54 protein-coding genes (2 of these 54 running past the window's edge) are annotated in these 56,619 nt (G+C 73.7%); 29 read left to right on the top strand and 25 right to left on the bottom strand.

Translation table 11 applies throughout. The features are described from left to right. Together JWP64_RS19875 and JWP64_RS19870 are read left to right on the top strand one after the other, a co-directional pair. Positions 1 to 192 carry the 3' end of a hypothetical protein gene (locus JWP64_RS19875; RefSeq protein WP_297499344.1) on the top strand. The gene continues 468 nt to the left of window position 1, outside the view, so 192 of the gene's 660 nt are visible here — the last part of the coding sequence; the start codon falls outside the window, past its left edge; its stop codon occupies positions 190 to 192. 29 nt (positions 193 to 221) lie between these two features. Then, a complete protein-coding gene (locus tag JWP64_RS19870; RefSeq protein WP_297499342.1) occupies positions 222 to 965 on the top strand; it encodes an SDR family NAD(P)-dependent oxidoreductase in 744 nt (247 codons plus the stop codon). 25 nt (positions 966 to 990) lie between these two features. On the opposite strand, the gene JWP64_RS19865 is transcribed toward JWP64_RS19870, so the two are convergent. Next, positions 991 to 1,926: an NAD(+)/NADH kinase gene (locus tag JWP64_RS19865; RefSeq protein ID WP_297499340.1), complete on the bottom strand. Its 936-nt coding sequence runs from the start codon at positions 1,924 to 1,926 to the stop codon at positions 991 to 993. 51 nt (positions 1,927 to 1,977) lie between these two features. Between JWP64_RS19865 and JWP64_RS19860 the strand changes: the two genes are divergently transcribed. Next, positions 1,978 to 3,084 carry a dipeptidase gene (locus JWP64_RS19860; protein WP_297499338.1) on the top strand — a complete coding sequence of 369 codons (1,107 nt, stop codon included), beginning with the start codon at positions 1,978 to 1,980 and terminating at the stop codon, positions 3,082 to 3,084. Positions 3,085 to 3,105: 21 nt separating this feature from the next. On the opposite strand, the gene JWP64_RS19855 is transcribed toward JWP64_RS19860, so the two are convergent. Then, entirely contained in the window at positions 3,106 to 3,615 is a 510-nt protein-coding gene (locus tag JWP64_RS19855; RefSeq protein WP_297499336.1) for a DUF309 domain-containing protein, read from the bottom strand. 80 nt (positions 3,616 to 3,695) lie between these two features. Here JWP64_RS19855 and JWP64_RS19850 point away from each other — a divergent pair, with 80 nt between their 5' ends. Next, positions 3,696 to 4,334, top strand: coding sequence for a maleylpyruvate isomerase family mycothiol-dependent enzyme (locus tag JWP64_RS19850; RefSeq protein WP_297499334.1), 639 nt, complete (start codon positions 3,696 to 3,698; stop codon positions 4,332 to 4,334). Positions 4,335 to 4,338: 4 nt separating this feature from the next. Here JWP64_RS19850 and JWP64_RS19845 read toward each other — a convergent pair whose 3' ends face one another. Then, positions 4,339 to 5,250 carry a TIGR03854 family LLM class F420-dependent oxidoreductase gene (locus JWP64_RS19845; protein WP_297499332.1) on the bottom strand — a complete coding sequence of 304 codons (912 nt, stop codon included), beginning with the start codon at positions 5,248 to 5,250 and terminating at the stop codon, positions 4,339 to 4,341. Between the two features lie 59 nt (positions 5,251 to 5,309). After that, positions 5,310 to 5,585 carry a Sec-independent protein translocase subunit TatA gene (tatA, locus tag JWP64_RS19840; RefSeq protein ID WP_297499330.1) on the bottom strand — a complete coding sequence of 92 codons (276 nt, stop codon included), beginning with the start codon at positions 5,583 to 5,585 and terminating at the stop codon, positions 5,310 to 5,312. A gap of 232 nt (positions 5,586 to 5,817) precedes the next feature. On the opposite strand from tatA, the gene JWP64_RS19835 reads away from it, so the two are divergent. Then, positions 5,818 to 7,971, top strand: coding sequence for a transglycosylase domain-containing protein (locus tag JWP64_RS19835; RefSeq protein ID WP_297499360.1), 2,154 nt, complete (start codon positions 5,818 to 5,820; stop codon positions 7,969 to 7,971). A 13-nt stretch (positions 7,972 to 7,984) separates the two neighbouring features. Here JWP64_RS19835 and JWP64_RS19830 read toward each other — a convergent pair whose 3' ends face one another. Together JWP64_RS19830 and JWP64_RS19825 are read right to left on the bottom strand one after the other, a co-directional pair. Then, complete coding sequence (locus tag JWP64_RS19830) at positions 7,985 to 9,178, bottom strand: aminotransferase class I/II-fold pyridoxal phosphate-dependent enzyme (RefSeq protein ID WP_297499328.1); 1,194 nt, start codon at positions 9,176 to 9,178, stop codon at positions 7,985 to 7,987. A 4-nt stretch (positions 9,179 to 9,182) separates the two neighbouring features. After that, complete coding sequence (locus tag JWP64_RS19825) at positions 9,183 to 9,782, bottom strand: TIGR03086 family metal-binding protein (RefSeq protein WP_297499326.1); 600 nt, start codon at positions 9,780 to 9,782, stop codon at positions 9,183 to 9,185. Positions 9,783 to 9,878: 96 nt separating this feature from the next. Between JWP64_RS19825 and JWP64_RS19820 the strand changes: the two genes are divergently transcribed. Then, positions 9,879 to 10,211: a DUF3817 domain-containing protein gene (locus JWP64_RS19820; protein ID WP_297499324.1), complete on the top strand. Its 333-nt coding sequence runs from the start codon at positions 9,879 to 9,881 to the stop codon at positions 10,209 to 10,211. An 18-nt stretch (positions 10,212 to 10,229) separates the two neighbouring features. On the opposite strand, the gene JWP64_RS19815 is transcribed toward JWP64_RS19820, so the two are convergent. The 5 genes from JWP64_RS19815 to JWP64_RS19795 form a co-directional block, all read right to left on the bottom strand. Then, positions 10,230 to 11,078: an SWIM zinc finger family protein gene (locus JWP64_RS19815; RefSeq protein WP_297499322.1), complete on the bottom strand. Its 849-nt coding sequence runs from the start codon at positions 11,076 to 11,078 to the stop codon at positions 10,230 to 10,232. Further along, positions 11,071 to 14,142, bottom strand: a complete 3,072-nt coding sequence (locus JWP64_RS19810; protein ID WP_297499320.1) for a DEAD/DEAH box helicase — start codon at positions 14,140 to 14,142, stop codon at positions 11,071 to 11,073. The genes JWP64_RS19815 and JWP64_RS19810 overlap by 8 nt, the downstream gene beginning before the upstream one ends. Positions 14,143 to 14,196: 54 nt before the next feature. After that, positions 14,197 to 14,520, bottom strand: a complete 324-nt coding sequence (locus JWP64_RS19805; protein ID WP_297499318.1) for a GNAT family N-acetyltransferase — start codon at positions 14,518 to 14,520, stop codon at positions 14,197 to 14,199. Next, positions 14,517 to 15,503 (bottom strand): pirin family protein, encoded by a 987-nt coding sequence (locus JWP64_RS19800; protein ID WP_297499315.1) that lies wholly within the window; start codon positions 15,501 to 15,503, stop codon positions 14,517 to 14,519. Before JWP64_RS19800 ends, JWP64_RS19805 begins: the two co-directional genes overlap by 4 nt. Positions 15,504 to 15,592: 89 nt before the next feature. Then, positions 15,593 to 16,324 (bottom strand): MBL fold metallo-hydrolase, encoded by a 732-nt coding sequence (locus tag JWP64_RS19795; protein ID WP_297499313.1) that lies wholly within the window; start codon positions 16,322 to 16,324, stop codon positions 15,593 to 15,595. Between the two features lie 119 nt (positions 16,325 to 16,443). Here JWP64_RS19795 and JWP64_RS19790 point away from each other — a divergent pair, with 119 nt between their 5' ends. Both JWP64_RS19790 and JWP64_RS19785 read left to right on the top strand, forming a co-directional pair. After that, positions 16,444 to 17,331, top strand: coding sequence for an SMP-30/gluconolactonase/LRE family protein (locus tag JWP64_RS19790; RefSeq protein ID WP_297499311.1), 888 nt, complete (start codon positions 16,444 to 16,446; stop codon positions 17,329 to 17,331). A gap of 2 nt (positions 17,332 to 17,333) precedes the next feature. Then, positions 17,334 to 17,771: a TIGR03668 family PPOX class F420-dependent oxidoreductase gene (locus tag JWP64_RS19785; protein ID WP_297499308.1), complete on the top strand. Its 438-nt coding sequence runs from the start codon at positions 17,334 to 17,336 to the stop codon at positions 17,769 to 17,771. A 36-nt stretch (positions 17,772 to 17,807) separates the two neighbouring features. On the opposite strand, the gene JWP64_RS19780 is transcribed toward JWP64_RS19785, so the two are convergent. Together JWP64_RS19780 and JWP64_RS19775 are read right to left on the bottom strand one after the other, a co-directional pair. Continuing rightward, positions 17,808 to 18,569 carry an alpha/beta hydrolase gene (locus JWP64_RS19780; protein WP_297499306.1) on the bottom strand — a complete coding sequence of 254 codons (762 nt, stop codon included), beginning with the start codon at positions 18,567 to 18,569 and terminating at the stop codon, positions 17,808 to 17,810. Between the two features lie 9 nt (positions 18,570 to 18,578). Continuing rightward, entirely contained in the window at positions 18,579 to 18,926 is a 348-nt protein-coding gene (locus JWP64_RS19775) for an MmcQ/YjbR family DNA-binding protein (RefSeq protein WP_297499305.1), read from the bottom strand. Between the two features lie 264 nt (positions 18,927 to 19,190). On the opposite strand from JWP64_RS19775, the gene JWP64_RS19770 reads away from it, so the two are divergent. Further along, positions 19,191 to 21,602 (top strand): SpoIIE family protein phosphatase, encoded by a 2,412-nt coding sequence (locus tag JWP64_RS19770; RefSeq protein ID WP_297499302.1) that lies wholly within the window; start codon positions 19,191 to 19,193, stop codon positions 21,600 to 21,602. 7 nt (positions 21,603 to 21,609) lie between these two features. On the opposite strand, the gene JWP64_RS19765 is transcribed toward JWP64_RS19770, so the two are convergent. Further along, positions 21,610 to 22,350 carry a TipAS antibiotic-recognition domain-containing protein gene (locus JWP64_RS19765; protein ID WP_297499300.1) on the bottom strand — a complete coding sequence of 247 codons (741 nt, stop codon included), beginning with the start codon at positions 22,348 to 22,350 and terminating at the stop codon, positions 21,610 to 21,612. A gap of 81 nt (positions 22,351 to 22,431) precedes the next feature. Between JWP64_RS19765 and JWP64_RS19760 the strand changes: the two genes are divergently transcribed. Continuing rightward, positions 22,432 to 23,124, top strand: coding sequence for a nucleoside/nucleotide kinase family protein (locus tag JWP64_RS19760; RefSeq protein ID WP_297499298.1), 693 nt, complete (start codon positions 22,432 to 22,434; stop codon positions 23,122 to 23,124). On the opposite strand, the gene JWP64_RS19755 is transcribed toward JWP64_RS19760, so the two are convergent. Together JWP64_RS19755 and JWP64_RS19750 are read right to left on the bottom strand one after the other, a co-directional pair. Continuing rightward, positions 23,121 to 23,333 (bottom strand): hypothetical protein, encoded by a 213-nt coding sequence (locus JWP64_RS19755; protein WP_297499296.1) that lies wholly within the window; start codon positions 23,331 to 23,333, stop codon positions 23,121 to 23,123. The two genes, JWP64_RS19760 and JWP64_RS19755, sit on opposite strands and share 4 nt — an antisense overlap. 39 nt (positions 23,334 to 23,372) lie before the next feature. Further along, positions 23,373 to 25,700 (bottom strand): transglycosylase domain-containing protein, encoded by a 2,328-nt coding sequence (locus JWP64_RS19750; RefSeq protein WP_297499294.1) that lies wholly within the window; start codon positions 25,698 to 25,700, stop codon positions 23,373 to 23,375. A gap of 443 nt (positions 25,701 to 26,143) precedes the next feature. On the opposite strand from JWP64_RS19750, the gene JWP64_RS19745 reads away from it, so the two are divergent. Then, complete coding sequence (locus JWP64_RS19745; RefSeq protein ID WP_297499292.1) at positions 26,144 to 27,397, top strand: alpha/beta hydrolase; 1,254 nt, start codon at positions 26,144 to 26,146, stop codon at positions 27,395 to 27,397. 90 nt (positions 27,398 to 27,487) lie between these two features. Here JWP64_RS19745 and JWP64_RS19740 read toward each other — a convergent pair whose 3' ends face one another. The 3 genes from JWP64_RS19740 to JWP64_RS19730 are packed head-to-tail and all read right to left on the bottom strand — an operon-like array spanning position 27,488 to position 30,217. Continuing rightward, positions 27,488 to 27,877, bottom strand: coding sequence for a nuclear transport factor 2 family protein (locus JWP64_RS19740; protein WP_297499290.1), 390 nt, complete (start codon positions 27,875 to 27,877; stop codon positions 27,488 to 27,490). Between the two features lie 23 nt (positions 27,878 to 27,900). Continuing rightward, positions 27,901 to 28,899 carry an LLM class flavin-dependent oxidoreductase gene (locus JWP64_RS19735; protein WP_297499288.1) on the bottom strand — a complete coding sequence of 333 codons (999 nt, stop codon included), beginning with the start codon at positions 28,897 to 28,899 and terminating at the stop codon, positions 27,901 to 27,903. A 43-nt stretch (positions 28,900 to 28,942) separates the two neighbouring features. Next, positions 28,943 to 30,217 (bottom strand): GGDEF domain-containing protein, encoded by a 1,275-nt coding sequence (locus JWP64_RS19730; protein ID WP_297499286.1) that lies wholly within the window; start codon positions 30,215 to 30,217, stop codon positions 28,943 to 28,945. A gap of 1,206 nt (positions 30,218 to 31,423) precedes the next feature. On the opposite strand from JWP64_RS19730, the gene JWP64_RS19725 reads away from it, so the two are divergent. From JWP64_RS19725 to JWP64_RS19685, 9 genes are all read left to right on the top strand, one after another. Next, positions 31,424 to 32,692, top strand: a complete 1,269-nt coding sequence (locus tag JWP64_RS19725; RefSeq protein ID WP_297499284.1) for an MFS transporter — start codon at positions 31,424 to 31,426, stop codon at positions 32,690 to 32,692. A 438-nt stretch (positions 32,693 to 33,130) separates the two neighbouring features. After that, on the top strand, positions 33,131 to 35,188 hold the full coding sequence (thrS, locus tag JWP64_RS19720; protein ID WP_297499282.1) for a threonine--tRNA ligase: 2,058 nt from the start codon (positions 33,131 to 33,133) through the stop codon (positions 35,186 to 35,188). A gap of 97 nt (positions 35,189 to 35,285) precedes the next feature. Further along, entirely contained in the window at positions 35,286 to 35,825 is a 540-nt protein-coding gene (locus JWP64_RS19715) for an HIT domain-containing protein (RefSeq protein WP_297499280.1), read from the top strand. Between the two features lie 92 nt (positions 35,826 to 35,917). Then, positions 35,918 to 36,538 carry a phosphatidylinositol phosphate synthase gene (gene pgsA, locus JWP64_RS19710; protein ID WP_297499278.1) on the top strand — a complete coding sequence of 207 codons (621 nt, stop codon included), beginning with the start codon at positions 35,918 to 35,920 and terminating at the stop codon, positions 36,536 to 36,538. Next, positions 36,535 to 37,446, top strand: a complete 912-nt coding sequence (locus tag JWP64_RS19705; protein ID WP_297499276.1) for a phosphatidylinositol mannoside acyltransferase — start codon at positions 36,535 to 36,537, stop codon at positions 37,444 to 37,446. The genes pgsA and JWP64_RS19705 overlap by 4 nt, the downstream gene beginning before the upstream one ends. Further along, entirely contained in the window at positions 37,443 to 38,582 is a 1,140-nt protein-coding gene (locus tag JWP64_RS19700; RefSeq protein ID WP_297499274.1) for a glycosyltransferase family 4 protein, read from the top strand. The genes JWP64_RS19705 and JWP64_RS19700 overlap by 4 nt, the downstream gene beginning before the upstream one ends. After that, positions 38,579 to 39,109, top strand: a complete 531-nt coding sequence (locus JWP64_RS19695) for an NUDIX hydrolase (protein ID WP_297499272.1) — start codon at positions 38,579 to 38,581, stop codon at positions 39,107 to 39,109. The genes JWP64_RS19700 and JWP64_RS19695 overlap by 4 nt, the downstream gene beginning before the upstream one ends. Positions 39,110 to 39,202: 93 nt before the next feature. Next, positions 39,203 to 40,120: a pyridoxal 5'-phosphate synthase lyase subunit PdxS gene (pdxS, locus tag JWP64_RS19690; protein WP_297499270.1), complete on the top strand. Its 918-nt coding sequence runs from the start codon at positions 39,203 to 39,205 to the stop codon at positions 40,118 to 40,120. Positions 40,121 to 40,472: 352 nt separating this feature from the next. Further along, positions 40,473 to 41,957 (top strand): glycoside hydrolase family 16 protein, encoded by a 1,485-nt coding sequence (locus tag JWP64_RS19685; RefSeq protein WP_297499268.1) that lies wholly within the window; start codon positions 40,473 to 40,475, stop codon positions 41,955 to 41,957. A gap of 108 nt (positions 41,958 to 42,065) precedes the next feature. On the opposite strand, the gene JWP64_RS19680 is transcribed toward JWP64_RS19685, so the two are convergent. After that, the gene (locus JWP64_RS19680; RefSeq protein ID WP_297499267.1) at positions 42,066 to 42,803 is read right to left on the bottom strand and encodes an SDR family NAD(P)-dependent oxidoreductase; all 738 of its coding nucleotides are present in this window, start codon (positions 42,801 to 42,803) and stop codon (positions 42,066 to 42,068) included. Beyond that, entirely contained in the window at positions 42,800 to 43,576 is a 777-nt protein-coding gene (locus JWP64_RS19675) for a creatininase family protein (RefSeq protein WP_297499265.1), read from the bottom strand. Before JWP64_RS19675 ends, JWP64_RS19680 begins: the two co-directional genes overlap by 4 nt. A 282-nt stretch (positions 43,577 to 43,858) precedes the next feature. Between JWP64_RS19675 and JWP64_RS19670 the strand changes: the two genes are divergently transcribed. Beyond that, entirely contained in the window at positions 43,859 to 44,095 is a 237-nt protein-coding gene (locus tag JWP64_RS19670; RefSeq protein WP_297499263.1) for a hypothetical protein, read from the top strand. Continuing rightward, the gene (locus tag JWP64_RS19665) at positions 44,016 to 44,924 is read left to right on the top strand and encodes an amidohydrolase family protein (protein WP_297499260.1); all 909 of its coding nucleotides are present in this window, start codon (positions 44,016 to 44,018) and stop codon (positions 44,922 to 44,924) included. Before JWP64_RS19670 ends, JWP64_RS19665 begins: the two co-directional genes overlap by 80 nt. Positions 44,925 to 45,415: 491 nt before the next feature. Here JWP64_RS19665 and JWP64_RS19660 read toward each other — a convergent pair whose 3' ends face one another. From JWP64_RS19660 to JWP64_RS19650, 3 genes are read right to left on the bottom strand one after another with little or no spacing between them, the layout of a single operon-like run. Continuing rightward, positions 45,416 to 45,622: a hypothetical protein gene (locus JWP64_RS19660; protein WP_297499258.1), complete on the bottom strand. Its 207-nt coding sequence runs from the start codon at positions 45,620 to 45,622 to the stop codon at positions 45,416 to 45,418. A 21-nt stretch (positions 45,623 to 45,643) separates the two neighbouring features. Continuing rightward, the gene (locus JWP64_RS19655; protein ID WP_297499256.1) at positions 45,644 to 46,657 is read right to left on the bottom strand and encodes a methylenetetrahydrofolate reductase C-terminal domain-containing protein; all 1,014 of its coding nucleotides are present in this window, start codon (positions 46,655 to 46,657) and stop codon (positions 45,644 to 45,646) included. 46 nt (positions 46,658 to 46,703) lie between these two features. Continuing rightward, the gene (locus tag JWP64_RS19650) at positions 46,704 to 47,273 is read right to left on the bottom strand and encodes an XRE family transcriptional regulator (protein ID WP_297499254.1); all 570 of its coding nucleotides are present in this window, start codon (positions 47,271 to 47,273) and stop codon (positions 46,704 to 46,706) included. A 55-nt stretch (positions 47,274 to 47,328) separates the two neighbouring features. On the opposite strand from JWP64_RS19650, the gene JWP64_RS19645 reads away from it, so the two are divergent. The 3 genes from JWP64_RS19645 (at position 47,329) to JWP64_RS19635 (ending at position 49,842) form a co-directional block, all read left to right on the top strand. Next, on the top strand, positions 47,329 to 48,045 hold the full coding sequence (locus JWP64_RS19645) for an AzlC family ABC transporter permease (protein WP_297499252.1): 717 nt from the start codon (positions 47,329 to 47,331) through the stop codon (positions 48,043 to 48,045). Then, entirely contained in the window at positions 48,042 to 48,350 is a 309-nt protein-coding gene (locus JWP64_RS19640; protein WP_297499250.1) for an AzlD domain-containing protein, read from the top strand. Before JWP64_RS19645 ends, JWP64_RS19640 begins: the two co-directional genes overlap by 4 nt. A gap of 64 nt (positions 48,351 to 48,414) precedes the next feature. Continuing rightward, on the top strand, positions 48,415 to 49,842 hold the full coding sequence (locus JWP64_RS19635) for a DUF2867 domain-containing protein (RefSeq protein WP_297499248.1): 1,428 nt from the start codon (positions 48,415 to 48,417) through the stop codon (positions 49,840 to 49,842). On the opposite strand, the gene JWP64_RS19630 is transcribed toward JWP64_RS19635, so the two are convergent. Further along, on the bottom strand, positions 49,843 to 51,960 hold the full coding sequence (locus JWP64_RS19630; RefSeq protein ID WP_297499246.1) for an elongation factor G-like protein EF-G2: 2,118 nt from the start codon (positions 51,958 to 51,960) through the stop codon (positions 49,843 to 49,845). It lies immediately after the preceding gene. 139 nt (positions 51,961 to 52,099) lie between these two features. Here JWP64_RS19630 and JWP64_RS19625 point away from each other — a divergent pair, with 139 nt between their 5' ends. The 4 genes from JWP64_RS19625 to polA all read left to right on the top strand — a co-directional run. Continuing rightward, complete coding sequence (locus tag JWP64_RS19625) at positions 52,100 to 53,509, top strand: NAD-dependent malic enzyme (RefSeq protein WP_297499244.1); 1,410 nt, start codon at positions 52,100 to 52,102, stop codon at positions 53,507 to 53,509. Between the two features lie 170 nt (positions 53,510 to 53,679). Continuing rightward, positions 53,680 to 54,327 carry a pyridoxal 5'-phosphate synthase glutaminase subunit PdxT gene (pdxT, locus tag JWP64_RS19620; protein ID WP_297499358.1) on the top strand — a complete coding sequence of 216 codons (648 nt, stop codon included), beginning with the start codon at positions 53,680 to 53,682 and terminating at the stop codon, positions 54,325 to 54,327. A gap of 174 nt (positions 54,328 to 54,501) precedes the next feature. Beyond that, positions 54,502 to 55,251, top strand: coding sequence for a YebC/PmpR family DNA-binding transcriptional regulator (locus JWP64_RS19615; protein WP_297499242.1), 750 nt, complete (start codon positions 54,502 to 54,504; stop codon positions 55,249 to 55,251). A gap of 132 nt (positions 55,252 to 55,383) precedes the next feature. Continuing rightward, positions 55,384 to 56,619: the beginning of a DNA polymerase I gene (gene polA / locus JWP64_RS19610; RefSeq protein ID WP_297499239.1), read on the top strand. 1,578 nt of this gene lie beyond the right edge of the window; only the first 1,236 of its 2,814 coding nucleotides appear in the window; the start codon lies at positions 55,384 to 55,386; the stop codon falls past the right edge of the window.

The following is a 56,619-nucleotide window of genomic DNA, read 5'->3' as shown; positions in this document are numbered from 1 at the left end:
GGGGTCGTCGCCACCGGGATCCTCGGCTCCGGCCGGGCCACCAGCTCGTCGACCTGCGAGTTCGCCGTCACCGTGCCGGACGTCCCGGCCGGGTCGGACTTCTACCAGGTCGAGGTGTCGCACCGCGGGAAGGTGACCTTCGAGGGCCGGCGGCTGCAGACCGACGGGGTCTCGCTCACCCTGGGCAGCTGATCACCCGGCCGCCTTGCCAGACTCGCCCCATGGGCGGAACGGTGCTGGTACTCGGCGGGCGCAGTGAGATCGGGATCGCGGTGGCGGAGCGGCTCGCGGGCCGGGAGGCGGAGACCGTGGTCCTCGCCGCGCGGCGCAGCGCGGACCTGGACGCGGAGGAGAAGCTCGTCCGCGCGGCTGGTGCCCGCGTCGTCGAGCGGGTGGAGTTCGACGCCGACGATCTCGCCTCGCACCGCCCCCTGATCGAGGACGTCGTCGCGCGGCACGGGCGGCTCGACGTCGTCGTGGTCGCGTTCGGCCTGCTCGGTGAGCAGGCCCGGGCCGAGGCGGACGCCGCGCACGCGGTGCGGATCGTGCACACCGACTACGTCGCGCACGTCCAGGTCCTGACCGAGCTCGCGCAGGTCCTGCGGGCGCAGGGCAGCGGTACGCTCGTCGTGTTCTCCTCCGTCGCCGGCGTCCGGGTGCGCCGGGCCAACTACGTCTACGGCAGCGCAAAGGCCGGCCTCGACGGTTTCGCCTCCGGCCTGGCGGACGCCCTGCACGGGTCCGGCGTCCGGTTGCTGCTGGTCAGGCCCGGGTTCGTGATCGGGCGGATGACCGAGGGCATGTCCCCGGCCCCGTTCTCGAGCACCCCGGACCAGGTCGCGGACGCCACCGTGAAGGCGCTGCGCACCGGCCGCGGCGAGGTCTGGGTCCCCGGCTTCCTCCGGCCCGTCTTCGCCGTCATGCGCCACCTCCCGCGCGCGATCTGGCGCCGCCTCCCCCGCTGACCCCACGACCGCCCCGCCCGGCCGCTCACGCCCCGTCGTCGACCGCCGCGTCGAAGCGCTTCTGCAGGTTCGGCGGCAGCAGCTCGCGGAGCTGCTCCGGGAGCAGCGGCAGATCCAGCAGGCTGAGCTTCACCCGGCTCCGCTGGTGGTGCACGGCCGGGTTCAGCCGGATGACCTGGCCCGCGTCCGGCTGCACGGTCACGTCCAGCACGGTCCCGGGCCCGACGTCACCGCTCCCGACGCCGTCCGCCTCCAGCGCGAGCGTCCCGCACCGCGGGTTCAGCTCCAGGCGCAGCACGTCGGACTCGCCGAGGACGAGCGCCCGGGAGATTCCGGACATCGGCGCGGACGGCGTCACCACGACCCCGCCCACGGACGGCGAGACGAGCGGGCCGCCCGCCGCGTAGCTGTAGGCCGACGAGCCCGCCGCCGTCGCGACGACCAGCGCGTCGCACCGGTAGTAGCCGTGGCGCAGGCCGTTGACCCCGAGCGTCGCGTCGACGGTCCCACGGCCCGGATGCCTCGCCAGCGCCAGGTCGTTGAACGCCACCAGGTGCTGCGTGCCGGTCTCGATCCGCAACGCACTGTGCGGTTCGACGACGAAGTCCCCGGCGAGGACCCGGTCGAGCGCGGTGTCCAGCTCGTTCGGTTGCACCTCCACGAGGAAACCCAGGTGCCCGAGCTGCACGCCGAGCACCGGGACGGGCGTGTCCGCGACGAGCCGCAGCGCGCCCAGCATGGTGCCGTCGCCACCGAGGCTCACGACCGCGGTGGCGCCGTCCGCGAGCTCGTCCGCCGGGACGGGGAGCACCCCACCGTCGACCCGCAGGGCGTCCTGCGCCCCGACGACCAGCTCGACGTCGCGCGCCTCCGCCCAGCGCACGATGTGGGCGACGACCTCCCGGAGGTCGCGGTGCGGATGCAGGACCAGGGCCAGGCGGCGGCCGGCGGGATCGTCCATGATCCCCAGTCTGCCCGATGCGGCCCGCGGCGTGGGGGCGATACTCGAACGGTGACGATCACCGGCTCCGAACTCCTCCGTGCGACCCCGCTCGTCGACGGGCACAACGACCTCCCGTGGGCCCTGCGCGAGCTCGACGGTCCGGCACCGGACCTGGCCGCGGGGGAGCCGCGGCTGCACACCGATCTGCCCCGCCTGCGGGCCGGCGGGGTCGGCGCGCAGTTCTGGTCGGTGTACGTGCCGCCGTCGTTCACCGGGGACCGCGCGGTGACGGCCGTGGTCGAGCAGGTGGAGCGGGTCTACGAGCTGGCCGAGCGCTACCCCGCGGACCTGCGGCTCGTCACCACCGCGACCGAGGCCGAGGCCGCGTTCACCGACGGCTGGATCGGCTCGCTGCTCGGCGCCGAGGGCGGGCACAGCATCAACGGGTCGCTCGGGGTGCTCCGGGCGCTGCGCCGGCTCGGGGTCCGGTACCTGACGCTGACGCACAACCTCAACACCGAGTGGGCGGACTCCGCGACGGACGAGCCGGTGCACGGTGGGCTGAGCGACTTCGGCCGCGAGGTCGTCGCCGAGATGAACCGGATCGGCATGATCGTCGACCTCTCGCACGTCGCCGCCACGACGATGCGGGACGCGCTCGAGACGACCTCCGCGCCGGTGCTCTTCACGCACTCCGCGGCCCGCGCGATCACGGACAACCCGCGCAACGTGCCGGACGACGTCCTCGCCGCCCTGCCCGGCAACGGTGGCGTCTGCATGGTGACGTTCGTGCCGCGCTTCGTCTCCCGTGGCGTCGCGGAGTGGGACGACCGGCTGGCCGAGGCGATGGCCGCGGCCGGGGAGGACCACCGCAACCTGCGGACCCGGGACGCGTTCGCCGCGCGCTGGGCCGGGCCGGCGATGCCGGGGGCGACGATCGACGACGTCGTCGCGCACCTCGAGCACGTCCGCGAGGTCGCGGGGATCGACCACATCGGGATCGGCGGGGACTACGACGGCGTGCCCGAGCTGCCCGCCGGCCTGGAGGACGTCAGCGGCTACCCCCGCCTGTTCGACGCATTGCTGGACAAGGGCTGGAGCGCCGAGGACTGCGGCAAGCTCGCGGGCCGCAACGCCCTGCGGGTCCTGCACGCGGCTGACGCCGCCCGTGCGTGAATAACGTTGTTCCGGCGACGATCACCGCGCACGAGCGCGGAGCGCCGGCGCCAGGTCCGCGGCCGTGAGAGACCCGGTGCCGGAACGCTCGATGCACTCGGCCAGCGCGAAGCCGTGCTGCTGGATGCCGGGGAGGTCGAGGCCCGCGGGGGCGTCGCCGACCCAGCGGGCGATGCCGTCCGCGCCCCGTTCCAGTAGCGACATCGCGCCCCTGCTGTTGCCGCGCTGGGCGTGCGTGAGGCCGACGGCGAGCTGCGCGAGGGCGCGCCACAGCTCCCGGGTGGCCGGGTCGGACGCCTTCCACGCGGCCTCCAGGACCTCGTGGGCCTGGAACGGGAGACCTTCGTCGAGCAGCCGCTGCGCCTCGCTGACGGTGTCGGCGGGGCTGAGCACCAGGTCCTCGGGGACACGCTCGACACCGGACTCGCCGTAGGGCAGCGGGCGCCCGCTGGCGTCCCGCGGCCGGGCGTTGCGGGCGCGGCCCTCGGGGTCCCGGTCACGCCTCCGGTCGCGTACGGGATCGACGGACATGGCGTCGACCTTAGCGCCCGGCGCCGCTACAGTTCCGCTCCTCGTGGCCGCCCGGGCCACCGCACAGTTCGGAGTCCGGCATGGACCGCGACGCGATCCTGCAGGCGGTCGAGGCCGAGCGGCTCGGCCTGGCCGACCTCCTCGACGGGCTCGACCCGGGGGAATGGGAACGGAAGTCCCTCTGCGACGGCTGGACGGTGCACGACGTCATCGCCCACCTGACGCTGGCCACGCGGCTGTCCCCGCTGGCGGCGATCGGCGGGATGCTCCGGGCCCGCGGCGACATCAACCGCATGATCGGGGACGCGGCGCGCAGCCGGTCCGCGCGGTACGGGCCGGTGGAGCTGGTCGGACAGCTGCGGGAGACCGCCGGCTCGGCCGAGCGGCCCCTCGGCACGCAGCCGCCGGACCCGCTCGTCGACGCCCTCGTGCACGGCCAGGACATCGCGCGACCGCTCGGCCGGGAACGCGCGATGCCCCCCGAGCGGGTCCTCCCGGCGATCGAGCACGTGTGGAGCAGCTCCTTCTACGGTGCGGGCAAGAGGTTCGACGGCCTGCGGTTCATCGCCACGGACGCGGACTGGTCCGGCGGCGAGGGCGCCAGCGAGGTTTCCGGCCCGATCGGTGAGCTGCTCCTGCTCTCGACCGGCCGGCCCGCGGGGCTGGAGCGGGTCGCCGGGGACGGCGCCGGCGAAGCGGCGCGGCGGGTGCAGGCCTGAGCGCTCAGTTCTCGAGGACCTGCAGTTCCTCGACGAACTGGTCCAGGAACCCGCGCCAGGACGCGACCGGCGTCGCGGGCCGGACCACGAACTTCGTCAGCCCCGCGTCGACGTACTGCCCGATCCGTTTCCGCGCCTGCTCCCAGCCGCGGACGACGAGCTGCTCCGGGTCCATGTCCGGCCGCCGGTCCAGCGACCCGGCGAGCGCCGCCGCGACCTGCTCCTCCGTCGCCTCCGGCGGGACGACGGCCAGGTTGGTGCCGTAGTGGTCCTCCTCGATCTCCCGGCCCGCCGCCGCGGCGGCCCGCTCGATCCGACTGCGGCAGTCCGCGGCCTCGTCGGGTGTCACGAAGCTGCCGAGCCAGCCGTCGGCGAGCCGGCCGATGCGGTCCAGGCCGACCGGGGCGCGGCCGCCGAGCCAGAGGTCGAGCCGGCCCGGGGGACGCGGACCGACCGAGGCGTCGTCGAGATGGAAGAAGGCCCCGTGGTGGGTGACCCGCGGCTCGTCGAGCAGCCGCCGGACGACGACCAGGGCCTCCTCGAACACCGCGGCGCGCTGCCCGTCCGGCACGGGGTAGAGCTGTCGCTCCCGGCCGCGGGCGGGCCGGACGCCGAACGCCGGGAGGATCCGCTTCGGGGCCAGCGCGGCGAGCGAGGCGAGCTGGGACGCGACGAGCATCGGGTTGCGGCCCGGCAGGACCAGGACGCCGGTGCCGATCTTGAGCGTGCGCGTGCGGCCGGCCGCGTAGGCCAGCCCGACCAGGGCGTCGACCGCGTCCGTGGAGACGAGGTCGGGGAGCCAGAGCGAGTCGACGTCCCGTTCCTCGAGGGCGTCGACGAGCTCGTCGAACCCCGGGCCGACGGCCGCCCGGCCGGATTCCGTGGGGAGCGACCCGATACCGATCCGGACCTTCACGGCCTCGACGCTAGACGCGCGTGTCCGCGGCCGCCACCACCACCCGGCGGGCTCCTCGATCACTCCGGGTGAGGAGCCACCGCCCTGGTCTCCTGCTGACCAGGGGCGGGTCGGTGCTCGGGATGGTCGCCGGCCCCGGCCTGCTCTCGGTCGGCGGGAGCGGAGGCGGGCGGGGTCGCCGGTGCGGGTTCGGGCGCGTCCGCGCGCAGCTCCGCCTTCAGGATGCGGCTGGAGCGGCCGAGGCTGCGCGCGGCGTCGGGCAGTCGTTTCGCCCCGAACAGCAGCACGAACACCCCGATCACGATCAGCCAGTGCCACACGCTCAGCTCACCCATCGCCCTCGTCCTCCCGGGTCGTGTCCGGGTCAAGTGTGCCCCCCGACACCTCGGGTGGAAATTCCGGGGCGCGATTCCCGGAAATGTGCGAATGAGGGGATCTGTCGCATTGCTGATGGTCCGTGCGACTCGTCCCGCCTCGGGTGCGACGTGCCCCACCCGCGCCTCCGGACCGTGGCGCTCGTCGCGCGGATCTCACATCCGCGCTGGTAGAGATGGGCGCGTGGGTGTGATGCGTGGGGCGCGGCGGCTCGTCGTGTTCGGACTGGTCGCGGGTGTGCTCGTGGCCGGGGCACTGTTCCCGGTCGTCGGGGGAATCGGGTTGCTCGCCGGTGCGGTGAGTGATTCCGCGACCGGGTCGAATGCGGATCTTAAGACCGGGAACCTGCCGGCGGCCTCGACGGTGACCGATTCGTCCGGCGCCCCGATCGCCTACCTGTTCGACCAGTACCGGGTCCCCGTGACCAGCGACAGGATCTCGACCGCGATGAAGGCGTCGATCGTCTCGATCGAGGACCGCCGCTTCTACGAACACGGCGGCGTCGACCCGATCGGTGCCGTCCGCGCCCTGGTCAACAACAGCAACGGCGGCGCCCGGCAGGGCGGCTCGACGCTCACCGAGCAGTACGTGAAGAACTACGACCTGTACGTGGCGGCGCAGACGGACGCCCAGCGGCGGGCCGCCGTCGCCCCGAGCTACGCCCGCAAGCTCAAGGAGGCCGAGCTCGCCGTCAGTCTGGACCACGAGCTGACCAAGGACCAGATCCTCACCGGCTACCTCGACATCGTGTACTTCGGGCACGGCGCCTACGGGGTGCAGGCCGCGGCGCAGACCTACTTCGGCGTGGACGCGTCGCAGCTGGACGTCCCGCAGTCGGCGCTGCTCGCGGGGATGGTGCAGAGCCCGAGCCAGTACGACCCGACCACGCACCCGGACGCCGCGCTCTCCCGACGCAACGTCGTGATCGACCAGCTGAAGCAGCAGGGCTCGATCTCCGCGCAGCAGGCGGCCGACGCGACCGCGGCACCCCTGGGCGTCAAGGGGATTCCCGGCGTCCCGGCCGAGGGGTGCATCGGCGCCGGCGATGCCGGCTACTTCTGCGACTACGTGCTGTCCTACCTGCGCCGGGCCGGGTTCCCGACGGACCGGCTCGCCGGTGGCGGCTACACGATCCGCACCACGCTGGACCGGAACGCGCTCGCGTCGGTGAAGAAGGCGGTCGATGGGCAGGTGCCGCCCACGCAGCCCCACGTCGCGGACGTCATGGCGACGATCGTGCCGGGCGCGGACTCGCACAAGGTGACCGCGATGGCCGCCAACCGGACCTTCGGCAACGGACCGGGGCAGTCCAGCTACGGGCTGCCCTACCAGCCGGAGAACATGGGCGCCGGCTCCGTCTACAAGATCTTCACCGCGGCGTCGGCGATGGAGCAGGGTCTGGTCGGGATCGACACGGTGCTGGACGTCCCGGCCGGCGGGTACACCTCGCCGATCTACCGCAACGGCGACGGGCGGCCGATCCCCGTCGGCAACGCCGGGAACTACCCCGCCCAGCTCTCGCTGACCGACGCGCTCGCCCAGTCGCCGAACACGGCGTTCGTCAAGCTGGAGGAGAGCACCGGCATCCCCCCGGTCGTCGACATGGCGGTGCGGCTCGGCCTCACCTCGCTCGCGGACACGCCCTTCAGCGGCAAGGCCGGCACGCCCTCGATCGCGGACGTGGTCAAGCAGCAGAAGCTGGCGTCGTTCACCCTGGGCGTCGCCCCCACCAGCGCCCTGGAACTGGCGAACGTCCAGGCCACCCTGGCCAGCCACGGCACCTGGTGCCCCCCCACGCCGATCGAGTCGATCACGGACCGGGCCGGCAAGCCGGTCGACATCACCCAGCAGCCCTGTCGCCAGGCGCTGGACCCGGCGATCGCGGACAGTTTGATGAACGGGCTGAGCAAGGACGATCAGGCGGGGGGCACGTCGGCCGCCGCCGCGGCCGCGGCGGGCTGGAACCGGCCCATCGCGGCGAAGACGGGGACGACGAACGAGTACAAGTCCGCCGCGTTCGTCGGCGCGACGCCGCAGCTGGCCGGGGCGGCGATCGTCTTCGACGACTCGAACTCGCCGCGGCCGATCTGCGACGGCACCCCGCCCTACACCTGCGGCAACGGCAACATCTACGGCGGCAAGGCGCCAGCGCGCACGGCCTACCAGGCCTTCGGCGAGATTCTGGCGAGCCAGCCGCCCGCGCCGCTGCCGGCGCCTGATCCGCGCTACCTCAAGGGGAGCCTGCGGGACGTGGTGCGCGCCGCCCCGCCGCTCCCGGCGCCCGGCGGGCCGCCGCCGGGCAATCAGAACCAGGGCAACCAGCCGGGTGGCGGCGGGAACGGTTGACCTCGCCCGCGGATCACCCCACCTGGTCGAGCGCCTGGCGCAGGTCCGCGACGAGATCGCGCGGGTCCTCGAGCCCGGCGGAGAACCGCAGGTGCCCCCACTTGCGGAACTCCTCGGGGTAGAAGCGGTCCCGCTCGCCGTCCGGGGCGACGTGCACGACGAGGGACTCGTCGTGGCCGAGCGACACGGCCGAGGTGACGATCCGCAGCGCCGCGACGAACCGGTTCTGTGCGGCCGCGTCGCCCCGCACAGCGAAGGCCAGCATGCCGCCGAACCCGCCGTCCAGGGTGCGGGCGGCCAGCGCGTGCTGCGGGTGCGACGGCAGCCCGGGATAGGCGACGTAGGCGACGCGCGGGTCGCCGGCCAGGAACTCCGCGACGGCCATCGCGTTCGCGCAGTGCTGCCGCATCCGCAGGGGCAGGGTGATCGAGCCGCGCATGATCAGCCAGGCGTTGAACGGGCTGATCACGCCGCCGACGTTGACCATGGCCTCCGCCCGGATCCGCTCCACCAGCTCACCGCGGGCGATCACCGCGCCGCCCATCGCGTCGCCGTGGCCGTTGATGTACTTGGTGAGCGAGTGGACGACGAGGTCCGCGCCCTCGGCCAGCGGGCGCTGCAGGACCGGGGTGGCGAACGTGGCGTCGACGGACAGCAGCGCGCCGGCGGCGTGCGCGATCTCGGCGACGGCGGCGACGTCGGTGACCCTCGTCGTCGGGTTGGCCGGCGTCTCGACGTGGACCAGCCGGGTCTCCGGGCGGATCGCGGCGCGCACGGCGTCGAGGTCGCTCGAGTCGACGAGCGTCGCGGTGATCCCGTACTTCTGCGGCAGGAGCTCGGTGAGCAGCCGGAACACCGCGACGTAGGTGACATCGGAGGACACGACGTGGTCCCCGGAGCGCAGGAACGTGAAGAACACCGCGTGCAGCGCCGCGACGCCCGTGGCCAGCGCGACGGCCTGGACGTCACCGGGGTTCCCGGCCGTCTCGAGCGCGGCGAGCTTCTGCTCAAGCCAGCCCTGGTTCGCGCCGCCGTTGCGCGTGTAGAGCGGGGTCCCGGTACCGGACCAGCTCAGCTCGGACGGGTCGTCCGGGAGGGCGTAGGAGTTCGCCAGGACGACCGGGCGGCGGATGGCGCCCGTACCGGGGTCGACGGCGTTCCCGGCGTGGACGGTGAGGGTCTCGAGGTGGAGGGGTTCATCGGGCACCCGCTCATTCTTCAGTCCGGGCCGGCCAGGCCGGGTCCCGCCCCGCGAGGCCGAGCACCCGATGGAACGGCGGCGCGTCGTCCGGCAGCGCCACGACCGGGCCGAACAGCCCGTCCCGCCCCTGCCCGGGCTGCGCCATCGCCTCGACGAACCGCAGGCACGCAGCGGTGCTGGCGGCGTCGACCGCGTAGGGCTGGCGGGTGGCGCGGGCGAGGTCCCAGCCGTGCAGCACCAGCTCGTCGAGGGCGACGACCCCCATCATCTCGGCCGGCATCGTCACGCCGCCCGCGTCCGCCAGGCCCTGCCAGGCCTCCGGGTCCCGCCAGGCCCCGGCCAGCTCGGCGAGCCGGACAGGAAGGATCGTGCGCCAGTCCGGGTCGAGGTGCGCGCCGGACGCCTGCGGTGCCGTGTTCTCGGTGACGGTCTTGTGCGCGGTGTCGACGAAGGCGCGGGTGAGGCCCATGAGGTGGTCCAGCACCGTGGCGACGTCGCAGTCCGACGGCGTCGGGTCGGTCAGCTGCTCGTCGGTGATCTTCTTCAGCAGCGCGGCCACGCGGCGCGCGGCCGGGGTGAGGTCCAGCATCGAGCTCTGGGTGGTGGTCATGCCGGGTAGGACCGCCCCGGGACCGGGAAATCATCGGTGCGTGGCCTTCGACACCCGGTAGAAAGTGGGCCCCCCGGGTACGGCACAGTGGAAGCCATGACCTCCACCCCTGCGCTCTCCGGTCCGGGGAAGCTGTTCCGGATCGTCGCGATCGCCGAGGCCTGCTCCTGGACCGGGCTGCTCATCGGGATGTTCTTCAAGTACGTCGTGGTGCGGAACGAGATCGGCGTGCAGATCTTCGGGCCGATTCACGGCGCGCTGTTCGTGCTCTACGTGATCGCGGCGATCGTGGTCGCCCGGCTGCACCGCTGGGACGTGAAGACGCTGGTGCTCGCCCTGATCGCGAGCATCCCGCCGCTGGCCACGATCTGGTTCGAGCGGAAGGCGGCGCGGGAGGGCAGGCTCTCCTCGCCCGTCGCCATCGCCTGAAGCGCCGCGTCCGGGGGATCAGTCCTCCGGGTAGCCGTGCAGCTCGTGGTAGGCGACCCGCAACAGGTCCGTCACCCGGTGCCCCCGCACCTCGATCGACAGCTCCGGCACCTGGTCCAGCAGCGCGCCCGGTGAGGTGACCGCGGGGGCCAGGCGCCCGACGTCCGCGAGCGCGGGACCCGCGGCGAAGAACCGGTCCAGGGCGTCCGCCAGCGGGGGAGTGCCCTCGCCGGGGGCCGCGGGCTCCGCGGCGGCCGAGGTGACCCCGCGCCGGGTGCGCAGGTTCGCGAGCAGGGTCTCGCGATCCCGGCCGCGCAGGGCCAGGACCTCGAACGGGTCCGCGTCGAACCGCTCCGCGAGCACGTAGAACACCGCGGCGAGGTGCTTGCAGGGGACCGCGAAGTCCGGGCAGGTGCAGTCCATGGACAGGTCCCGCGGCTCGGCCGGGAACAGGGCCAGCCCGAGCCCGGCGAACAGCTCCTCGATCTCCGGCGGCATCCCGCCGGCGAGCAGCGTGGCCGCGTACCAGGCGTCGTCGGCGAGGGCCTGCTCCGCGCGCCCCCACTCCTCCTTGCCCCACGTGGACACGCCGATCCGGGCCTTGTACGGGGTGGGCCGCGAACCCTGGACCAGGGCGACGACGGCGCCGGCGTCGAGGGAGAGGGACACGATCTGCCCGGCGCGGGCGTAGCTCTTCCCCCGCGCGAGGCGCCCGCCGACCCCGAGGCTCTCCAGCACCGCGATGAACCGGGCCGACCACCAGGTGCGCGCCACGGACCCGCGGGTGCTGTTGATCTGGATGCCGCCGGTGACCCGGCGGGGCCTGCCCGAGAACCCCTCGTCGGCCCAGAACGGCTGGTCACTCATCCGCCGCCACCGCCTCCGCACCCAGGGCGAAGACCTCGCGGAGCTCGCCGGTGCTCAGGTCCCCGAGCCAGCCCTCGCCGTCGCTGATCACCATGTCGGACAGCGCCTTCTTGGACTCGATCAACGTGTCGATCCGCTCCTCGACGGTGCCGGGACAGCAGAACTTCCGCACCTGGACGTTGCGGTGCTGGCCGATCCGGAACGCCCGGTCCGTCGCCTGGTTCTCCACCGCGGGGTTCCACCAGCGGTCCAGGTGGACGACGTGGTTCGCCGCGGTGAGCGTGAGCCCGGTGCCGCCGGCCTTGAGCGAGAGCAGGAAGACCGACGGCCCGTCCGCCGACTGGAAGCGCTCGACCATCTCGTCCCGCCTCTTCTTCGGCGTCCCGCCGTGCAGGTAGAGGACCTCCTGGTCGAACCGGGCGGACAGGTGCGGGACGAGCATCGCCCCGAACTCGGTGAACTGGGTGAAGCAGAGGACCTTGTCCCCTTCGGCGAGGATCTCGGCCAGGATCTCCTCGAGCCGCGCGACCTTCCCGGAGCGCTTGCCGATCGGCGAACCGTCGTGCAGGAGCTGGGCCGGGTGGTTGCAGACCTGCTTGAGCTTCGCCATCGCGGCGAGGACGTTGCCGCGGCGCTGGATGCCCTGGCTGTCCTCGATCTTCTCCATCATGTCGTCCACGACGGTCCGGTACAGCGACGCCTGCTCCGGGGTGAGCCGGTACTCCTGCCGGATTTCGATCTTCTCCGGGAGGTCGTCGATCACGGTCGGGTCCGTCTTGACCCGGCGCAGCAGGTAGGGGCGGGTGATCCGGCGGAGCTCCTCGGCGGCGTCGTCGCTGCGGTGGCGCTCGATCGGGACGGCGAAGCGCTGCCGGAACCGTTCGGGCTGGCCGAGCATGCCGGGGTTGAGGAAATCCATGACGGACCAGAGCTCGGCGAGCCGGTTCTCCATCGGCGTGCCGGTGAGCGCGACGCGGTGCCCGGCGCTGATCCGGCGGGCGGCCTTGGACGGCGCGGCGTGGGCGTTCTTGATCGCCTGGGCCTCGTCGAGGACGAGCCGGTGCCAGGCGAGGCTCTCGAGCTCGTCGATGTCCCGCGCCGCGGTGCCGTAGGTGGTGACGACGACGTCCGTGCCGCCCAGGAGCTCGCGCAGGGCCTCGCCGTGCGGGCGGGTGACGCCGTGGTGGGCGTGCACCCGCAGGTCCGGGGCGAACCTCGCGGCTTCCCGCTGCCAGGTGCCGACCAGGGACATCGGGCAGAGGATCAACGTCGGTCCCAGCGGCCCGGACGCCCGCTCGTGCGCCTCCAGGGCCAGCATCTGGACCGTCTTGCCGAGGCCCATGTCGTCCGCGAGGCAGGCGCCGAGGCCGAGCGAGGAGAGGAAGGCGAGCCAGGACAGGCCGCGCTGCTGGTAGGGCCGCAGCGTCGCGAGGAAGCCCGGCGGCGGGTCGAGCGGGGTGAGCGTGCGGTCCGCCGTGCCCTCGAGGAGGTCCCCGACCCAGCCGTCGGCGACGACGGACGTGATCGGCAGGGGGGTGGCCGGACCGGCGCCCTGGGCGATCGCGAGCAGGTCCGCGGCGGTGGGCGGGACCTTCCGTCTCCGCTCCCGCTTGAGGAACTCCAGGCCCTCGGCCAGCGCCTCGGCGTCGACGCTGACCCACTGCCCGCGCACCCGGACGAGCGGGGCCTTCGCCGCGACCAGCTCGGCGATCTCCTCCTCGCCGAGCTCCTCGTCCCCGACCGCGATCGACCAGCGGAACTGCGCCAGCTCCTCGCGGCCGAGCCCGCCGCGCAGGATGACGCCCGGCGCGGGGGTGGAGCTGGTGGACAGCCGCAGCCCGATCGGCCGGGTGCCGTTCCAGCCGGCCGGGAGCTGCACCCCGAAACCGGCCGCGACCAGGGCGGACGCGTCCTCGGTGAGGAACGAGTGCGCGGCCGCGACGTCCAGGTCGACATACGCCGGGCGGGCCTGCCGCAGCGCGGGACCGATCATCGGATAGACCAGCGCCGCCCGGCCGAGCTCGGCGAGCAGCAGCTCCTGCGCGGAGACGATCAGCCGGTCCGCCTTCCCCGCCCAGACGGTGTCCGCGGAGACGAGCAGGCTCGGGTCGTCCGTGGACTGGAGCTGGAACTCCAGCACCCAGCGGCTGCCGTCCCCGGTCTGGTCGTCCTCGTCGTCCCCGGGGTCCGACGGGTCGTGCAGGGTGCGGATCTCGGCGAGGCGGAAGGTCGCGCGCCCCGGTCCGGTCTCCTCGGTACCGACCTCGTCCCAGGCCTCCAGGGCCGCGGACAGCTCCGCCACCTCCCGCTCCGGGGCCTCGAACCGCGCGTCCGCGCCGGTCAGGGCGGTGAGCCAGGCCTCGGTGGCGGGCAGCGTCCGCGGCGCGCGGCCGCGGCGGCGAGGGACGAGCGCGAGCGGGATGTCCGCCCGGCCCAGCTGCTCGCGCACCGCCGCGTCCGTGAGGGCGGCCAGCGCGTCGTCGACGAGGGTGGCGGGATCCCGGCCCGCGACGTCCCCGCCCCGGCGTTGCTCGGCGCGCGCGACCGGGGGCAGCCCCTCGACCAGGGCGCGCCGGGTGACGGCGTCCAGCCCCTGGACGATCGGCCGCCAGCGCGCCTCCGGCCGCCCGCCCTCGTGCACGACCGTCGGCAGGATCCGGCCGCGGGAGGCGAGCTCCGCGGCGAACCGCGCGACGGCCCGGAGATGGGTGACCGAGGCCCCGTAGCGGACGTCCTCGGCCGGGTCCTCGAGCTCCCCGGGATCGACGACGACGCCCGGCACGCTCCACGGGCTCAGCGACGTCTCGCTCGTCCGGCGCGCCGGCGGGGCGGCCCGGACGAGCTCGGGGGAGTCCACGGGGCCGCTGCTGCGCGAGGGCAGGAGCATCGTGAGCATCGTCTGCTTGCCCGGGTGGATCCCGGCGAGCGTGGACGCGGGCAGCGCGAACGGATGCGGCCGGGCGCTGCGCAGCGACCGCCGCGACGTCGTCGCAGGCCGTTGCCCGTCCTCGGCCCACAGCACGGCACCCCGAGCGGGGGACCAGAGCGCATGGACGACCAACACGACCTCAGGCTACGGGCGACCCCCGACAGTTCCCGGGACCCCCGCGAGTCCGGGTCAGGCGAGCTGGTAGCGGTCCCGGACGGCCTCGGGGACGAGGTCGAGGTAGTCCGGGTGCTTGCCGATCCAGGCGCGGATGAACGGGCAGTCCGGGTAGACCTCCAGGCCGCGCTTCCGGGCCGCGTCCAACGCCACGCGGGCGAGCTTCCCGCCGAGGCCCCGGCCGCCGAACTCGTCGTGGACGACGGTGTGGGTGAAGGTGATCCGGCCCGGCTTCAGGGCGTAGTTCGCGTAGCCGGCGAGCTTGCCGCCGACGTGGATCTCGAAGCGGGACCACTCGGCGACGTCGAGTACTTGGGGTTCGGTCGCTGCGTCGGTCATGAGGAGGATCCTCCCAGCTGCCCGTGCGGGACGTAGGTCGCGGGGATCACGCCGAGCCTGCCCTTCTGGTAGTCCTCGAACGCCTGGAGCACCTCGGCCTTCGTGTTCATCACGAACGGGCCGCCCCACGCGACGGGCTCGCGGATCGGCTGCCCGCCCAGCACCACGACGTCGAGTGCGGGGGTCCGGGACTCCTGCGACACGTTGCCCGCCACCGTGATGACGTCGCCCGGGCCGAACAGCGCGAGCTGTCCGCCGCGGATCGGCCGGGCGTCCTTGCCGACGGTCCCGGCGCCGGAGAGCACGTAGACGAGCGCGTTGAAGTCCCGGCGCCACGGCAGCCGCATCCGCGCTCCGGGGGAGATCGTCGCGTGCATCATCGCCATCGGCGTGTAGGTCGAGCCGGGACCCGACGATCCGGCGAGATCACCGGCGATCACGCGGATCAGCGCGCCGCCGTCCGGCGTCGTGAGCAGCGCGGACTCGCCCGCGCGCAGGTCCTGGTACTTCGGCTCCAGCCACTTGTCCGCCTTGGGCAGGTTCACCCAGAGCTGCAGGCCGTGGAACAGCCCTCCGCTGGCGACCAGCGCCTCCGGCGGCCGCTCGATGTGCAGGAGCCCGCCCCCGGCCGTCATCCACTGGGTGTCGCCGTTGGTGATGCTGCCGCCGCCACCGTGGCTGTCCTGGTGCTCGAACTCGCCGTCCATGATGTAGGTGACGGTCTCGAAGCCGCGGTGCGGGTGCCACGACGTTCCCTTGGGCTCGCCGGGCGCGTACTCCACCTCGCCCATCTGGTCCATGTGCAGGAACGGGTCGAGGTCGCGGAGGTCGACGCCCTGGAACGCGCGGCGGACCGGGAAGCCCTCGCCCTCGAAGCCGCGGGGCGCGGTGGTGATCGAGCGGACGCCGCGGTCGAGCTCGGTGGGACCGGGCTCGGGGACGCGCGGCAGGGTGGTCACGTCGGAGACTGTCACGGCTGGCATCGGAACCCCCCGGGGGTTGATAGTTGAGCATGCAACTTGCTCGGCCTCAACCGTACCGCTCCTCCGGTTGTTCCCGGTCGCCTCGGGGTTCAGTCCGGCGTCGCCCGGCCGACCGTCTTCCGCAGGTAGCCGCGCAGGGCCTCGCGCGGGTTCTCGGTGATCTCCGGGCCGTGGGTGAACGCGGCGACGTCGTACTCCAGCTCGCCGAGGCGCTGCGCCGTCCGCTGCGTCATCCGGTAGTCCGAGCACAGCGGTCTCGGGGAGAGCCGCACGCCCAGCACGTTGAAGATCGCGTCCCCGGTGACCAGCACCCGGCTCCGCTCGTGCAGCAGCGAGATGTGGCCGGGGGAGTGGCCCGGCGTCGCGACGACCCGCAGGCCGCCGCCGACCGGGAGGACCTGCCCGTCCGTCAGGTGGTCGGTGACGGCGAACGGCGTCCAGGAATCACCGGGGGCGAGCCGCTCGAACAGGCGTCCGGCCAGCGAGGACCGGTCCGGGGACGGCGAGGTGCCGGACTCGGCGTACCGCACGTCGTCGGTGTGCACGGCGATCGGGGCACCGGTCTGCCGCTCCATCTCGGCCGCACCGCCGGCATGGTCCGGGTGCGTGTGGGTCAGCACGATCCGGGTGACGTCCGCGGGTCGCTTCCCCATCGCGGCGAGGCCGGTCACGAGTTTCGGCGGGGCGGACCTCAGTCCGGTGTCGACGAGGGTGACCGAGCCGTCGTCGTCGACGAACGCGTAGGAGTTGATCTGCCAGGACCCCACGGTGGGGATGCGGAAGACCCTGGGGACGAGCTCGATCGCGGGAGGATTCGCCACCCGGCAGACCGTAGCCCGGTCGGTCGATCTCCCCGCCCAGCTGTGGTCATCGGCGGTTCGGCGGGGCCACACTCCACACCGTGTCCCGCCGCCGTGGCCGGGACCGGGAGGAGGTGCTCGTGAGCGAGCTGTCCGTCGTGCTGGAGAAGCAGTCGTTCCTGGAGGGGCCGCGGTGGTTCGGCGGCCGCGTCTTCGTCAGCGACTTCTACACCCACCGCGTGCTCAGCCTCCTCCCCGACGGCTCGGACGTGCGGGTCGAGGCCTCGGTCCCGGCCCAGCCGTCCGGCACCGGGCTGCTGCCCGACGGGCGGCTGCTCATCGCGTCGATGCGGGACCAGCGGATCCTGCGCCGCGAGGAGGACGGGACGGTGGCCGTGCACGCCGAGCTCGCCGGGCTGACCATGAGCGTCCTCAACGACATGGCCGTCGACCCGCAGGGCCGGGCCTGGGTCGGGTGCTTCGGCTTCGACCTCATGGGCGGCGCCGCGATGCAGCCGGCGGTGCTGATGCGGGTGGACCCGGACGGCACGGCCGAGATCGTCGCCGAGGACATGCTCTTCCCGAACGGGACGGTCGCGGACGGCGAGACCGTGATCGTGGCGGAGAGCTTCGGCAACCGCATGACCGCGTTCGACGTCGCCGCCGACGGCAGCCTGACGAACCGCCGGGAGTGGGCGACGTTCGGCCCCGCGCCGCAGACCACGGACCTCGGCGAGGCGCTCGGCTCCCTGGCCGTGGTGCCCGACGGGATCGCCGAGCCGGACCGGGACGGCGCGATCTGGGTGGCGGACGCCGGCAACAAGCGGGCGGTGCGGGTCCTGGAGGGCGGCGAGATCACCGACGAGATCTCCACCGGCGACGACGAGTGCTTCGCCGTCGCGCTCGGCGGGGAGGACGGCCGGACCCTCTTCCTGGCCTGCGCCCCGAGCTTCCTCGAGCACGAGCGGCGGCACACCCGCGATGCGCGGCTGCTGTCCACGCGGGTGGGCGTACCCCTGGCGCTGTAGCCGTGCCGGCCCTCGACGACGACGCGTGCCGCAGCCTCGTCGCTGCCGCACCTGTCGGTCGGCTCGCGACCCTGCGCCCGGACGGCACGCCACGGCTCGTCCCGATCACGTACGCGCTGGTGGACGGCCTGGTGTGCTCGGTCGTCGACGAGGTCAAGCCGAAGTCGAGCACCCGGCTGGCCCGCCTCGCCGACGTCGCGCGGGACCCGCGGGCGGCGCTGCTCGTCGACCATTACGCCGACGACTGGTCGCAGCTGTGGTGGGTCCGGATCGACGCCACCGCGGCCGTCCACGAGTCCGGCGGCGTCCGGGACCGCGCCCTGGACGCGCTGTGCGCGAAGTACCCGCAGTACGCCGCGGCCCGCCCGTCCGGGGTCGTCCTGGTGCTCACGCCCACCGCGTGGAAGGGCTGGTCCGCCGACGGGGGTCGTGCGCGGTAGTCGTCGTCCTGGCAACGAGATCCGCGCACGGGCGCGTCAGCGCAGGCCGGAGACGAACGCCGCGGTGGTCGCGTCGACGATCCCCGGGCGTTCGAGGTGGGGGGAGTGGCCGGACCTCAGCATGAGCAGGTCCATGGGGCCGGTGGCGGCGTCCCGGACGGCCTCGACGTGCACCGCGCTGCCGTAGGGGTCCCGGTCGCCCTGGATGCCGAGCACCGGGCAGGAGATCCCGGTGAGCTCCGGACGCAGGTCCCAGTCCGTGAACGCCGGGTCCAGCCAGACGTCGTTCCAGTTCCGGAAGGTCACCTCGGCGTCGCGGTGGTGCCGGGCCATCCGGGCGGCGAGGGCGCCGTCGTCGTAGGCCTTCTTGGCGGCGGCGATCCCCTGGAGCCCGATGTCCTCCACGAGCACGTGCGGCGCGAGCACGACCAGCGCGCGGACCGGCAGCGCCGCCGCCGCGAGCAGGGCGATCGAGGCGCCGTCGCTGTGCCCGACGAGCACCGGCGCGCCCAGGTCGAGCGCGTCGATCAGGGCGGGGACGACGGTTCGGGCCTCGTCGTGCATGAACGACGCGGTGCGTTTGTGGGCGGGCAGGCTCGAGAAGCCGTGACCCAGCCGGGAGTAGGCGACGGCGCGGCGGCCGGTGGCGGCGGCGAGCCGCTGGTGGAAGCCGCGCCAAAGCCCGACCGACCCGAGGCCCTCGTGCAGGAACAGCAGCGGCGCCGCCCCGGGGTCCCCCGGGACGTCCTCGTACTCGTAGCCCGCACCGGCGAGCATCACGTGCGGTAGTGCGGTCACTCCGCGATGCTAACCATCGAGCCCGGCGACGAGCTTCCGTGGCGCGACCTCCCGGTACGCGTCGGTGACGATCTCGCCGACCTCCGCCCAGTCCACGTCGACGTCCAGGTAGACGCCCAGCCAGCCGCGCCCGCCGACGTACGGCGGCCGGAAGTACCGCTGCGGATCGGCCGCCACCAGCTCCTCCTGGGTGCCGCTCGGGGCGGCGCACCAGAACGCGAGCCGGTCGTCGTGGTGGTGGTCCGCGAACATCACGAACGTCCTGCGGACGAACCAGGTGGGCTCGCCGTGGCTGACCTTCTCGGTGACCTCGGGAAGGGCGAGGCAGAGCTCCCGGAGCCGTTCCAGCGGGGTCACACCGGCACCGCCCGCGGCACGTTGTTCCCGGTCGGCGTGCTCCTCGGCGTGGTCCGCATCCCGTCGAGCCCCTTCCCGTCCGGTCCGCGCGGCGGCCCCGGTCCGTACCCACGGTAACCTTGCGGCGCCAGATCGACGTCGGGCCCGTGACCAGGATGGCCCGGACGGGTGGTGGCGCGCCAGCGCCGGTGCTGTTCAGGGGTTCCGGCGCGCCCCTACGATGTCGCCGACGGGCGGGGGGACGCCGTCGAACGGGAGGCTGTCGTGGGATCGGTCGACGGGCTGTCCTCGCGCGTCGTCGACGACGCCCCGGTCGGTCTGTTCGCGCTGGACGCCGACGGCGCCGTCCTCCTGTGGAACGCCGAGGCCGAGCGGCTCTCCGGCTGGTCGGCCGCGGACGTGCTGGGTCGCAACGGTTTCGTCGACGACCGGCAGCCTGTGGACACCGCCGGCGCCCGCCACATGCTCGACGAGCTGACGGCCGGCCGCCGGTTCAGCGCACCCCTGCCGGCAGCGGTGCCGAGCGGACGCACCCTCTACGTGCACGCGGCCCCCGGCGGTCCGGGCGGGGCGCCCGTCGTCGGGGTCCTACAGGACGTCGGGGACGCCCTCGTCGGGCCGGACGCGTTCTCCCTGCTCGACGCGCTGTGGCAGAACGCCCCGGTCGGGCTCGCCTACTTCGACTCCGAGCTGCGCTACCGCCGGGTCAACGGCGCCGTGCTGACGATCGACGGCGGCACGTCGGACCAGCGCATCGGCCGCACCCTCGAGGAGCTGCACGGGGAGACCGGGCACCGCATCGCGGACCTGCTCCGCGAGGTGTTGCGGAGCGGCCGGCCGCAGCTGGACGTCGCGCTGACCGGCCGGCTGTGGGGCGGCTCCGGACCGCTGCAGTCCTGGCTGTTCAACATCTATCCGGTACGCGGCCGGAACGGTTCGGTGATCGGGGCCGGGCTCGTGGTCTCCGACGTCACCGAGTCCGAGCGCAACCGCGCCGAGCTGGCCGAGCTCGCCCGGGGCCGGGAACGGGCGCTGCGCCGCTACCAGAGCCTGGTGGACGCGACCACGGCCGCGGTCTGGATCCGGCTCGCCGACGGGAGCGCCGAGGAGGACGCCCCGGAGCTGCGGGCGATCACCGGTCAGAGCCCCGAGGAGTACCTCGGCTGGGGTTTCCTCGACGCGATGCACCCGGAGGACCGCGCGGCGGTCCGGCAGGCGTGGCTGCACGCCGTCGAACACGCCCTGGCCGAGCCCGGGAGCCACGCGGTCTTCGAGCACGTGTACCGGCTGCGGACCGCGTCCGGGACCTACCGCTGGTTCCGCAAGCGCGCGGTGCCCGTCCTGCTCGAGGGTGGCCTCTCCGAGTGGGTCGGCACGGAGAACGACATCGACGACGAGGTACGGGCCCGGCGCCGGATGGAGATCCTCGCCGGGGCGACCCTGGCGGTGAACCAGGCCCTGGACCCCGAGACCGAGCTGGCGGCCCTGGCCGAGGCCGTCGTCCCCGAGTTCGCGGACATGTGCCGGGTCTACCTGCTCGACGACGACCACCTGCACGCCAACCGGGTCACCGGGCGCCGCTCGGTGACCCGGGTCGCGGCGGGCCTGCCGCACGTGCCGGGCGACGAGCCGCGCTTCGTGTTCGGGGCGGGGCACCCCGTCGCACGTTCGGTGGTGACGACGGAACCGGTGCTCGACCCCGGGCCGCCGAGCGCGGACTCCTGGCCGGGCACCGACGCGATGCTGGAGTGGTGTGTCGCCGTGCGGATGAACTCGCGGCTGGTGGCGCCGGTGTTCTCCGGCGGGCACGTCGTCGCTGCGCTGGTGTTCGTCAGCTGCGGGGACCGGGCCGCCTACACCGCCGACGACCTGGCGCTGGTCAAGGAACTGGCCGCCCGGGTGTCGGCGGCCGTGGAGCACGGCCGCCGCTTCCAGCAGACCCGCGAGGTGTCCGTCGCGCTGCAGGACTCGATGCTGACCGCGCCGCCGACCGCGGCGGAGATCGGGATCGGCGGCATCGAGCTGGACGCCCGGTACCTGCCGGCCGCGGCCGAGCTCGAGGTCGGCGGGGACTGGTACGACGCGTTCCGGCTCCCGTTCGGGGACCTCGCCCTCGCCGTCGGGGACGTCGCCGGGCACGACCTGGCCGCCGCCGCGACCATGGGCCAGCTCCGCAGCATGCTGCGCGCGCTCGCCTACGACAGCGACGGCGACCCGTCGGACGTGCTGCGCCGGCTGGACCGGGTCTCGACCAGGCTCGCCGTGACCCGCTTCACGACCCTCGTCCACGGCCGGGTGCTGGCCCGGCCCGGTCCCGGCCGTCCGACCAGGGTGTTCCGCTGGTCCAACGCCGGACACCCGCGGCCCGTGCTCGTCGCCCCGGACGGGACGGCGCGGTTCGTCGAGGGCGTCGTCGACGTCGTGCTCGGCGTCGAGCCGGACCGGCTGCGGCACGACCAGGAGGTCGAGCTGCCGCCCGGGTCCACGCTGCTGCTCTACACCGACGGCCTGCTCGAACGGCGCGACGACCCGGACGACCGGGCTGGCCAGGACCTGCTGGACCTGGCCGGTCAGGCCGCCGGGATGCCCGTCGCGGAGTTCTGCGACCACGTGGTGCAGGGCAGCAAGGCGGACACCGGCGACGACGTCGTGGTGCTCGCGCTGCGGGCCCTGTGACCGGGCCTCAGCGCAGGGACGTCTCCGCGTACACGGCCATCGCGTCGTGCAGGTACGCGGAGAGGCCGGGCTCGTGCGCGTCGATCGTCGCGGTGAACCGCTCGTCGTCGACGTACATCCGCCCCAGGGCGGCGTAGGCCTCGCCGTCCGGCGTCCAGAACCGGCTGACCCACGCGTGGTGGGCCGCGACCGCCTCCTGAACCTCCGCGGCGTCGATCGCTGCACCGGCCCGCTTCGCCGCCGCCAGGCGGGCGTGGACCGCGTCGCCCTCCTGCTTGATGGCCGACTGCTCCTGCGGGCTCCGGTCCGCCGCGCGCCGCTGCGCCTCGACCGCCGTGTCCCCCCAGCGCTCCCGCGCCTCCTCGGCGTACGGGTCGTGGGTGAAGCCGTCGAACATGTCCTCGGTCGCCATGATCGTTCCCCCTTCCTTCTCCTCGATGGTCTTGGCGACGGTGTCCGCCAGCCGGTGGAGCCGGTCGGCGTCGGAGAGCAGGCGCTCGTGGTGCCGGTGCAGCGCCTCGACCTCGTCGGTGGTGCCGTCGAGGACGCCGGCGATGTCCGGCAGGCCGAGCCCGAGCTCGCGCAGCAGCAGGATGTGCTGCAGCCGCAGCAGGCGCGTGCGGTCGTAGAACCGCAGGCCCCCGCGCCCGTGCCCGGTCGGCGTCAGCAGCCCGACGTGGTCGTAGTGCCGCAGCGTCCGTGAGCTGACGCCCGCGAGCCTGGCCACCTCGGCCGTCGACCAGCGCATGCCCGCCTCCCTTCCGTCGAGAGGAACGGTAGGAGTTGACGCTACGTCAACCGCAACCCTGCGGGCCCGTAAGGTCGGACCGTGCTCTCGTTCGACGGACTCGTGGCCCGGGTGCGGGACCGTGTCGGGGACGGGACGGCCCGCGTGATCCTCGGCATCACCGGCCCGCCCGGCGCCGGGAAGTCCACCCTCGCCGAGGAGCTCTCCGCCGCGCTGCGGCCGGTCCCGCCCGCCGGGCACCCGCCGGGCGAGTGGGTCGCGCACGTGCCGATGGACGGCTTCCACCTGGCAGACGCCGAGCTGGTCCGGCTGGGCCGCCGGGACCGGAAGGGCGCACCGGACACCTTCGACCGCGCGGGCTACCTCTCGCTGCTGCGCCGGATCCGCGCGGACGACGAACCGATGATCTACGCGCCGGCGTTCGAGCGGGAGCTGGAGCAGCCGCTGGCCGGGGCGATCGGCGTTCCCGCCGCGGCCCGGGTGATCCTGACCGAGGGCAACTACCTGTTGCTCGACGAGCCCCCGTGGCCGGACGTGGCCGGCGCGCTGGACGAGGTCTGGTTCTGTGGGCTGGCCGAGGACGTCCGCGAGGAACGCCTGGTCGCGCGGCACGTCCGGTTCGGCAAGGAACCGGGGTTCGCGCGGCGGTGGGTGCACGACGTGGACGGGCCGAACGCGGAGCGGGTCGCGGCCACGCGGGCGAGGGCGGACCTCGTCGTGCCGTCGGAGGTGCTCGAGGACCTCGGCACCCCGCCTCCGGGCACCCTGCCTTAGGGCACCGGCCGCCCGGGCCGGCCGAGCTGGATGTCGCACTCGATCACGGTGGCGTCGATGCCGGTGAGCTCGGCGATCAGCTCGCGGGCGGCGTCGTCCGCGTCCCGGAGGTCCAGCACGCTCGTCGCGGCCTCGATCGCGGGGACGTACAGCACGAGCCTGCGTTCCGAGGCCCAGGCGACGACCTCGAAGCGCCGTGGTCCGGTCACGCGGCAACGGTAACCCGCGCACCGGAGCAGGGCGACAGCTCAGCCGCAGGGGGTCGTGGAGCAGTCCTGCAGCCCCGGCTCGGCGTCGGAGGCGGGCGGCGTCGTGGTCGTCGTCCCGGGGTTCCCGCCGAACAGCGTGCGCCCCTCGGACGGGTCGCCCTGCTGGTCGGGCGCCGGTGCCGTCGACTCGTCCGCGGGCGGGGCGGCGGGATCCGGCGGCGGAGGCGGCGGGACCTGGCTGCCCGACGGCGGCACCGAGGGTTCCGCGGAGGCGCTCGGCGTCGGGGTGGCCGAGGTCGTCGGCGCGTTCGGCGGCAGCTCCGAGGGGGCCTCACCGATGGGCGTGAACGTCCCGAACCCCTTCGTCGGCTCGTCCTCCACGGCGTCGGACATGAACCGCTGCCACACCTTGCCCGGCACCGTCGCGCCCTCGATGGGCCGGCCGGACGCCGTGCGGATCGGAGAGTTCATGTCCGTGCCGATCCAGACCGTCGTGGACAGGGTCGGGGTGAAACCGCTCATCCACGCGTCGTTGTTCTCGCCGTCGAAGCGGGACTGGACGGTGCCGGTCTTGGCCGCGACGGGCTGGTCCCCCGGCAGCTCGAGGCCGTCGTTCGGGGCGACGCCGAGCATCGCTTCCGTGACGTTGCGGGCCACCTGCACGGAGAAGCGGCGCTCGCCCGAGGACTCCGGCGCCTGGTAGAGCACCCGGTTGTCCGAGGTGACGATGCTGGAGATGACGTGCGGGGAGTGCCAGACCCCGCCGTCGGCGATCGTGGCGTAGGCCGACGCCAGCTCGAGCGGGGTGATCTCCTTGTTGCCGAGCGCCAGGCGGGCGTCCGGGTCGTCGAGCGGGGACGTGATGCCCGCGGCCTTGGCGGCGGCCGCCACGCTGTCCGGGCCGACCTTCGCGGCCAGCGTCGTGAACACGACGTTGTTGGAGATCGTCATGGCCTGCTTGACGTCGCAGCGAGCACAGTCCGCGCCGTCGGCGTTGCGCAGGCCCTTCTGCTCCTTGCCGTTGAAGGTCGTGCCGAGCCCGATCGGCGGATCGTGCATCAGGGCGGCCAGGGCGACGAACGGCTTGAACGTCGAGCCCGGCTGTTTGCGGACCCTCGCGTAGTCCAGCCCGACGCCGTTGTCCCCGCCGTAGTAGGCCTTGATCCCGCCGCTCCGCGGGTCGACCGCGACGACGGCGGACCGCAGGTTCCCGGGCTGCCCGGCGAGGGTCTGGTGCGCGGCGTCCACGGCCTTCTGCTGCTGGGCCGGGTCGATCGTCGTGGTGATCCGCAGGCCGTCCTGGGAGAACTCCTGGTCGGAGATGCCGAGCGAGTCCAGCTCGGCCTTCACCGCGTTGACGACGTGGCCGCGGCTGTCCGAGAACGAGCCGGAGGACCCGGTGCGGCGCTGGGCGGTGGCGGGGAAGGTCGCGGCGGCGCGCTCGGCGGGGGAGAGCCAGCCCTGCGACACCATCCCGTCCATCACGAAGTCCCAGCGCTGCACGGCCTTGGCCGGGTCCAGCGCCGGGTCCCAGCGCGACGGGGACTGGATGACGCCGGCGAGCAGGGCGCCCTCGGGCGCGGTGAGCTGCGCGACGTTCTTGCCGAAGTAGGCCTGGCTCGCGGACTGGATGCCGTAGGCGCCGCGGCCGAAGTAGATCGTGTTCAGGTAGTCGGTGAGGATCTCGTCCTTGGACTTCTGCTGGGACACCTTCAGCGAGATGATCAGTTCCTTGTACTTGCGCCAGATCGACACCTGGTCCCCGACCAGCGCGTTCTTCACGTACTGCTGGGTGATCGTCGACCCGCCGCCGACGCCGCCGCGCAGCTGGTTCCACGCGGCCCGGGCGATCCCCGAGAAGTCGAAGCCGGGGTTGGAGTAGAAGCTGCGGTCCTCGGCGGAGAGCACGGCGTTGCGCACCGGGACGGGGATCTGCTCGGTGGCGACCTTGGTCCGGTTGCCCTGCTCCGGAACGAGGCGGGTGAGCTGGCTGCCGTCGGCGTAGGAGATCAGGGCGACCTGGTTGTTGACGGCCTCGTCCGGGGTCGGGACGGCGAAGAAGAGCCAGCCGAACCCGAGCATCAGCAGCGGCAGCAGGACGACCGACGCGATCCCGCCGAGGACGCCGAACCTGATCCGCCTGCGCCGGCGCGCGGTGCGCTGCTCGGGCGTGAGCGGGCGGCGGTGCTGCGAGGTCGGGCGGTCCCCGAGGGCCCGGCGCAGCAGGTCGAGCGGGCCTTGCGGGCCGGGACGGGACGCGGTGGCCGACGCCGGGGTGACCGCCGCCGTGGCGACCGTCGGCTCGTCGCCGGTCGGGGTCTCCCCACCACTCGACGACGGCGGGCGGAGCGCCGGGATGGTGGACACAGAGTGACGCTTCGCGGCGGCCGGCTTCGGGGTCTGCCACCAGCCGACTCCGGTGGGGCGCGTCGCGCCGCGGCGCCCGGAGCGCGACGACGGGGCCTGGCGCGGAACCCGGGGAGGCACGGGACCGCGGTTCTCTGGCACCGAGTCGCCCCCTTTCACGTTCCGGTGTCGACCGTACGGCGGATGTCGTCACGCCGTTCGGCCCTTCGCACCGCCTGACACGAGGTCAACGGCCGGGTGCGGGAGTGCGGTGCGGGGGTGCCGCTCAGATCACCCGAACGTCGGTATCGAGCCCGTGCGGACCGGCCGCCGTGGGGGAGCCATGATCACGTCGGGTGACGACGGGCGGGGAAGGTCCGGGCCCTCCGGAGGTGATCGGCCCCGCGTAGGGTCGGCCCGGTTCTCGCGTGGCCGGGAGCGCGGACGACAGGGAGGGTGCGCACGTGGGTCGGATCGCAGGAGTGCTGGGCGGGGCCGCCGCGGCGGTGGGCGCGCTCGGGGTCGCGGCGGCGGTCGGCGCGCGCAGGCCGGTGATCACCCGCTGGCCCCTCTCGATCGGGCAGGTCGCGCCGTGCCTGCCGGCGTCGGAGGCGCCCGGCCCCACCGGCGCGGTGTTCGGGACCGTGGGCCTCGCGGCGCTCGCCACCCGGACGCCGCTCGGCTACGCGGCCGCGGCCCTGAACGCGGTGGCCGCGGCCGGCATCGCCGGGATGCGCGGTGACGCGGAACGGTCGGCCGCCGTCCTCGACGACGCCCTGCTGCAGCTCGATGGAGACCCGGACGAGATTCCGCCCGCCGAGCCCGTGCCCCCGCTCGCGCGCCGGCTGCGGGAGTGGCGCACCGCACCGGCGCGCTACCGCGTCGCCGTCGACGTGCCGTACGGCCAGCTCCCCGTCCAGCTGCTCGACATCTGGGCCGACCCGTCGATCCGGAGGTCCGGTGGCCGCGGGGCACCGGTGCTGCTGCAGGTGCACGGCGGCGGCTGGACCTTCGGGGACAAGGCCGGCGACGCGCGCCCGCTGATGGCGTACCTCGCGGAGCGCGGCTGGGTGTGTGTCTCGATCGACTACCGGCTCGGGCCGGGTGAGCGTTGGCCGTCGATGATCGTCGACGTGAAGCGGGCCATCGCCTGGATCCACGACCACATCGCCGAGTACGGCGGGGACCCGGAGTTCGTGGCGATCAGCGGGGGCTCGGCCGGTGGGCACCTCTGCGCGCTGGCGGCGACGACCCCGAACGACCCGGGGTTCCAGCCGGGCTTCACCGGCGCGGACACCACGCTCGCGGCCGCGGTCCCGTTCTACGGCGTGCACGACTTCACGGCGGACGAGAACGGGCTGTTCGCGCTGCTCGAGGGCAAGGTCTTCACGACCACCCCGATGGACGACGAGCACGGCTACCGGCAGGCCTCCCCGGTGCACCGGGCCACCCCGGACGCGCCGCCCTTCCTCGTGATCCACGGTGACACGGACACGATCGCGTCGGTCGGGCAGTCCCGGCGGTTCGTCGCCGCGTTGCGCCGGATCAGCCGGTCGCCGGTCTGCTACGCCGAACTACCGAACGCCCAGCACGCCTTCGACGCGTGGCCGACCCGGCGGACGGCGCACACGGCGACGGCGGTCCACCGGTTCCTGACCGTGGTCCACCGCCGCCACCTGGCGTCGACCGGGGCGCGAACCGTCCCGGCACGTGCCTGACCGTGCTTGCCCGGCCGGCCCACTCGCATCAGGAGCCACACGAGTGGAACGGCCGCCGGAAATCTCTGCCGCGAACCGCGGAGCCGGGCCTCAGCCCGACAGGAGCGCCGACATCCGCTCCCGGAGCAGGGTGGCGGCCGAATACGGGCGGACCATGACGGTCAGCTCGGTGGGCGTGCCCTCGTCGTCGGTGCGCAGGATGTCCACGCCCTCGAGCTCGCGGTCCCCGATCCGGGCCCGGAAGACCAGGACGTGCCCGAGCGTGCCCGGGACGCCGTCGAACTCGTCGGTGTAGCGGAAGTCCTCGAACACCTGCCCGACCGCCCGCAGGATCGCGCGCAGCGCCTCCCGGCCCTCGTACGGCTTGTGCACGATCGGGGAGTGGAAGACGGCGTCGGGCGCGAAGAGGTCCGCCGCGGCGTCCGGCTGCCCGGCCTCGACGGCCAGGCGGAAGCGGGCAACAGCGTTGTCGGTGCTCACGCGAGCATCACAACACAGCCGGCTCACCGGGACAGCGGCGCAACTCCCATCGCGTCCGCGACCAGCTCGTACGAACGGATCCGGTCGTCCGGCGAGTGCGTCTGCGTGGTGATCATCAGCTCGTCCACCCCGGTGCGGTCCAGCAGCTCCTCGATGCCCTTCCGGGTTGTCTCCGGCGAGCCGATGATCTGCTGGGACAGCCGGTCGTCGACGAAGGCCCGCTCGGCTTCCGTCCACTGGTGCGCCTCGGTCTCGGCGAGGCTGGGCATGAGGCCCGGACGGCCGAGCCGCAGGTTGAGGAAGGACATCGCACCGGGCATGGACAGCCGCATCGCCTCCTCGTCGGTCTCCGCGCACAGGACGTTCGCGGCGATCATCGAGTAGGGCTCGTCGAGCGTGGGCGACGGGCGGAACGTGCGCCGGTAGAGGTCCAGCGCGGGCAGCGTGTTCTCGGAGCTGAAGTGGTGCGCGAAGGCGAACGGGATGCCGAGCATGCCCGCGGCCTGCGCGCTGTAGCCGCTCGACCCGAGCAGCCACATCGCGGGCGCGTTCCCCACGGCGGGGACGGCGATGACCGGCGCGTCGCCGCGGAAGTAGGCCGAGAGCTCCGCGAGCTGTTCGGGGAAGTCGTCGACGCCCTGGTCGGGAGCCTGGCCGCGGCGCAGGGCGCGCGCGGTGCGCTGGTCCGTTCCGGGGGCGCGACCGATGCCGAGGTCGATCCGGCCGGGATGCAGCGCCTCCAGCGTGCCGAACTGCTCGGCGATCACCAGCGGCTGGTGGTTGGGCAGCATGACGCCGCCGGAACCGAGCCGGATGCTGGAGCTGTGGGCCGCGAGGTGCGCGATCAGCACCGCGGGGGAGGAGCTGGCGATGCCGGGCATCGCGTGGTGCTCGGCCACCCAGTAGCGGTGGAAGCCGAGCTCCTCGGCGCGGCGGACGAGCCGCGTGCTGCCGGCGAGCGCGTCGGTCGCCGACGAGCCGGAGCCGACGGGCACGAGGTCGAGGACGGAGAGAGGTACCACGCCTTGCGCAACGGTCCGTACCGGTCGTTTCTTCCCGGAACGGTCAGCGGTCCTCGGCGGACCGCTCGGGCTCCAGGGCCGGGCTGTCGATCCGAGGCCCGGCGACCGGGTGCCCGGCGATCCGGACGGCGTTGCGGCCCGCGCCCTTGGCTGCGTAGAGCGCACGGTCCGCGAGGCTCAGGACCTGCTCGATCGTCGTCGACGCCTCGGGCGTCACGATCGCCCCGCCGGCGCTGATGCTGAGGTTGGCGATGGAGAGCGGGCCGTCGGGCGTCTCGATCGGGACGTCGAGGTGCTCGACCCGGATCCGGATCCGCTCCGCGACCATCCGCAGGCCGCCGACGGGGTGGTCCCCGGGCAGGCCGGGCAGCAGGACGACGAACTCCTCGCCGCCGAACCGGCCGACGAGGTCGTTCCCGCGCACCTCGTCCCGCACCGCGCCGGCGACGGCGGCCAGGACGCGGTCCCCGGCGAGGTGGCCGTGGGTGTCGTTGACGTTCTTGAAGTGGTCCAGGTCCAGCACGAGCAGCGCGAACGGGGTGCTGCCGCGGCGCGCGCGGCGCAGCTCCTGGCCGGCGCGGACGTTCCAGGCCGCCGCGGTGAGCAGCCCGGTCTTGCCGTCCGTCGAGGCGGCCGCGGCCAGCTCGCGGACCAGGACGGCCCGCTGCAGCACGAGGATCGGCGGGAACGCGAGGAGGACGAACCACCACGAGATGGTGAGCGTCAGGGCGAGCATCGCCCCCAGGCAGAGCGTCGCGACCTCGACCATGATGTCGTCGAGGTGCCCGAACAGGTCCGTCGGCCGGGCCTGCGGGTCGTTCGCGGCCACCGCGGCGGCGATCAGGGCGCTGTTGACCGTGGCGTAGGCCGCCGCGGCGAGCAGCAGCACGGCGAGCCCGGCCAGCCCGGCCAGCGACATTCCGGGGGCCGCGGCGCGCAGCACGATCTCGTGCGCGGCCCGGACGGCGAGCAGGACCGTCGAGGTGGTGAAGACGTGCCGGTAGAGGGGGAAGCGCGCCGGCTTCCACACCCGGAACCAGAGGTGCGTGTAGATGACGACCACGGCGGCCGTCGCGACGGCCGGGGGGAGCAGGACGGCGGCGGCGAAGGTCCAGATGGTGCTGAGGTCGGTGTAGGACTTCTCGCCCACCCGGCGGCGCGCGCGCTCGACACCCGTCGCGATCTCGGTGTGCGCGATGCCGGTGACCGCGAGCAGCAGACCCAGGAGGACAGCGGACGCCGACGGGTCGAAGGCGATCGCCGTGGTGACCACCAGACCCGCGGCGCACGACTCGACAATCGTGAGAGCCGCGATCACCCGGGTGGACTGAGTCCATACCGCCCACCGGGTGATGCCACACCTCCGTCGAGGTGACTGTCTCAAGGGAGCGACTCCTGTCCAGCACACTGATGTCAGCAGGACCCGAGAGTAGTCACATGATCACCGAAACCTGATACCCCGAAGAGGTAGAGGCTCGGCGACCGCTGACTACGCAGGGTCACGATCGTGGGGAGTGGTTCGTCGTGTCATGGGCGGCCTGAAGCTTGCCGGCCACCCCGGCACGACTGCGTTCGGAGAGCCATCGTGCCGTCTCGCGACCGCCCCGTCGAGCCCGGGAAGGGAGCTTCGTTGTGCGCAACCGTGCCTGGTGACGGCCGTCCGTCGGTCACGGAACGTTTTTTCGGGTCGGAGGAGGCCGTCGTGCGCGACCGCGCCGGGTGGACCGGTGTTCGGGTCGGACCGGCAACGACGACGTCGTGGGCTGCCAAGAGGGGAGCGCAGCGCATGCGCAACAGGGCCTGGTGAGGACGACGACCACCGCCGGAGCGAGGAGAGGGGACCCACTCATGCGTAACCGCGCCTGGTGAGGACGAGGTCCCGTGTCGCCGTCACCACCCGGAGGAGTAGGCCATGCGAAACAGAACTTGGTGACCCGAGTCACCTCACGCCTGGTTGATCGTTGAAACATATGGAGTGTCAGGGGGAGGGCAGGACATGCGTAACCGCGCCTGGTGAGACGTCGTCCGAGTCGGACCGAACACGAGAGGGAGGGACCGTGCGCAACCGAGCCTGGTGACCCGGACAGTTCGTCGCCTGCAGCAGGAGAGGAGGACGGAATGCGCAATCGCGCCTGGTGAGAGGACCGAGACCGCCGTGATGAAGAGGAGGGGAACGACGTGCGTAACCGTGCATGGTGAGGAAGATCACGAGATCGAGGTTCCGTAGGGGCCACGTCCGCCGGAGGAGGAGAGCAGATGCGCAACCGCGCCTGGTGAGAACCGCAGTGAACGCCGTCGATCCGTACCACCGACGAGGAGTCCGTCGTGCGAAATCGTGCCTGGTGAGCCCCGAACCGCCCGCCGTACCCGTCCTCCCGTTCCCGGCTGCCCGCGCCGTCGCCGTGCACCGCGTTCCCCGACCACTCTTCCGATCTCCCGGAACTCGGGACGCTCCGAGTTCGAATGATTACGCTGGGCCGCGGGCCGTGAGGCCCCGGATCGAGCGTGCCCGGGCGGGGGGATCGTGCGACACGGACGTGGCCACGCTGCGAGCGTCTTCCGCAACCCCGAGTTCCGCGCCCTCTGGGTCGCCGAGCTCGTGTCGGTGGCCGGGGACCAGCTCGCCCGGGTCGCCTTCTCCGTCCTGGTCTACGGACGGACCGGCTCCGCGGCGTGGGCCGCGGCCGTCTACGCGCTGACCTTCCTACCGGCCCTGCTCGGCGGGGTGCTCCTCGGCTGGGTCGCCGACCGCCTCCCGCGCCGGCGGGTCATGGTCGTCGCCGACGCGGCGCGCGCGCTGCTCGTCCTCCCCCTGGCATGGCCCGGGCTCCCGTTCGCCCTGCTCTGCCCGCTGCTGGTGCTCGTCGTGGTGCTGGCCTCCCCGCACAGCGCGGCCCAGGGCGCCCTCCTGCCGGACGTGCTGTCCCACGGCGACGAGCTCGAACGCGGCTTCGCCGTCCGGCAGATCACCAACCAGACCGCGCAGATCGTCGGGTTCGCGGTCGGCGGCGTCCTCGTCACCCTGATCGGCCCCGAGATCGCGATCCTGATCAACGCCGGCACGTTCCTGCTCTCGGCCCTGGTCGTGCGGCTGGGTCTGCGCCGCCGGCCCGCCCCGCCCCGCGGCTCCGGCCTCGACGCCACCGCCGGGTTCCGGACCTTCACCGCCGACATCCGCGAGGGCGCCGCAGCCGTGTTCACCCATCCCGGCCTGCGGACGCTGGCGGCCGCCGTGTGGCTCGTCGGCTGCTACGTCGCGCCGGAGGCGTTGGCCGTGCCCTTCGCGGACGAGCTCGGCGCCGACCCCGCCGCCGTCGGGCTCCTGATGGCGGCGGACCCAGCGGGCAGCGTGATCGGCGCGGTGATCGTGAGCCGCTGGGTGCCCGACGCCTGGCGGGAGCGCGTGATCATCCCCGCGGCCGCGCTCGCGGGGCTGCCGCTCGTGGCGTCGCTGTTCGCGCCGAACGTCGCGGTCGTCGTCGTGTTGTGGGGGCTGACCGGGGCGCTGTGCACGATCAGCCTCGTCCCGGCGCAGGCCGTCTTCGTCCGGACGACGCCAGGTGCGATGCGCGGGCGCGCGACGGGGCTGGCCGCGTCCGGCCTGATCGCCGCGCAGGGGCTCGCCATCCTGGTCTGCGGGGGGCTGGCTCAGGTCTGGTCGGCGGGTGTCGCGGTCGCGGGGTGCGGCGCGGGTGGGCTCGCCGGCGCGCTGGCTCTGAGGGCGACGCGCGGCGGGCGTGAGGTCTCCGCGGCACACCGGGTCGACGGCGACGCGAACTGCGCGACGCCGTGACGCCGTCCCGAGGGGGACGGACCGGGGCTCACCAGGAGCGGTTGGCCGGCCCGGTGGGGTCGGTCCGCCGCGGTGCGGCGAGCGGTGTGCGGAGGGACATACCTGGCGTGGGGTGCACTACCGGCGGAGCCACTCGCGGATGAACTCCGGCGTCCGGGTCTCGCCCTCCGTGACCGGGGGCGCGGTCATCCGGGTGGGGTCGCGCGCTCCGTCACCGGGTCGGACGGAGGCGGCCGACACCGCGTCGACGGAGAGTCCGGGCCGATGTAGGGCAGCGCGAGCGACTTGCACGTCGTGCCCGGCACCGAACAGGCCGCCGTGAACGTCGCCGCCGAGATCGTCCGGCGCGGTGCGCCGCATCCGGATCCGCGGGGAACCCGGTGGAGGCACCCCTCTAGCATCGGGAGGGTCAGTTCCGACACTCCCTGGAGGCCTCTCGTGTCCGCACCACCCGCCCCGCCCGCGTCCGCCCCCATCCGGGTGTCGGCGGGGACGACGGCCGGGGCCCGCGTGCGCGAGGGTGGCCTGCCCACCAGCGGACCCGGCGCGATCGTCGTCGTCAAGGACTCCGAGGGGACCCTGCGGGACCTGGCCTGGGCCCCGGACGTCGACGCCGAGGTCACCCCGGTCACCGCGGACTCCGACGAGGGTCGCAGCGTGATCCGGCACTCCGCCGCGCACGTGCTCGCCCAGGCCGTGCAGCAGCTGTACCCGGAGGCGAAGCTCGGCATCGGCCCGCCGATCACCGACGGCTTCTACTACGACTTCGACGTCCCGGTGCCGTTCACCCCCGAGGACCTCACGAAGCTCGAGTCGGCGATGAAGAAGATTGTCAAGGCCGGGCAGCGGTTCTCCCGCCGCCGGTTCGACTCGCTCGACGAGGCCCGCAAGGAGCTCGCGGACGAGCCGTACAAGCTCGAGCTGATCGACCTGAAGGGCTCCGGTACCGAGGCCGACGACGAGGTCATGGAGGTCGACGCGTCCGGCGAGCTGACCGCCTACGACAACGTCCACGCCCACACCGGCGCCGTCGTCTGGTCGGACCTCTGCCGCGGCCCGCACCTCCCCACCACGAAGTTCATCCCGGCGTTCAAGCTCCTCCGCAGCGCCGCCGCGTACTGGCGGGGGAGTGAGAAGAACCCGCAGCTCCAGCGCATCTACGGCACCGCCTGGGAGAGCCAGGAGGCCCTCGACGCGTACCTGGAGCGGGTCGCCGAGGCCGAGCGCCGGGACCACCGCCGGCTGGGCTCCGAGCTGGACCTCTTCTCGTTCCCGGACCAGATCGGCTCCGGCCTGCCGGTCTTCCACCCCAAGGGCGGGATCATCCGCCGGGAGATGGAGGACTACTCGCGCCGCCGCCACGAGCAGGCGGGCTACCAGTTCGTCAACACCCCGCACATCACCAAGGGGCAGCTGTTCCGCACCTCTGGCCACCTGGAGTGGTACGAGGAGGGCATGTACCCGGCCATGATCCTCGACGAGGAGCGCAGCGCTGACGGGACCGTCCGCAAGCCCGGCCAAGACTACTACCTGAAGCCGATGAACTGCCCGATGCACAACCTGATCTTCGACGCCCGCGGGCGCAGCTACCGCGAGCTGCCGCTGCGGCTGTTCGAGTTCGGGACGGTGTACCGGTACGAGAAGTCCGGCGTGGTGCACGGGCTCACCCGCGCCCGCGGCTTCACGCAGGACGACGCGCACATCTACTGCACCGAGGAGCAGATGCAGGGGGAGATCCGCTCCCTGCTGGACTTCGTGCTCGGCCTGCTGCGGGACTACGGCCTGGACGACTTCCACCTCGAGCTCTCGACCCGCAACCCGGAGAAGTCCATCGGCAGCGACGAGGACTGGGAGCGCGCCACGGACGCGCTGCGCGAGGCCGCCGAGGCGTCGGGCCTGGACCTGGTGCTGGACCCGGGCGGGGCGGCGTTCTACGCGCCCAAGATCAGCGTGCAGGTGAAGGACGCGATCGGCCGCAGCTGGCAGATGTCCACGATCCAGGTCGACCTGATGCTGCCGGATCGCTTCGACCTCGAGTACACGGCGTCGGACGGCAGCCGCAAGCGCCCCGTCATGATCCACCGTGCGCTGTTCGGCTCGATCGAGCGCTTCTTCGGCGTGCTGCTGGAGCACTACGCCGGGGCGTTCCCGGCGTGGCTGGCGCCCACCCAGGTCGTCGCGATCCCGGTGACGGACGAGCAGGTCCCCGCCGTCGACGAGATCGCCACGGCGCTGAGGGAGCGCGGCGTCCGCGTCGAGGTCGATGCCGGGGACGACCGGATGCAGAAGAAGATCCGCACCCACACCCTGCAGAAGGTGCCGTTCATGCTGCTCGCGGGCGCCCGGGACGTCGAGGCGGGCGCGGTGAGCTTCCGGTTCCGCGACGGCACCCAGACCAACGGCGTGCCGGTGGCCCAGGCCGTCGAGGCGATCGTCGCCTGGATCGCCGGCCGCAACAACACCAGCCCCACCGCGGAGACGTTCCCCCTCGCCTGAGCGCTCACGCACGGGTTCGCGGGTCGACGCACACGCCCCGACGTGTGCGTCGACACCGGAACCTGTGCGTGAGCGGGCGCTGTCTAGGATCGGACGCGTGAGCGAGCCGGTCCTGGAGCCCCGCGACGGCGTCGGTACCCCGGACGGGTTCCGCCGGCTCTGGACTCCGCACCGGCTGGCCTACATCAAGGAGGCCGGCGAGGGCGGGTGCCCGTTCTGCCGGATCCCGATGTTGCCGGACGAAGAGGGCCTGGTCGTCGCGCGTGGGGAGACGGTGTTCGCGCTGCTCAACCTGCACCCGTACAACCCGGGGCACCTGATGATCCTCCCGTACCGGCACGTCGCCGAGCTCGAGGACCTGACGGACGCGGAGGCCGGCGAGCTGATGGCGTTCACCCAGCGGGCGATCCGGGCGATGAAGAAGGTCGCCGCGCCGCACGCGTTCAACGTCGGGCTCAACCTCGGCACGGTCGCGGGCGGCTCGCTCGCGGACCATCTCCACCAGCACGTCGTGCCCCGCTGGGGCGGGGACGCCAACTTCATCGCCGTCGTCGGGCAGACCAAGGTGATCCCGCAGCTGCTCACCGAGACCCGCGAGCTCCTCGCCGAGGCCTGGGAACCGGCCGCGGACAGCTGAGGGTGCGCCGGGGAGCCTGCGGCGGCCCGGGGGCGTCGTCCCACTAGGCTGATGTCCCGCACACCCGTCCGGCAGGAGTCGGCCCCCTCACGATGCTGAACGTCTTCGCGCGTGCCTCCGTCAACCGCGTGACCGACCCGATCGGCCGCTGGCTGGTCGAACGCGGGGTGACGCCGGACGCGGTCACCGTGTTCGGCACCGTCGGTGCCGCGGCGTCGGCGCTGTGGTTCCTGCCGCGCGGCCAGCTCGCGCTCGCCCCCTGGTTCATCACCTTCTTCGTGCTCCTGGACCTGGTCGACGGGGCGATGGCGCGCGCCCGCGGGCACGGCACCCCGTTCGGCGCGGTCCTGGACTCCACGTGCGACCGGCTCGCGGACGGCGCGCTGTTCGTCGGCCTCACCTGGTGGTGCCTCGGCGTCGGCGAGCACCGGACCCTCGGCATCGCCGCGCTGATCTGCCTGGTCGCGGGCCAGATGGTCTCCTACGTGAAGGCCCGCGCCGAGGGCATGGGCCTCAACGCGGACGGCGGGCTGGTCGAGCGCGCGGAACGGCTGATCGTCGCGCTGCTGGGGACGTTCCTGCAGGGCGTCGGGGTGCCGTACGCGCTGGACGTCGCGCTGTGGGCGCTGGCGGCGGCGTCGGTCTGGACGGTCGGGCAGCGGATCGTCACGACCTACCGGAGCGCGCAGGAGCAGGCCCGGGAGGTGCCGTGACCACGCCCGCGCCGACTCGCGCGGAACGGGCCGCGGACCTGGGGTTCGCGGCGGCGTGGCGGCTCGTGCGGCTCCTGCCCGAACCGCTGGCGCGGGCGGTGTTCCGCGCCGGCGCTGACCTCGCGGTCCGGCGGGACGGCGCCGGCATCCGGCGCCTGCGCGGTCACCTCGCGCGCGTCGCGCCCGGGGCGGACACGGACGCGCTGGTCCGGGACGGGATGCGCAGCTACGCCCGCTACTGGTGCGAGGCCTTCCGGCTGCCCGCGATGGACCCCTTCGACGTGCAGCGCCGGATGGACCCGCACATGGAGGGCGCGGAGGCGCTCCGGGCGTCGATCGCCGAGGGCCGCGGGGTCGTCGTCGCGCTGCCGCACTCTGGGAACTGGGACGTCGCCGGGCTCTGGATGGTCGAGGAGATGCGCCGGCAGGGGCGTCCCGCGGCGATCACCACGGTCGTGGAGCGGCTGAGGCCGGAGCCGTTGTTCCGCCGGTTCGTGGAGTACCGGGAGCGGCTGGGCTTCGAGGTCGTCGCCGCGGACGACGGCCGGGCCGCCCACCGCGCGCTGACGAACCGGCTGCGGTCCGGGGGAGTCGTGTGCCTGGTCGCGGACCGGGACCTGACCGGCGCCGGCGTCGACGTCACGTTCTTCGGCGAGCGCATCCGGATGCCCGCCGGGCCCGCGCAGCTCGCCGCCCTGACCGGCGCCGCGCTGCATCCCGCGTTCTGCACCTTCACCCCGGACGCCTGGGGAGCGCACGTGCTGCCGGCCGTCCCGGTCCCGGACCGCGCGGCCGTGCCGAAGGCCACGCAGCAGGTCGCGGAGGCGTTCGAGCAGCTCATCCGCCGGGCGCCGGCGGACTGGCACATGCTCCAGGAGCTGACCCCGGCCCGGCGGCGGGCGTCATGAGGATCGGGATCGTCTGCCCGTACTCCCTCGACGTCCCGGGCGGGGTGCAGGCGCACGTCGTCGACCTGGCGAAGGCGCTGCTGGCGCTCGGCCACCGGGTGGACGTGCTGGCCCCGGCGGACGACGACACGGTCCTCCCGGACTTCGTGACCGGCGCGGGCAAGGCGCTCGGCGTCCCCTACAACGGCTCCGTCGCGCGCGTGACGTTCGGCCCGGTCACCTACGCGCGGGCGAAGCGCTGGCTCGCCGAGCACGATTTCGACGTCCTCCACCTGCACGAACCCACCACGTTCAGCATCTCCGTCCTGGCCCTGCTGGCCGCGGAGGGGCCGATCGTCGCGACCTTCCACACCGCCACCGAGCGTTCCCGCGCCCTGCACGCGTTCGGCGGGATGCTGCGGCCGCTGATGGAGAAGGTGACCGCCCGGATCGCGGTGTCGACGCTCGCCCGGCGGGTGCAGGTACAGCACCTCGGGGGAGACGCCGTCGAGATCCCGAACGGCGTCGACGTCCCGTTCTTCCGGGACGGGCCCGCGCTGCCGGGCTATCCGCGGCGGGGGACAGTCGGCTTCCTGGGTCGCTTCGACGAGCCCCGCAAGGGCATGCCGGTCCTGCTCGACGCGCTGCGCGAGATCGCCCCGCGACGTCCCGACCTGCGCCTCCTCGTCGTCGGGCGGGGAGACGCGGACGCGCTGCGCAAGCACGCGGGACCGGCGCTCGCCCCGCGGCTGGACGTCCTCGGCCCGGTCGACGACGCGACGAAGGCCGCCGCGCTGCGCTCGATGGACGTCTACTGCGCCCCGAACCTGGGCGGCGAGAGCTTCGGCATGGTGCTCACGGAGGCGATGGCGGCCGGCGCGCCGGTCGTCGCCAGCAATCTGGAGTCGTTCCGCCGGGTGCTCGGCGAACCGGTACCGGCGGGGGTCCTGGTGCCCACCGGGAACGCGCAGGCGCTCGCGCACGGCCTGGGCGCCCTGCTGGACGACCCGTCGCGGCGGGCCGCGTTCCGCGCCGCCGGCCGGGAGCGGGTCGCGGCCTTCGACTGGCCCGTCGTCGCGTCCGCGGTGCTGCGGGTCTACCAGGCCGCCGTCGCCGCGGACCCGCGCCGGGTGCATCCCACGGGGGGTGCCGCGTGACCGCGCTCGCCTGGGTGCTGCTCGCCCTCGCCGTGCTCGTGGTGGTGATCGTCACCGTGCTCTGCGTGGCCCGCTCGTGGCGGCTGGACCGGCTGCACGTCCGGGTCGACGGCGCGAGTGCAGGGCTCGACGACGCACTCGCCCGGCGCGCCGCCGTCGCCCTGGACGTCGCGGCGCTGCGGGGGCGCCCCGGGGAACCGCTGCGGGCCGCCGCGGAACGGGCCGGGCGCCTCGGATCCGGCGCCGCGGCGGGGGAGCGGGAGGGCGCGGAGAACGCGCTGACCAGGCAACTCACCGCCGTCGACCGGAGCGCGCTGCCCACCGCGCTGCACGCCGAGCTGATCGACGCCGAGCAGCTCGTGATCCTGGCCCGCCGGGTGCACAGCGACGCGGTCCGGGACACCCTCGACCTGCGGTCGCGACGGCTGGTGCGGTGGCTGCGGCTCCACGGGACCGCGCCGTTGCCGCAGTACTTCGAGATCGCGGACCCGGAGCCCGTCGCGACGAGGCGCAGCACTCCCGCCTGACCACGGGACCGCCGCGCGCACTGACGTACCATCGGGTGTCGTCCGCCGACGTGCGGGAACACCAGAGAAGTCGTGAAGTGAGAGAGGTACCCAGTGTCGTCCGATGAGGTCGCCCCCGACACCGCAGGCCCCCAGCTCGGTACGGCCCGCGTCAAGCGCGGGATGGCCGAGATGCTCAAGGGGGGAGTGATCATGGACGTGGTCACCCCCGAGCAGGCGAAGATCGCCGAGGACGCGGGTGCCGTGGCCGTCATGGCGCTCGAGCGGGTCCCGGCGGACATCCGCGCCCAGGGCGGCGTCGCGCGTATGAGCGACCCGGACATGGTCCAGGGGATCATCGACACCGTCAGCATCCCCGTCATGGCGAAGGCCCGGATCGGCCACTTCGTCGAGGCGCAGGTGCTGCAGTCCCTGGGCGTGGACTACATCGACGAGTCCGAGGTGCTGACTCCGGCGGACGAGGCGCACCACATCGACAAGTGGGCCTTCACCGCCCCCTTCGTCTGCGGCGCGACCAACCTGGGCGAGGCACTGCGGCGCATCTCCGAGGGCGCGGCCATGATCCGCTCGAAGGGTGAGGCCGGCACCGGCAACGTCGTCGAGGCCACCCGGCACATGCGCTCGATCCGCTCCGAGATCCGCAAGCTCGCCGCGCTGGACGAGGCCGAGCTGTTCGTGGCGGCCAAGGAGCTGCGCGCGCCGGTCGATCTCGTCATGGAGGTCGCGAAGGCCGGCAAGCTGCCGGTCACGCTGTTCACCGCGGGCGGCATCGCCACCCCGGCGGACGCCGCGATGATGATGCAGCTCGGGGCCGAGGGCGTCTTCGTGGGCTCGGGCATCTTCAAGTCCGGCGACCCCGCGCAGCGCGCCGAGGCCATCGTCAAGGCCACGACGTTCTTCGACGACCCGGACGTCATCGCCAAGGTCTCCCGCGGTCTGGGCGAGGCGATGGTCGGCCTGAACATCGCGGACCTGCCCGCCGAGCAGCGTTACGCGAGCCGCGGCTGGTAAGCCCGCTCCACCGCCAGAACGCCCCGTCCGGCACCGCCGGGCGGGGCTTTCTGCTGTGCCGGTTCATGATCACGTCTCGGGCGGCGCGTCGCTTCTACTGTCATGATTGCGATCATGAACTGCTCACCCGTCCGGGAGGCAACCCCACCGCTCGTCGCGTTCGACCGGGCGTTCGAGACCGTTCGGCGCGCGCGGAAGGCTGATCGGCGCGATCCGGACATATCTCCGACCACTCTCCGTGTCACTCAAGGGAGTTGATCTGCACCCGGTGTGGTGAACAGGGGGCGCGTGGTGACCCAGTGGCGCTTAGTCTCCGCCGTGACGGATGTGATTCGAGGGGAAGAGGAGACGGATGAGGCGCTACCTGGCCATCGGCGGCATCGTCGTCGGGACGATGCTCGCGGGTTCGATGGCGGCGAGTGCACAGCCCGCTCCCGCCCCCTCGGACTGCCCTACGGCGTCGGCCCCGGCCGACCCGGGCGACGCTGCGGCGGCCGCCGGCCCCGCGTCCTCCTCGGACACTCCCGCCGGCTCGGGCTCCTCGACGTCCGGACAGTCGGGCACGGGCGAGCCTGCGGGTTCGCCGTCGGAGCCCGGAGCGTCGGACGAGCAGCCGTCCGGCGAGGCCCCGGCCGCTAGCGGCGACTCCGCGACCGGCGAGACTCCGAACGTGACCGGGACGCAGCGGGACGACCCGTCCGGGGATGCGGGCGGCGGCGACTCCGGCGACAAGGGCTCGGGAGACCACGGCGGCCCGTCCGACAGCTCCTCCGACGAGAAGCCCGCTGGCGACCGGCCGAGCGAGGAGAAACCGGCTGCCGACCCCGCCGCGGCGGCCGATCCCGGGCCGACCCCCGCGGACCCGTGCGCCCCCGGCGAGACGGCGCCCGGCGAGAGCACCAGCGCCGGCACGCTGCTGAACTGGGGCGAGCCGAACCGCGTCGACACCTTCGACGGGACCTCGCTGAAGAGCGACTGGAACGTCTACGACGGGGTCGGCCACGCCGGCAAGGGCCGCCGCACGCCGGACGCCTTCTCGGTGAAGGACGGCATCATGACCATCACCGGCGACTCGGCCGGCAGCACCGGCGGCATGGCCTGGAACCCCGGCCAGAAGTACGGCCGCTGGGAGGGCCGTGTGAAGGCGCCCGCCAGCGACGAGAGCTACAACGCGCTGCTCCTGCTCTGGCCCGACGCCGAGAACTTCCCGGTCGGCGGCGAGATCGACTTCATGGAGATGACGGACCACACCCGCCAGTCCACGAACATGTTCCTGCACTACGGCAAGGACAACAAGCAGGTCCAGGGCGACGTGAAGATCGACGCGACCGAGTGGCACAACTGGGCCGTCGAATGGACGCCCACGCACGTCGCGGCGTTCGTCGACGGCAAGGAGTGGTGGCGCACCACGGACCGCGGCATTCTCCCGCCCGGCCCGATGCACCTCTGCATCCAGCTCGACTGGTTCCCCAAGGGCGGCGACGTCCAGGAGTCGCACATGTACGTCGACTGGGTCAAGCAGTACGCGCTGAGCCCCGGTGACATCGCCGAGGGCGCCGCGGACGACGTGGTGCACCTCGCCGACGACGCGATCGCCGAGGCCGGCTCGCTTCCGGGCGCCGCGGCAGGCGCCGCGAGCGGGGTGGCCGGAACCGCCGCGGGCAGCGCCACCGAGGGGGTGCCCGCCGCCGGTGCGGCGGCGGGGGTCACGGGCCGGATCGTCGAGGGCGGCCCGGATCCCGTCGGCCCGGATCCCGTCCCCGGGCCTGTGCCGGACCCGTCCGGTGCGCTGCGGGGCGCAGGCCTCGTGCCGAACCCGGTCCGCAGCGACGGCTGACCTGCTCACGTACCGAGGGCGTCCCTGAACCGGGGGTGCCCTCGTCGTGCGTGGGGTGCGGCCGTCCGGTCTCAGATCCCGACTCGCGGGCCCGGGTCGTGATCGGGTTCAGTGCGTGATCATGCCCCCGGTGACGTTGAACGCCTGGCCCGTGAGGTACGCCGCGTCGTCGGACGCCAGGAACGCGACGACCCCCGCGACGTCCTCGGGCTCGCCGAGACGCCCCAGCGGGGACATCGCGCTCCAGGCCTCGATCTTCTCCGCGGTCCGGGTCGCGGCTCCCATCTCGGTGGCCACGTAGCCCGGACACACGCAGTTGACGCGGATCCCGTGCGGTCCGAGCTCGGCGGCCGAGGCGCGGGTCAGGGCGATCACGGCCGCCTTCGACGCCGCATAGTGCGCCTGCCCGTCGCCACCCGCCTTCCCGCCCATGCTGGAGCTGTTGACGATCACACCGCCGCCCGCGTCGATCATCACCCGCGCCGCGACCTGGGTCGTGACCAGCATGGACCGGGTGTTGACGGCGAAGACGTCGTCCCACTCCTCGGGGTCGATGTCGAGCAGCGCGGCGAAGCGGAGGATGCCGGCGTTGTTGACCAGGACATCGATTCCGCCCAGCTCGCCGATCGCCTGCCGCACGGCGGCCCGGGTGCCGGCGACGTCGCGGAGGTCGACCTCGTGCGCGCTGCCGCCGATCTCCGCCGCGACGTCCTTGGCCTCGACGGCGAGCCGGTCGAGCACCGCGACCTTCGCGCCCTCCGCGGCGAACCTGCGGGCGATCTCCGCGCCGATCCCGCGGGCGGCGCCGGTGACGACGACCCGCCGGCCGGCGAACCGGACGCTCATGCCGGTGGCGCCGGGTCGAACCGGGCGACCTCGCCGAACGCCGCGCCCAGGTACTCCACGCTGCGTTCCGCACGCTCCTTCCCGCGCTCCGCCGTCGCCGCCGTCGGGTCGCCGAGGACGCCGCTCGGGCCGAAGTCGTCCGAGAGCCAGCCGAAGGACACCGACCCGCCGAACCGGACGTGCCGGTACTCCGCGAGGTGCTCGGGGACCCAGCGCTCCGCACGGTCGAGGTCCACGAGGTCCGGGCGCAGGTGCAGCATCAGCGACGTCTCCTCGGTGCCGCCGTGCACGCCCATGCCCAGCTCGTCCGCGGGGCTCGCACCACCCTGGTCCGGCGGGACGCCCGGGTGCAGCGTGAATGTGCGCAGCCCGAACTCGCGACGCAGCTCCCGGTTCGCGACCTGCAGCAACGCGGAGTTCCCGCCGTGCCCGTTGAGGAACGCGAGCCGGCGCGCGGGCGTCGTCGCGACGCTGCGGCCGATGTCGGTGAGCACCGCCGTCAACGTGCTCGCCGAGAGCCAGAAGGTCCCGGCGGACCAGGCGTGCTCGTCGGACTTCGTGTAGGCGAGCGGCGGGAGGAGCCAGAGATCCAGCTCGTCGCCGTACTCCGCGACGGTCCGCTCGGCCATCGCCTCGGCGATGATCAGGTCCGTCGCGACCGGCAGGTGCGGGCCGTGCTGCTCGAGCGCGCCGGTCGGCAGGACGAGCACGGAGTCCGGCCCGAGCGCCGCGGCGATGTCGGGGGCGGAGAGCTCGGTCAACAGGCGGGTCACGCCCGAGACGCTACGGCGAACGCGTTGCGGTGACGTCACATTCGGCTGATAGAGATGCCCGGTGCTGATCGTGCGCGGGGCCGAACTGGTGTGGGACGGGATCGACGAGGTGCCCGGCGGGGTGGTCGCCTGCGCCGACGGGGTCGTGGTCGAGCCTTCCTCCGACGGTGCCGTCGAGCTGGACGCGTCCGGCTGCATCGTCACTCCCGGGCTGGTCAACGCCCATCACCCCACCTGCTGCAGACGGCCTTCCGGACGCTGCCCGGCACCCGTGGCGTCCCGATGCGGGACTGGCTGCCGCGCATGGCGTCGGCCTATGCGGCGGTCGGGGTCGACGACGAGCTGGCGCACACCGCCGCGTCCGCCGGGCTGGCCGAGGCGCTCCTCTGCGGGGTGACGACCGTCGCGGATCACCACCTGACCTGGCCCGCGTCGACGGGTGACGGCGTCGGGATCGCCCGCGCGGTCTCGGCGGCTGCGGCGGACCTCGGTACGCGGCTGGTGTTCGTCCCGGGGTAGCGCCCGCGACGACCCCGAGACCGCGGCGGCCTCCGCGTCCGCGATCGCCGAGGCGCTGGCGGGGGAGCCGCACGTCCAGGTCGCCGTGGGCCCGGCCGGGGTGCACAGCGACGCGCCGGAGACGTTCGCGCTGCTGGGGGAGGTCGCGGCGAAGCCCGGGCTGCGGCGCCGGACCCAGGCGAACGAGCAGGTCGACGTCGAGGTGGCGCTGGCGAGGTACGGCCGCCGGCCACTGGAGCTGCTCGACGAGTGGGGCTGGCTCGCGCCGGACGTCACCCTCGCGCATCTCTGCGACGTCACGCCGGCCGAGATCGCGCGCCTCGCCGCGGCCGGGGTGAGCGTCACGCACGCGCCGGGCTGCGACCTGCCGATGGGTTGGGGTGTCGCGCCGACGGCGGCGTTCACGGACGCGGGGGTGGCGGTCGGGCTCGGGACCAGCGGCGGCGGGAGCAAGGACGCCGGCCACCTCCTCGCCGACGCCCGGCTGGCGATGCAGGTCGCCCCGCTCGTCGGCCGTCCGGTGGCGGCGCGGGAGGCGCTGACCTGGGCGACCACCGGGTCCGCCGACGGTCTCGGCCGGCCGGAGCTGGGCCACCTCACCGCCGAGTCGGCCGCGGACCTCGTCTGCTGGGACGTGACCGGGGTGGCCGACGCGGGGGTGGCGGACCCCCTGGCGGGGCTGCTCTGGGCGGCGCCGGGACGGCGGGCGAAGCACGTCGTGGTCGGGGGAGAGGTGGTCGTGCGGGACGGGGAGCTGGTGCGGCGGGGGGAGCGGGAGGTGGCGGAGGCGCTCCGCGCCCTGCTCCGCGCCCGGGGCCCCGCCGCCTGAGTGGCCCGCCGCCTGAGTGGTGACCGCACCATGGAGCCACAAGGGGCTTTCCGAGGCCGGAAACCCGCGTCATGGCTCCGCAACGCGGCTACTTGGCGGGCAAGGCCGATCGACTGGTCGATGAACTGGTTCGTCACCAGGTCCGCGGCCTTGAGCCCGTCCTTCACCGGCGTGCCCTGTCCGGCGAAGATCGGGGTGTCGATGTCGATCGTCTTCTGGACGCGGTCGAGGTCGAGGTCACCGATGTAGGCGTTCGCCCCGTTGCTGATGATCCCCAGGTCCAGCTGCGCCTTCGCCGAGTAGTCCGCGACGGCCTGCGAGTACACCCAGCCCGTGTCGAACTGCGTGACGAGGTCCAGGATCAGCGAGTTCACCGGCCCGGGCGTCGCCATGTAGTCGACCTGCGCCCGCTGCATCAGCGGGACGAGCTCGGTGAAGCAGTTGGTGACCTGCGGCATCACGGCGCTCCGGGCGGCCAGCACCGACTGGTATTACGGGTAGCCCGCGTCGTTGACCAGCTGGTACTCGACCTCCTTGCCCCAGGCCGACACCTCGTTCTGGTAGATGTACGGCTCGGCGGTCGCGAAGCCCTGCTGGGCGTCCTTGCCGACGACGCGGTTCGCCGAGGTCCGCGTGGGTGCGCACGGCCGTGGTGCCCGCGCGAGGTGGCGCAGCGCGGCGCGGGTGGCGCGGTCCACCAGGTCGTCATGGGTGAAGTATCAGGTACCTCCTCCGAGCTCGCGGCCGATCGTGGCGAGGGCGCGGGCCGTCGACACCTCGTCGCCGGGGACCGGCACGCCGGACAGGTCGACGCCCCACACCCCCGGGATCTCCATGAGTCTCGTCCCCAGCGCGACCGCGGCCGCGACACCGGCGACCGCCGGGTGCCGGTCCGCGACGATCCGCTCCAGGTACCCGGGCGGCGCGGTGAACCCGCTGAACTCCGCGATCAGCTCGGCCGAGCGCCGGTCCAGCACCACGGGCACGCACGCGACGAACGGGACACCCGGCAGGCCTCCCGCCCGCAGCAGCTCCCGGGCCTCCGCGACGAAGTCCGCGACCGGCCCGGCTCCGCCGCAGTGGTCGACGACGGCGACGTCCGCGCCCGCGCGCACCTTCTCCACCAGCCGGGCGGGTCGACGGCCCCGGGGCGGCCCGGCCGGGGCCTCCGCGACGGACACCGGCACCCCGGCGGCGCGGGCGAGCGCGGCGAGCTGCGTGGAGTCGAGGTCGAAGACGGGCGCGGCGTCCGGGCGGTCGCCCAGCGCGGTGTGGTCCCCGGTGACGCAGTGGACGGCGGCGACTCCGACTTCCGCGAGCGCCGCGAGCTCCCCTTCGAGGGCCACCCGGTTCCGGTCCCGGCAGTTGAGGCCGATCCAGGCCGGCACGCCGGCGTCGCGCAGGAGGAGCGCGCGGTAGGACGGCGGGAACTGGACCCGGGCGCCGCCGTGGTCCCCGGTGAGGACGGCGTCGACGGAACCGGCGAGCAGGGAGGCGATGTGCCGCAATGCCTCGCGGTCCATCGGCGGGGCCGGGATGTCGGCGATCACGGCTGTGCCGCGGGCCAGCGGCGCGGGGATCCGGAGGCGGGGGTCGACGGGCCCGGACCACGCGACCGTCGGCTCGCCGACCCAGGGACAGGGGAGCGGCTCCACCTCGCAGCCGCCGTGCGCCCGCACCCCGCCGCACGGCCCGTGGACCATGTGCTTGGGGCACGTGCCACCGGGATCCATGGCGCCATCCTCATGGTCCCACGTTGCGGACGTGTGTCGGTGGGGCCTACCGGTACTCCATCAGCAGGACCGCCGTCGTGCCCGGCTCGAGCGCGCGGTAGCTGTGCGCGCGGTCGCCGGGGAAGTATGCGTAGTCGCCCGGGCCGAGCTCGACCTCCTCGCCGGCGGGCCCGCAGAGCCAGCGCCCCGCGGTGACGAGCAGGTGCTCGCCCGTCCCGGGGATGTGCGGGTCCGCGGTGCGCGCCGGCCCCGGCTCCGCCGTGATCACGTGCAGGTCCCGCCGGACGCCTGGCGGGCTCGCCGCCAGCAGCGTCCCGGTGAAGGGGGAGCGCTCGGACGGGATGACGACGTGCTCCTGCGCCCGCACGACCCGCACGCCCTCGCTGGGCGGGTCGACGAGGCGGCTGAACGGGACGTCCAACACGACCGCGATCGCCCACAGCGTCTCGACGCTCGGGTTCCCCGACCCGGCCTCGAGCTGGGACAGCGTGGACTTGGCGATGCCCGCGCGCCGCGCGAGCTCGCCGAGCGAGAGGCCCATCCGGTCCCGCTCGCGGCGTACGGCGGCGGCGATGGTCGCGAGGGGTGTCGTCCGGTCCATCGGGGTTCGATCCATCGGTCCTCGTGTTCGGCTTGACGAACGCTTACGGGGGTGTTCAGTGTAGGGAACCATGTGTTCGGTACGGCGAACGATAGGGGCCCTCGACCGCGGTGACCTGCGCGACGCGCTGGCCCTCGCGGCCGCGATCATGGTCGTCGGGATGTCGTTCGGGGCCCTCGCCGCCGCGGCGGGCGTGCCGTTCGTGCTCGCGGTGGGCATGTCCGTGCTGGTCTTCGCCGGCGGCTCGCAGTTCCTGGCCGTCGCCGTGGTCGCCGCCGGCGGCGCGCCGGTCGCGGCGGTGGTGGCCGGGTTGCTGCTCAACCTGCGGCTGCTCCCGTTCGGCTTGGCGGTCGGCAACGTCGTCGGGACGGGCTTGGTGGCCCGGGTGCTCGGCGCCCACATCGTGGTCGACGAGGTGGTGGCATTCTCCCGGGCCCGGCCGCCGGAGCGGGCGCGCAGCGCCTACCGGCTGTCCGGCACGCTGCTGTTCCTCGGGTGGAACGCCGGCACGGTCGTCGGGCTGGTCGCGGGTGCGGCGGTTCCGAACCCGAACGCGTTCGGTGTCGACGCCGCGTTCCCGGCCGCCCTGCTCGCGCTCCTGCTGCCCGCCCTGCGCGGCGCCGACGCGCGGCGGGTGGGGATCGTGGCCGCGGTCCTCGCGCTCGCCGCCACCCCGTTCCTGCCGCCCGGCCTCCCGGTCCTCGTCGCCCTCGGCGGCCTGCTCGTCGTCGGCCGTACCCCCGCGAGTCGGGGTCGATCCGTCACCGGGTCGGGCTGCCCGTCATGACGTGGACCGCGGTGCTCGCCCTCGCCGCCGGCACTTACCTGCTCCGCCTCGGCGGGATCCTCCTCCGGGACCGGGTCACGATGCCCGAACGCCTGGACCGGCTCGTCGACCTCGGGGCGACCGCGCTGCTCGTCGGCCTGGTCGCGACCGCCGCGCTCACCGAGAGCGGCGGCTTCGCCGGGTGGGCCCGGCCGGCCGGGGTGCTTGTCGGGGGGCTCGCGGCGTGGCGGAAGGTGCCGTTCGTGCTGGTGGTGATCCTGGCGGCGGGGACGACGGCGGGCTTGCGGTTCGTCGGCGTCGAGTAGGCGTCGGGCCGGCTCGGAGGTCGTTCGGCGCGCGGGTTCGGCGGGTCTGGGCGACGATCGGCGGGTGCGTGTTCTGGTGATCGGGGGGACCGGCTACGTCGGCGCCCGGCTCGTCCCGCGCCTGCTCACCGACCGGCACGCCGTCCGCTGCCTGGTGCGCGATCCGGCGAAGCTGGCCCGCGAGGCGTGGGCGCATCGGGTCGAGGCGCAGGTCGGGGACGTCGCGGAGCCCGGGACGAGCGCCGCCGCGTGCCGGGACGTCGACGCCGTCGTCTACCTCGTGCACTCGATGGGCGGGCCGGACTTCGCCGAGCGGGACCGGGCCGCCGCGTCCGTCCTGGCCGCCACCGCGCGGGGGGCGGGCGTGCGGCGCATCGTCTACCTGGGCGGGCTGCAGCCCAGCGGCGGGAACGGGACGTCGGAGCACCTCGAGTCCCGGGAGCAGGTGGGCCGGATCCTGCTCGGCTCCGGCGTCCCGGCCGCGGTGCTGCGGGCCGGGATCGTCGTCGGCCGTGGGTCCGCGAGCTTCGAGATGGTCCGCCACCTCGCCGAGACGGTCATGGGCGGCCTGCCGCTGCTGACCGTGCCGGACCGGGCCTGGAACCGGGTCCAGCCCGTCGCCGTCGACGACGTGATCCACTGGCTGGCCGGCAGCCTCACGCTGCCCGGGGACGTCTCCCGCGCCTTCGACGTCGGCGGTCCGGACGTGCTCCGCTACCTCGACCTCATGAACGACTACGCCCGCGAGGCCGGGCTCGCCAGGCCGCTCGCGGTGCCCGTCCCCGTCTCCGCGCCCCGGCTCGCCGCCCGCGCCGTCGGCCTGCTGACGCCCGTGGACCGCCGGCTCGCGGGCCCGCTGCTCGAGTCCCTGGCCCACGAGCTCGTCGTGCACGAGGACGACCTGGCCGGGCTGGTCGGCGAGCCCCCCGGCGGCCGGACGCCGTACCGCGCCGCCGTGCGCCGCGCCCTGGCCGAGGACGGCCCGGCCGGCGGATCGCCCAACGACCCGGCGGGGTCCGGGCCGGCTGTGCTGTCCGGCGAGGACGTGGAGGACGTCGACGCGCCGGTGGACGTGCTGTGGTCCGTGATCACCGGGCTCGGCGGCGACGAAGGCTGGTACACGGCCCCGGGGGTGTGGCGGCTGCGCGCGCTGCTCGACGGGCTGGTCGGGGGCGTCGGGGACCGCCGGACCCGGCCGGAGCTGCTCGCCGCCGGGGCGGCACTGGACTGGTGGCACGTCGAGGACGTCGACCCCGGACGGTCCCTGCTGCTGCGCGCCGAGATGAGGCTGCCCGGCGTCGCGCGCCTCGAGCTGCGGGCCGAGCCGGCCGGGGAGGGGCGCAGCCGCTACGTCCAGCGCGTCACGTTCACCCCGCGCGGGCTGGCCGGGCGGGCCTACTGGTTCGCCCAGCGGCCCGCCCACGACCTGGTCTTCGGGGTCACGGCGCGCACGGTGGCCGGGGTCGCGGCCGGCCGCTTCCGCCGGGGCTGATCAGGAGACCTCCGTCCAGCGGGAGGGCCGCCTGCTGAGCCCCGCCGTCCCGGAGGTCATGGCCCGGAGCTCGGTCGGGTAGCGGAGCAGCTCGGCGCAGGGCACCTCTGCCCGGACGACCGTGTGTCCCGGCGTGTCGACGTCGGTGCCGAGCACCCGCGCCCGCCGGGCCGAGAGGTCGCCGAGCACGGCACCGAGGTGGGCGTCGAGGATCCGCACGGACACCTCGTCGACCGGCTCCAGCAGCCGGACCCCGCAGCTCCCGGCCGCCTCCCGGAGCGCGAGCGCACCGGCCGTCTGGAACGCGGCGTCGGAGGAGTCCACGCTGTGCGCCTTGCCGTCGACGAGCGTCGCCCGCACGTCGACGACGGGGTGCGCGGGCTCGTCCGGCCCGGCCGGCAGCCCGCGGTCGAGCTGCGTGCGGATGCCCTTCTCCACGCTGGGCACGAACTGGGTGGGCACCGAGCCGCCGACGACCTTGGACACGAACTCGAACCCGCCACCGCGCGGGAGCGGTTCGAACTCGACGTGGCACACGGCGTACTGCCCGTGCCCTCCGGACTGCTTCACGTGCCGACCGGTGGCCCGGACACCGCGGTCGAGGGTGACCCGCATCGGCACCCGGACGTCCTCGGTCTCGACCTCGGCCCCGGCGGCCCGCAGGCGCGAGAGCACGACGTCCGCGTGCGCCTCGCCCATGCACCACAGAACGGTCTGGTGGGTCTCGGCGTTGCGCTCCAGCCGCAGCGCCGGATCGGCGGCGACGAGCTTCGCGAGGGTGCGGGCGAGCGTGTCCTCGTCCCCGCGTTTGCGGGCGACGACGCCGACCGGCAACAGCGGTTCCGGCAGGTTCCACGGCCGGAGCAGCAGCGGGTCGTCCGCGGCGGACACGGTGTCCCCGGTCTCGGCGCCAGAGAGCTTGGTGAGGGCGCAGATGTCGCCGGCGACGCAGGCCTCGATCTCCCGCAGGGTGGCACCGAGCGGGGAGTAGACGTGGGCGAGGCGCTCGTCGGAGTCGTGCCGCTCGTTCTCCGGGCTCGTCCGGGGAGCGGGGACGTGCCCGCTGACGTGCACGGTGTTCTCCGGCCGCAGCGTGCCGGAGAACACCCGGACCACCGAGACCCGGCCGACGTAGGCGTCCGCCGAGGTCCGGACGACCTCGGCCGCGAGCGGCCCGTCCGGGTCCGCGGTGAGCGGTGCGTGCTCGGTGCCGTCGGTGCTGCTCACGAAGGGGAGCGGGTGTTCGAGCGGCGAGGGGAAGCCGCCGACGAGCACCTCGAGCAGGGCGTCCAGCCCCGTCCCGCTGCCCGCGCAGACCGGGATCACCGGGTGGAAGGACCCGCGCGCGACGGCGGTCTCGAGGTCGTCGATCAGCGCGGCCGTCTCGAGCTCGTCGCCGCCGAGGTAGCGGTCCATGAGCGTCTCGTCCTCGGACTGCTCGATGATCCCCTCGATGAGCGCCCCGCGGGCGTCCTCGCTGCCGTCGGGCGCCGCGCCCTCCGGGGTCTGTGTCAATAGCCCGTAGAGCCCGGCCAGGCCGCCGGACGGCCCGGGGATCGGCAGGTAGAGCGGCGCGACCCCGGAGCCGAAGGCCTCCTGGCAGGCCAGCACCGTCGCCGCGACGTCCGCCTGGGCCTGGTCGCAGCGCGCCACGACGACCGCGCGCGGCATCCCGACCCCCCGGCACTCGTCCCAGAGGGCGACCGTGGCCGGGTCCACCGAACCCTCGCGTGCCTCCACGGCGGGAACGACGAAGAGCGCGCCGTCCGCGGCCCGCAGCCCCGCGCGCAGCTCGCCGACGAAGTCCGCGTAGCCGGGGGTGTCGATCAAGTTGATCTTCGTGCCCTCGTGCAGCAGGGGGGCGATCGACAGCGCGACCGAACGCTGCTGGTGGACGGCGGCCGGATCGTGGTCGCACACCGTCGTCCCGTCGGGCACGGTGCCCTGCCGCGGGATGGCGTCGGTGTGCGCGAGCAGCGCCTCCACCAGCGTCGTCTTCCCGGACCCGGACGGCCCGACGAGCACGACGTTGCGCATCAGGGCGGGATCGGTCACGAGAACGCCCGCCGGGCTGGTGCCCGTCCGGCGGTCCTTGCCGGTCGCTGGTCTGACGGTCATCGGGGACCACCTCCGCGAGTCCCGCACGCCCACCGCGTCGTGGGACGTGGTTGTGACGAAGTCCACTCCTCTTGGGGCTCGTACACAAGTCTCCCGTGTGATGCAGGCGGGTGACGGACCGCGAGTAGGGTCGTCCGCCGTGCCCATTCCCGGTCCCGGTTACGCCATCATCGTGCGCGTTCAGGCGCCCTCCTCCGCCAGCGCCGCGGGGGATCTCGCGGTCGCGGTCGGCCGCGTCGGCGGCGTCGTCACCGCTTTCGACGTCGTCGAGTCCCACACCGACTCGATCGTCGTCGACATCAGCTGCAACGCCCTGAACGAGGATCACGCCACGGAGATCACCGCCGCGCTCGGCGCGCTCGACGGGGTCACCGTCCGCAAGGTCTCCGACCGCACCTTCCTGGTCCACCTCGGCGGCAAGATCGAGATCCAGTCGAAGGTCAGCCTCCGCAACCGGGACGACCTGTCCCGCGCCTACACCCCCGGCGTCGCCCGGGTCTGCCAGGCGATCGCGGCCAACCCGGCGGACGCGCGGCGCCTGACGATCAAGCGCAACACGGTCGCCGTCGTCACCGACGGGTCCGCGGTGCTCGGCCTGGGCAACCTGGGCGCGGCCGCGTCGATGCCGGTCATGGAGGGCAAGGCGGCGCTGTTCAAGCGCTTCGCCAACGTGGACGCCTGGCCGGTCGCCCTGGACACCCAGGACACGGAGGAGATCATCCGCACGGTCCAGGTGATCGCCCCGGCCTACGGCGGCATCAACCTGGAGGACATCGCCGCGCCGCGCTGCTTCGAGATCGAGCGCCGGCTGCGGGACCTGCTGGACATCCCGGTCTTCCACGACGACCAGCACGGCACCGCCGTCGTCGTCCTCGGCGCGCTGCGCAACGCGCTGCGCGTGGTCGGCAAGGACTTCGCGGACAGCACGATCGTGGTCTGCGGCGTCGGCGCGGCAGGGTCGGCGATCATCCGGCTGCTGCAGTCGGAGAAGCCGGGCGACGTGCTCGCCGTCGACCTCGACGGGATCGTGCACGAGGGCCGCCCCGGCCTGGACGACAACCTCACCTCGATCGCCTCGCACACCAACATCTCCGGCAAGCGGGGCAGCCTCGCGGACGCGCTCGTCGGCGCGGACGTGTTCATCGGGGTGTCGGCGCCGAACCTGTTCGGGGCCGCGGAGGCCGCGACGATGAACGACGACGCGATCATCTTCGCCCTGGCCAACCCGGACCCGGAGATCGACCCGTCGATCGCGCAGCACCACGCCGCGGTGGTCGCGACGGGCCGCTCGGACTACCCGAACCAGATCAACAACGTCCTCGCGTTCCCCGGCATCTTCCGCGGTCTGCTGGACTCCGGCGCGCACGACATCACGGACCGGATGCTGCTCGCGGCCTCCGCCGCGATCGCGAACGTCGTGGCGGAGCCGAACCCGTCCTTCATCGTCCCGAGCGTCTTCGACTCCAGCGTCGCCCCCGCCGTCGCCGAGGCCGTACGGCAGGCCGCGCAGGAGGCCGCCGCGGCCGGCGAGGTCGTCGCCGGGCTCTGACGACCCGCGAGTCGGCGTTTCTGGGCGTCCGAATCTCACGTGCCGGCCGCCCGGCATCGCACACCCGGACGACCGGAAGTGCCGACTCGCGGGGATCGGAGGTCGGTGCCCCTCATGAGCCGTGTGCGCCACCTGGGTGAACGCCGTCACGGACTATCCTGGAAGCCGTGATCGAGTCCGGCCCGACCGTCGGTGTCCTCGCCCTCCAGGGCGACGTCCGTGAGCACCTCGCCGCCCTCCGGGCGTCCGGCATGCGGGCGGTCCCCGTGCGCCGCGCGTCGGAGATCGAGTCCGTCGACGGGCTGGTGATCCCGGGCGGGGAGTCGACCACGATGAGCCGGCTGCTCGGCGTCTTCGACCTGCTCGAACCGCTGCGGGCCCGGATCGCCGGCGGGATGCCGGCCTACGGATCGTGCGCCGGGATGATCCTGCTGGCCTCCGAGGTGCTCGACGGCCGGCCGGACCAGAAGCAGCTCGGCGGCCTGGACGTCGTCGTGCGGCGCAACGCCTTCGGCCGCCAGGTGGACTCGTTCGAGTCGGACCTGGACGTCGTCGGGGTCGAGGGCGGCCCCGTGCGCGCCGTGTTCATCCGGGCGCCGTGGGTGGAGAAGGCCGGCGCGGACGTCGAGGTGCTCGCCTCCGTCCCGTCCGTCGGGAGCGAGGGCCAGGACCCGGGCGCCGCGGCGGGCCGCGCGGTGGCGGTGCGGCAGGGAAACGTGCTGGCGACGGCCTTCCACCCGGAGCTGACCGGGGACGGCCGGGTGCACGCGCTGTTCGCCGAGATCGTCCGCGCGGCCGTCCGACATCGTCGGGCCTGATGAGGGCCCGGGTGCGGGATGCGGGGCGGGGGCCGCACCGGCGCCGCCGTCGGTAGCATGGACGAGATCTGGCAGGCCGCCGCGCGACTCCCGCGCGGGCGCCTGCGTGCCCGCCGTGGGACACCGACGTCGCCGGCCGGGCGGTACTGACCAGCAGGAGGGACGGGGCAGCCGATGAGTGGCCACTCCAAATGGGCGACGACGAAGCACAAGAAGGCCGTCATCGACGCCCGGCGCGGCAAGATGTTCGCGAAGCTCATCAAGAACATCGAGGTCGCGGCCAGGACCGGCGGTGGTGACCCCGACGGCAACCCGACGCTCTACGACGCCATCCAGAAGGCGAAGAAGAGCTCGGTGCCGAACGACTACATCGACCGCGCCGTCAAGCGCGGCTCCGGTGCGGACGGCGGCGGCGCCAACTACGAGACGATCACGTACGAGGGCTACGGCCCCAACGGCGTCGCGATGCTCATCGAGTGCCTCACGGACAACCGCAACCGCGCGGCCACCGAGGTCCGCACGGCGATGACCCGCAACGGCGGTGCGATGGCGGACCCCGGGTCCGTCGCGTACCTGTTCACCCGCAAGGGCGTCGTCGTACTGCCGAAGGCCGGGCTGACCGAGGACGACGTGCTGCTCGCGGTGCTCGACGCCGGTGCCGAGGAGGTCAACGACCTGGGCGAGAGCTTCGAGGTCGTCGCCGAGGCCACGGACCTGGTCGCCGTGCGCACCGCGCTGCAGGAGGCCGGGATCGACTACGACTCCGCGGACCCGACCTTCCTGCCCTCGATGCAGATCGAGCTGGACGCCGAGGGCGCCAAGAAGGTCTTCAAGCTGATCGACGCGCTCGAGGACAGCGACGAGGTCCAGAACGTCTACTCGAACTTCGACGTGTCCGACGAGGTCATGGCCGAGGTCGGCTGACCCTCCGCAGATCTTCACGAACGGCACTTTCTCTCATACCTGGTGAGCGGAAGTGCCGTTCGTGCGATCCGGGGTGGGGTGAAGGGGTCGCCCGACCGGAACTGTCGGGGGTCGGTTCTAGACTCGCCCCTGATGAGCCCCGCCACGAAGACCCCAGCCACCAAGGCGCCAGCGAAGAAGACGCCCGCCAAGGCGGCCGCGAAGCCCGCCGCCCCGCCGCCCGGCAAGCGCCTGCTGCTGCTCGACGGGCACTCGCTCGCCTACCGGGCGTTCTTCGCGCTGCCCGTGGAGAACTTCCGCACGGGCACGGGGCAGACCACGAACGCCGTCTACGGCTTCACGTCGATGCTCATCAACCTGCTCCGGGACGAGCAGCCCACGCACCTCGCCGTGGCGTTCGACGTCTCCCGCAAGACCTTCCGCTCGGAGCGCTACACCGAGTACAAGGCGAACCGGACGACGACGCCGGAGGACTTCCGCGGCCAGGTGGACCTCATCAAGGAGGTCCTCACGGCGCTGGCCATCCCGTTCTTCGCGGTGGAGAACTACGAGGCGGACGACGTGATCGCCACCCTCGCCACGCAGGCGGAGGCGAGCGGCTTCCACACTCTCATCACCACCGGGGACCGGGACGCGTTCCAGCTGGTCACGGACGACGTGACGGTGCTCTACCCGAAGCGCGGGGTGTCGGACCTGGGCCGGATCGACCCGGCGGAGGTCGACGCGCGGTACGGGCTCACGCCCGCGCAGTACCCGGACTTCGCGGCCCTGCGCGGGGACCCCAGCGACAACCTTCCGAGCATCCCCGGTGTCGGGGAGAAGACCGCCGCGAAGTGGGTGCGCGAGTTCGGCTCGCTCGCGGAGCTCACGGATCGGGTGGACGAGGTCAAGGGCAAGGCGGGGGACGCGCTGCGCGCGAACCTGGCGAACGTGCTGCTCAACCGCCAGCTCACCGAGCTGGTGCGGGACGTGCCGCTGCACTCCGTGCCGGAGGAGCTCGAGGTCCGGCCCTGGGACCGGGACGCCGTGCACCGCCTGTTCGACGAGCTGGAGTTCCGGGTCCTGCGCGAGCGCCTGTTCGCGACACTGCAGAGCGCCGAGCCCGAGGCGGACGAGGGCTTCTCGGTGCAGGGCGGTGCGATCGCGGCCGGCGACCTGCGGGCCTGGCTGGACGAGAACGCGCGGGACGGCCGCCGGGTCGGACTGTCGTTCTCCGGGCTGACCGGCGGGATCACCGAGCGGGACATCAGCGGCATCGGCCTCGCCACGGGCGAGCCGAGCCTGGAGGCCCGCGCCGGCGGCGCCCAGGCCGGCGTGCCGCAGGCCGGTTACGTCGCGCTGGAGAACCTGCTGCCGGACGACGAGGCG

Origin of the sequence: Pseudonocardia sp., assembly GCF_025465255.1 — a bacterium.
In the GTDB taxonomy this organism is placed as follows: domain Bacteria; phylum Actinomycetota; class Actinomycetes; order Mycobacteriales; family Pseudonocardiaceae; genus Pseudonocardia.
The sequence above is the reverse complement of the archived record's forward strand: the minus strand, read 5'-3'. Positions and strand labels throughout refer to the sequence as shown.

Bases quoted from the DNA above. Each gene is read 5' to 3' on its own strand.
- JWP64_RS19615 (WP_297499242.1), top strand. From the start codon at position 54,502: ATGAGTGGCCACTCCAAATGGGCGACGACGAAGCACAAGAAGGCCGTC.
- JWP64_RS19650 (WP_297499254.1), bottom strand. From the start codon at position 47,273: ATGGATCGAACCCCGATGGACCGGACGACACCCCTCGCGACCATCGCC.
- JWP64_RS19640 (WP_297499250.1), top strand. From the start codon at position 48,042: ATGACGTGGACCGCGGTGCTCGCCCTCGCCGCCGGCACTTACCTGCTC.
- JWP64_RS19805 (WP_297499318.1), bottom strand. From the start codon at position 14,520: ATGACCGACGCAGCGACCGAACCCCAAGTACTCGACGTCGCCGAGTGG.
- JWP64_RS19655 (WP_297499256.1), bottom strand. From the start codon at position 46,657: ATGGATCCCGGTGGCACGTGCCCCAAGCACATGGTCCACGGGCCGTGC.
- JWP64_RS19825 (WP_297499326.1), bottom strand. From the start codon at position 9,782: ATGACCACCACCCAGAGCTCGATGCTGGACCTCACCCCGGCCGCGCGC.
- JWP64_RS19765 (WP_297499300.1), bottom strand. From the start codon at position 22,350: ATGCGCTGGTCGACGGCCGAGGTGGCCAGGCTCGCGGGCGTCAGCTCA.
- JWP64_RS19670 (WP_297499263.1), top strand. From the start codon at position 43,859: ATGCGGGACTGGCTGCCGCGCATGGCGTCGGCCTATGCGGCGGTCGGG.
- JWP64_RS19870 (WP_297499342.1), top strand. From the start codon at position 222: ATGGGCGGAACGGTGCTGGTACTCGGCGGGCGCAGTGAGATCGGGATC.
- JWP64_RS19645 (WP_297499252.1), top strand. From the start codon at position 47,329: ATGTGTTCGGTACGGCGAACGATAGGGGCCCTCGACCGCGGTGACCTG.
- JWP64_RS19865 (WP_297499340.1), bottom strand. From the start codon at position 1,926: ATGGACGATCCCGCCGGCCGCCGCCTGGCCCTGGTCCTGCATCCGCAC.
- pgsA (WP_297499278.1), top strand. From the start codon at position 35,918: ATGCTGAACGTCTTCGCGCGTGCCTCCGTCAACCGCGTGACCGACCCG.
- JWP64_RS19855 (WP_297499336.1), bottom strand. From the start codon at position 3,615: ATGTCCGTCGATCCCGTACGCGACCGGAGGCGTGACCGGGACCCCGAG.
- JWP64_RS19850 (WP_297499334.1), top strand. From the start codon at position 3,696: ATGGACCGCGACGCGATCCTGCAGGCGGTCGAGGCCGAGCGGCTCGGC.
- JWP64_RS19685 (WP_297499268.1), top strand. From the start codon at position 40,473: ATGAGGCGCTACCTGGCCATCGGCGGCATCGTCGTCGGGACGATGCTC.
- JWP64_RS19815 (WP_297499322.1), bottom strand. From the start codon at position 11,078: ATGAGTGACCAGCCGTTCTGGGCCGACGAGGGGTTCTCGGGCAGGCCC.
- JWP64_RS19820 (WP_297499324.1), top strand. From the start codon at position 9,879: ATGACCTCCACCCCTGCGCTCTCCGGTCCGGGGAAGCTGTTCCGGATC.
- JWP64_RS19800 (WP_297499315.1), bottom strand. From the start codon at position 15,503: ATGCCAGCCGTGACAGTCTCCGACGTGACCACCCTGCCGCGCGTCCCC.
- JWP64_RS19680 (WP_297499267.1), bottom strand. From the start codon at position 42,803: ATGAGCGTCCGGTTCGCCGGCCGGCGGGTCGTCGTCACCGGCGCCGCC.
- tatA (WP_297499330.1), bottom strand. From the start codon at position 5,585: ATGGGTGAGCTGAGCGTGTGGCACTGGCTGATCGTGATCGGGGTGTTC.
- JWP64_RS19630 (WP_297499246.1), bottom strand. From the start codon at position 51,960: ATGACCGTCAGACCAGCGACCGGCAAGGACCGCCGGACGGGCACCAGC.
- JWP64_RS19835 (WP_297499360.1), top strand. From the start codon at position 5,818: ATGCGTGGGGCGCGGCGGCTCGTCGTGTTCGGACTGGTCGCGGGTGTG.
- JWP64_RS19700 (WP_297499274.1), top strand. From the start codon at position 37,443: ATGAGGATCGGGATCGTCTGCCCGTACTCCCTCGACGTCCCGGGCGGG.